Below are 57,671 nucleotides of genomic sequence, written 5' to 3'. Positions count from 1 at the left end.
GGTCACCACGAGCGCACTTCCTGTGCAAGTGTATGCACTTTTTGGCGGTCAATGGCCGCACTCTAGCTACATGGTACCAGGCGGGGTGATGAGCGCCCCTACCCTCAAAGACATCACGCGGGCCCACGCTATCATGAACCAATTCCGCAAAGATTGGCTCGAAAGCATCTTTTTGGGCTGTTCGATTGAGCGTTACATGCAAATCAAAACGTGGGACGATTTGATGGAGTGGGTCGAAGAAAATGAATCGCAACGCAACTCCGACTTGGGCTTGTACATTCGGGCAGGGATTGAGTTTGGGCTCCATAAATTTGGACAAGGGGTAGGTAAATTTGTGGCGTTTGGTACCTATATTCACAAAGATTTGTGGAACCAGCCCAAAATTGAAACCCGTAATAACGCCGTGATTAGTCCTGGTGGTTTTTGGGACGGCAAAAAGTACTATGAATTAGACCATTTGCAAGTGCAGGAGCACGTCAAGCACGCATGGTACGCCGATGTACCCGCCGCCCACCCTTGGGACGAACCATTGCCAACGCCGCTGCCGTCGCAAAACTTGGCCGAAACCAACTTTAACGATAAATACAGCTGGTCGAAAGCACCGCGTTACATGAATTTTGCGGCCGAAGCTGGGCCTTTGTCGCGCGTGATTATGAATGCCAATCCTGCCAACAAAGCACACCAATTCCAAGATCCACTCTTCATGGATATTATGGAGAAAATGGGGCCAAGTGTGTTTACCCGCACGTTGGCACGCTTGCACGAAGCGCCTCGTTTGTACTTAATGATTGACGAATGGCTCCGTCAAGTGGACCTCAACGGCGACTTTTACATCAAACCCACCGAACGCGACGGCAAAGGTTGGGGAGCTACGGAAGCAGCGCGTGGGGCATTGGCACACTGGATTGAAATTGAAAACGGCGTCATTAAAAACTATCAAGTGATGGCTCCAACCACTTGGAACGTAGGCCCTAACGACGAAACGGGCAACCCTGGCCCCATTGAGGCCGCCTTGGAAGGCACCGAAATCGAAGACCCGCATGACCCCGTAGAAGTAGGTTTGGTAGCTCGTTCGTTTGACTCTTGCTTGGTGTGTACCGTTCACGCCCACGATGGCAAAAGTGATCAGGAACTAGCGAAGTTTAAGTTGTAAATTTCTAAAAACAGTCCAGTAACTCCAGCCTTTAGGCTGGGGATTTGGGGATCTGTAATATTAAGTAGATTGGGCTTTAGCCCTGATTTTTAACGTTACAATGCTAAAGGTCAGGGCTAAAGCCCAACAATGTCTTAATTCTTTATGTCCCCAGCCTAAAGGCTGGAGTTAAAAGAAAATTACTTTTTCAGCTGGCCAATTTTATATAGATCATACACGACATGAAAAAAACAGCGATAATGGGGTTTGGGAACCCGTGCCGAAGCGACGACGGAGTCGGCTGCTTTGTAATTGAACAACTCAAAAACCAATTCGCTGAAAATGAACAGGTAAGTTTATTTGACATGGGCACTTCAGCTTTTGAGGTGCTCTTTCACTTACAAGGTCACGAACGAATCATCGTGGTGGATGCCGTGGTCAATTCGGGAGAAACCCCAGGAACGTTGTATCGACTGCCTGCCTCCGAAATCAACGCACACATTCAGGACGACCCGATGGTGTTTTTGCACAGCTTAAAATGGGATCAAGCGCTTTCGTACGCAAAGAAAATCTTGCGCGAAGCCTACCCCGACGACATTCAGGTGTATTTGATTGCCGTGGACAACCTTCGGCTTGACATTGGTTTGAGTCAGCCCGTTCGTGAAGCAGGCGACCGCGTTGTTGCGTTGATTTTGAATGAATTGGAATTAGCTACGTATGACACTACAGCTTAAAAATGGGCATTTGATTCTGCCTGTGGCGTTGGTGCAGTCGGTGTTGGAAAACGAAGCGCAGGTCAATTGGGTGTATTATCCCGAGCGGCAAACCTTATTGTTGGCAGGAAAATCCAAGCAGTTTTTTGAAAAACTCCATAAAACGAATTGGCAAACGCTCAAAGACAAAAACTTACTTGGAGACAAAGCTTTTTATCTGCGTGGCTTATTGCTTGATTTTGAGCTCGACGAGCACGACCGTGAACTGGCTTATGACGTCACCCAAGTGGGCATTATCAACGTACGACTGTGAATCCATTTCCTGATTTTCGCGCAGGTTTTACCCTCAACATCCGAGGCTTATACAAAGATTTAGAGGTACTTATCAACGACCGTTGGCTTCATTCTACCGAAGTACGTTACCTCATCGAAACCCGAAAAGGACGTTGGCATTTGACCATGGTCTATGTGTATGTTCAGAACCCATTTCAGTTTTTATGCCGAAGGCTCGACCATTACGATACCGAAGAAAAAGCTAAATTATACGCTCAATTGTTTCGGCGCGGAATGCAGCGCGACGCCCGAGGAACCCTTAAATCTAACGCTTTACATGTTTTCGATATTTGCCTCAACTGACCAACTCTCTGCTTTACAGGCCATTATTGACAGCGAATTTCGCCTCAACGAAGTCGTCAGTGTCAAAGAAATGCCTTCGATTGGGGAAGAAATCACGAACCGATTTTTGGTAATACGTGACCATGAAATTTTTATTCCGATTGATTGGGCCAACGAAGCTCCACCCTTTCTTCTCCCTTATCCTCTGGAGTTTAGCGCGCAAAATTTGTTGGCAGTGGTTTATACCAAACTCGGAAATTATGAGAAAGCGTACGAATTGGCCGAATTCAACCCGTTTCTTCTGCGGGACATCGACACCCTCAACTGCCTCCAACACGGGGTGCAGGTGAGAATCACGGAGGAGCCATTCACAAAGCTCCCTTCCTTTGAAATGTATCGATATTGGCACAACACCGCCGTCATGGCTCACTATGGCGAATTGACGCATTTTGTGCATTACGTTACCATAAAAAAATACTACCAAAAAGCACTAGAAACTGCTCCCGACGACGAATGGAAGGCTTTTACGGGCAAACATTATGCGTCACTCTTGTTAGATGCTGACGAACTGAATGAAGCCGAACTACTTGTAAATCAGTGCCGCGATATGGCGATTTCGGACGATGCACAGTTTGAATTATTGGCGGTTCTTTGTGCGATTTGGATAAAGAAAATACAGGTGCCTTACGATACGGTGCTGCTCCAACAAATCAAAAATACGTTGGCCACCCTTGTCTCTTATTATGAAGAACGGCAAAATGGAGCACAAGCAGCTTTGTTACTTACCGATGCTTCTCAAATTGCTAATTTGACGGATAGTTTTGCCGAATCGTTGGGTTATATCAATCGGGCAATTGCGTTGTTGCGACAAGAAGACATTCCCGAATTGGTGGCCAATGCTCACTACCGCAAAGGGACACTGTTATACACCTGGGCTCAAAATGGCAATCCGCAGTTTTTGAAACCCGCCATGGAAGCTTATCAAGAAGCGCTCAAACTATTTACCCGAGACAATGCGCCTGAGGTGTTTGCCGAAATTCATCACCATTTGGGCGTGATTTATTCAGAAATTCCTGACGAAGTCAAGAAAAAAGGGATTTGGGCGGCTGTTTCGGTAAGTTCTTTCAAAGAAGCACTCCGCTATTTTACCCGCGAAACCAATCCGTACGAATACGCGCGCATCTGCAACAGTTACGCCAATGCCCTCACCAAATACCCCGAAGCTGCCCAAAGCGACAACCACGCCAAAGCGCTGTCGTTTTATCGAGAGGCGTTGGACGTACGGACGGCGGCAGACTACCCGCACGAACGGGCATTGACCTTGCTCAATTTTTTAGAAATAGGCTGGTTTGTTCACCACGAAAACGAAGCAAGCGAAAAAGCGCTGTTGGGAGAAATGGAAAGCTACATTGCCGAACTACCCAAGTTGACTAGCGATGCGTCGTTGTTGATAGAAGTAGCGCAGCACCAAGAAAAATTGGAGAAATTAAGAACAGTAGTTGGACTATAAAATCTTAATACCCCCACGCTTTTACCTAAATCAACGCTAGGAATGGCTTTAGCCCTGACTCTTGATGTCGAAAAATAAGTCCTTCCAAGTTTTGAAAACTTGGAAGGACTATCTAAAATCACTTAAAAAATGCACGAAATATCATTGGTACGGAACATTTTCAGAACGTTGGAAGAAGAATTTCCCAACGACATGCAGCGTGTCCGTGGGATTTATTTGAAAGCAGGGATACTCTCGAATGTCCAGCCTATTTTGATGCAAAATGCGTTTCAAGCGGTGCTAGAAGACCAACCTCAATACAACCAAACCAGCTTGCACGTTGAAGTCTTGCCCATTTTAATTCAATGCGACCTTTGTGGGCAAACCTCAGAAGTTGAACAATACCGCTTCGTGTGTAAACACTGCGGGCGGCCAAGTCGAAACGTGATACAAGGAGAAGAATTACTCATCAGTAAAGTAGAATTTGACTAATTGCTATGCAAAAACCTAAATCAAACCAAGCCTCCGTCGGGTCGGTACAGTGCGAAAACACGACGCTTAACCTACTAAAAGTAAACGATTTTGTGGCCAAAGCTATCCGCGACCGACTGCCGAACATCTTGGTCATCAACGTTTGTTCGTCGCCTGGCAGTGGTAAAACCACCCTCATGCAAGAAACGGGCAAGCGGCTAAAAGGCAAGTTAAACATGGCCGTTTTGGTGGGTGACCCCGAAACCGAGCGCGATGCCATCCGTATGCGCGATGTGGGTATCAACGCCCTGCAAATTGTAACGGGCGGCATGTGCCACATTGAGGCGCAGATGATTTTTCAAGCCCTCGACCACATCGACCTCACAGGTACCGATGTGCTATTTATTGAAAACGTGGGCAATTTGGTTTGTCCAGCAGCTTTTGATTTGGGAGAAGATTATCGAGTGACGGTCTTAGCTTGTACCGAAGGCGACGATAAGCCAAAAAAATACCCTCGGATGTTTTTGACCAGCGAACTGCTCATCGTTTCCAAGTCTGATTTGTTGCCTTACGTTCCTTTCTCGGTGGAAGCGGTTACCAAAGACGCCCGCGACGTAAATCCTGACATCGAAGTACTTAGTATTTCGAGCTTGAAGGGCGACGGTATGGACGCCTGGTGCGATTGGTTGACCGAACGGGTCCATGCAAAAAAAGAAAAAACCTCCGAAAAAGTAATGTAAACAGTTATGTGGGTGGAGACTGCCGAAAATACAATCCAACAAGTTGTTTCTCAAAAGTCAGTTTCTTTTGAAAAAAAAACCTATTGTATTCGGCTCACGGGCATTGTGCAGGGCGTTGGATTTCGGCCATTTGTTTATCAACTAGCACATGAATGGGGGCTGACAGGAACAGTAAGCAACGGCCCCGAAGGCGTAAAAGTGGTTATTAATACCGACCAAAATACGGCAAACCGTTTTTTAGAAACCCTTTTGGCCAATACCCCGCCCCAAGCTTTGGTAGAAAAATATGAGTTAGAGTCGCTCCCTTTTTGTTTCTTTCAAACGTTCAAAATCATTGAAAGTCAAGCGGGTAAACTTGCAAATGGGCTCAAACTTACCCCCGATTTTGCGATGTGTTCTTCCTGCCGAGCGGAATTACATGATCCACAAAACCGTCGTTTTCGGTATCCATTCATTACCTGCACCCAATGCGGTCCGCGCTATTCCATTCAGCGGGCAGTTCCCTACGACCGTGCCCAAACGTCGATGCAGGTCTTTGAAATGTGTCCCACTTGTTTGGACGAATACAACGACCCAAATCATCGTCGTTTTTACTCCCAAACCAATTCTTGTCCCACCTGCGGCATTCAATTGGGCTGGTACACTTGCCACCAATCTACCGCCTATCCTTCCTCTTTTTTACACGATACCCATTGGATTTTAGACCGCGCCAATCGGGCATTGAAAGCGGGTAAAATTGTGGCAGTGAAGGGCATAGGAGGCTACCTTTTGCTTTGTGATGCCACCAACGAAAGGGCAGTGGCAACCCTTCGCGAACGAAAACATCGTCCTTCAAAACCCTTTGCGGTTCTTTATCCAACGCTAGAAATTTTACAACGAGAAGCAACCGTCAGTGTCCAAGAAGCCGACGCTTTGTTGAGTTCAGTTGCCCCCATTGTGTTGGTGCGTCCAAACGAAACCGCTTCCATTGCGCCGTCGGTCAATCCTGGCCTCACGCATTTGGGAGTTATGTCACCTTATGCTCCTTTGTTGGAACTACTGGCGCACGATTTTGGAAAACCGTTGGTGGCAACGAGCGGAAATCGGAGTGGAAGCCCTATTGTTTTTAAAGACGCTGACGCTTTGACCGAACTCAGTCAAGTCGCCGATTTCATCATAACGCACAACCGCGAAATTGTACTTCCCCAAGACGATTCGGTGTTGCGATTTTCGCCTTTTTATGCCAAAAAGATTATACTCCGTCGCAGTCGAGGGCTAACGGGAAGCGTGCCTGCCAATGGTCTGACTACAACTACGTCTGTTCAACTTTCGTTTGGCGCTTCTCAAAAAAGTACATTTACGCTACTTGCTGCCGACAACCTGCACACAAGCCAGTACCTTGGTGATTTGGAAGACTGGGAAACCCAAACGCACTTTAAACATACGCTCCAGCACCTTGTAAAGGTATTTGACGTAGAACCTAACCGTTTTTCAGCCGATGCCCACCAAGGTTATTTTTCTACCCAACTAGCGCACGAATGGGCAAAAGCGACGAAGTCAACCCTTCAAAAAATTCAACATCACGTTGCGCACTTTGCCGCTGTTTTGGCAGAGCACCGACTCACTTCTTCTCCTGAACCCATCGCAGGAATTGTTTGGGATGGCACGGGATTAGGCTCCGACGGGCACAGCTGGGGGGGCGAGTTTTTTTTGTATTTTCCTAAGCTTTCTCGTCCCTTGGGAGAAAACATCGAGCGAATAGCGCATTTTGAGTATTTCGACTCGTTGGCGGGGGATAAAATGGCAGTAGAACCGCATTTGTCGGCATTTTCATTGCTTTTTCCTGAAAAAGAAGAACTACTCAAGAACAAGTTTTCGGAGAAAGAACGTAGCTTTTACGCCAAACTTTTAGCCAAAAATACCCTAAAAACATCCTCCGTTGGAAGACTATTTGACGCCGTTGCTAGTTTGTTAATCGGCATTGATAAAACAAGCTACGAAGGAGAAGCCGCCCTCCAATTGGAGGAATTGGCCGAACGCTATTTTTTAAACCATGGACTCCTAGTCACGCAATACTATTCATTGAAAAATCTCAATTATCGGTTTATTTCTTCCAAAGAACTGCTAGAAGCAATAGCCGAAGATGTCCTCACGGGCGTTCCAGTAGATGAAATCGCGGCGAAATTTCATGTAACCCTCGTCAAAATTATAGAAAAATTTACCCAAGAAACAGGCGTTCAAAAAGTGGCTTTCAGCGGTGGTGTTTTCCAAAATGCGCTGTTGGTGGACCTTTGCATTGCGGTTTTGGGAGATACTCACGAGCTGTTTTTCCATCAACAATTTTCACCCAACGACGAATGTATTTCGTTTGGACAGACTGCGCTAACCCCTTAATTATCAACCACTCTCAACCTTACTTTTATGTGTTTAGCAATTCCTGGCAAAATAAAATCCATAGAATTCCAGTACGACGGAACAGTACGCATGGCCAAAGTGCTCTTTGGTGGCATCACCAAAGAAGCCAGTTTGGAAATGGTGCCCGATGCCAAAGAAGGCGATTATGTGTTGGTTCATGTGGGAGTGGCCATCAGCATCGTCGATGAAGAAGAGGCCCGAAAAACCTTCGCGTATTTGGAGGAAATCGGAGAAATTGATGAGCTGGTAGAATCTTCCCAATTGGACCGCCCTAACCCCCTCTAGTTCCCATGAAATACTTATCAGAATTTCGCGACCCCGAAGTAGTCGAACACTACCTCGAAGAACTGCACAAAGTAGCCACCCGCCCGTGGACAATTATGGAAATTTGCGGCGGTCAAACGCACAGTTTGGTCAAAAATGGCCTTTTAAACTTGCTGCCCAAACAAATCACCATGGTACACGGCCCAGGCTGCCCCGTGTGCGTGACTCCGCTAAACCTCATCGACAAGGCCGTTTACTTGGCCGAAGAAAAAGGAGTCATTTTATGTTCTTTTGGTGACATGATTCGCGTGCCAGGGTCGAGTCGTAGTTTGTTGGAAGCCAAAGCCAACGGTGCCGATGTTCGGATTTTGTACTCACCCTTGGAAGCAGTCAAAATTGCCCAAGAACACCCTCACCGCCAGGTCGTTTTCTTTGCCGTAGGGTTTGAAACTACCGCTCCTGCCAATGCGCTTTCGGTGCTCCATGCGCGTCGGTTAGGGCTGACCAATTATTCCATTTTAGCTTCTCATGTACTTGTTCCTCCCGCTATGGAGGCCGTTATCAACGACGGTGAGGCTCAGATTCAGGGCTTTTTGGCGGCAGGGCACGTTTGTACCATTATGGGATTGGAGGAATACGAACCCATTGTTCAAAAATACCACATCCCAATGGTAGTCACGGGGTTTGAACCTGTGGATTTGTTGCAAGGAATCTTGATGACGGTCAAACAACTCGAAAACGGCGAGGCCAAACTCGAGAACCAATACAGTCGCGTAGTGAAAGCCAACGGCAACCCCGAAGCAAGAAAAGTCATCGAACAAGTGTTTGAGGTCTCAGACCGCGAATGGCGCGGCATCGGAAACATCCCACTCAGTGGTTGGGAAGTCAACGCATCGTTGGCGGAATTTGATGCTAATCGAAAGTTTTCTATTTCCATCGCCAAAGCCTCCGAATGCGCCGATTGCATTGCGGGACAAGTCCTGAAAGGTATCAAAAAACCGTTTGAATGCTCGCAATTTGGCAAAGGCTGCACGCCCATCACGCCGCTGGGTGCCCCCATGGTATCGTCGGAAGGAGCCTGCGCTGCTTATTACCACTTTGCCGAAGCCGATGTCGTATAATTTTTGACTCATCACGTTTACAAATAAATGATAACACTCGATTGCCCCATGCCCCAACTTGACTTCGACGTCATTACGCTCGGTCACGGTAGCGGCGGGATACTGACCAACCAATTACTCGAATCAGGCGTATTTGATTTGCTCAAAAACCCATTGCTCGACGAACACCACGACGGTGCCATGTTTGAGTGGTCGGGGCGAACGGCATTTTCTACCGATAGCTACGTCATTTCACCCATTTTTTTTCCAGGAGGAAACATCGGCGAATTGGCCGTTAACGGAACAGTCAACGATTTGGCCATGTGCGGCGCGGTGCCTAAATACCTTTCGTTGAGCTTCATCTTAGAAGAAGGGCTTACAATGAAAGAGTTTTGGGAACTACTGGTCTCCATTCGTCGGGCTGCCGAAAAGGCGGGCGTGAGCATTGTAACGGGCGACACCAAAGTGGTAGAACGGGGCAAAGGAGATAAAATTTTCATCAATACCTCTGGCTTAGGCAATATCCACCCGCAAGCCCACATTTCTACTAAAAATGTACGGGCAGGTGATAAAATCATCGTAAGTGGGTCGATTGCCACGCACGGCATCGCCATCATGTCGGTGCGGGAAGGATTGGAGTTTGAAACAACCCTTACCAGCGATTCCGCCCCGTTGAACCATACTGTAAAAGCATTATTGGACGAATTTGGGACGGATATTCACTTGCTTAAAGACCCGACGCGCGGTGGCGTAGCATCTGTCCTTAACGAAGTAGCCCGCGATTCTCGCTTAGGCGTCAATCTTTTTCAGCAGCCGATACCCATCCTCGAAGAGGTACGCGGCGCTTGCGAATTGCTTGGCCTTGACCCACTTTACGTGGCTAACGAAGGGGTTTTTATGGCTTTTGTTCCTGCTGAAAAAGCCGAAGAAATTGTGCAAAAACTTCGGACGTTGGAATATGGCCAAGATGCTGCCATCATTGGTGATGTAACCACCGAACACCCCAAACAAGTAGTGCTTCACAGCCGAATTGGGGGAAAACGGGTGGTAAATATGTTGGTGGGAGAACAACTTCCCCGCATTTGTTAACCTTTAAACCTTTCTCCAAACCTTATAGGTTTTAAAAACCTATAAGGTTTCTAACGAAAATGAACTTAAACATAGACATCACCAACGCCCCACCCTCCCCACTTTCCACTTCCAGTGCTCGCACTACTTATGCGGCATCTTTGGCAGGGAAAGCGCCGATGGTCGAAAAAGTAACCATTTTTCGGGGAGATGAAGGGAATCCTTTATTAGCGCCACGCGGTGTGTGGGCCGTTGGAAACCGTCTGCTAGTGGCAGATACGGGTCAAAATCGGCTATTTTGTTGGAACAAGTTGCCAGAGACGGAATTTGCAGTACCCGACCTCGTTTTGGGACAGCTCGAAACGTCGCACAGTGGACGAAACGCGGGTAGTGTTGTCCATGCAGGCTCATTGCAGTATCCCTCGGGAATTTGGTCAGACGGACAGCGGTTGGTAGTTGCCGACGCGTGGAATCACCGAATACTCATTTGGAATCAATTCCCAAGTCAAAATGGGCAAAACGCCGATGTGGTTATTGGACAACCTGATTTTGAAAGCAACTTACCTAACCTTCGAGGCGTTGGAGCTACACCTTCGGCTCAGTCGCTGTATTGGCCATACGGTGTTTTTTCGGACGGGCAACGGCTGTGGATTTGCGACACGGGCAATCGTCGTGTTTTGTTTTATGAGGCGTTTCCCACCCAAAACTTCACCGCCGCCGATGCCGTCATTGGAAAACCTGATTTTACAGAACGCGACTACGAAAACCACGAACCAATTTGGCCCTATTCCGTCCGAGTCAATGCCGAAGGAGTACTATCGATTGCCGATACGCAATATTACCGAAACCTCGTTTGGCACCATTGGCAAGACGCCTTTACCCAGCCCGCTGACGTCATCATCGGCCAGCCCGATTTTGACGCGAATGGAATGAATCAATTCAGTTTGTTTCCCCAACAAAACTCCATGAGCTGGACCTACGACGCCTTTTTTTACCAAAATGGGTTGTTTGTTGCTGATACGGGAAATAGCCGTTTGCTTTGGTTTGACCGCATTCCTACCGAAAACAACGCCTTGGCCGACAACCTCATTGGTCATGATAATTTTAGAACTGGCAGCGAAAATAGCAATACCCGCTTTGGCACCGACAAGCAATTGTACTGGCCATTTTCGCTTTGTGCCGTAGAGCGTTGTTTGGTGGTAGCCGATACGGGCAATCACCGCGTGCTTTTGTATCAAATTACCACTCCTTAACCAGTCACTTACATGGAACTCGCCCCTTTGTTTTTCGCCGTTGTCGTCGGGTTTTCTCATTGTTTTGAAGCCGACCACCTGGTGGCGGTCAGTAGCATTGTCACCCGCAGAGACTCCACCTCAGCCGCGCTCAAAGACGGAGCGTTTTGGGGGCTTGGTCATACGTCTACGATACTACTGGTGGCATTGGTGTATATGCTTGGCAAATTTGTACTTTCCGAAGCCATTTTCCAGTACTTTGAAGCAGGGGTAGGTCTAATGCTCATCGTGTTAGGCATTCACCGAATTGTAAAATTAAAATCCGAACTCCATCACCCTCACCTCCACGAACCTGCTTACGGATTGGCCTACGGCGTGGGGCTTATGCACGGCTTGGCAGGAAGTGGCGGGCTGTTGATTTCAGTACTAACTCAAATCAAAGAACCAAGTCATGCTTTTCTGTACTTGTTGTTGTTTGGCCTCGGTTCTGTCGCAGGTATGATGGTAGCGGCGGGGGCTTTTAGTCTGCCTTTTTCGAGTAAATTGTTCCAAAATCGCCACCTCTTGCGTGGGTTAACACTGGTTTCAGCCGCTTTGTGTGTGGGTTTAGGGGTAAAAATTGTTTTGGAGAATGTTTGAATTTTGCGTCGGAGACGCTGTACCATTTTTGCCCCAAATGATAGTTTGGGGCAAGCGATAGAGTTTTTGCATCAGAGACGCAATGCCATTTTGCCCCAAATGATAGTTTGAGGCAAGCGATAGAGTTTTGCGTCGGAGACGCTGTACCATTTTTGCCCCAAATGATAGTTTGGGGCAAGCGATAGAGATTTTGCGTCAGAGACGCAATGCCATTTTGCCCCAAATGATAGTTTGGGGCAAGCGATAGCAAGTAATGTAAAATCACTATGAACTACAACGAAGCTGATTTTGTCCAATACGCCCTCCAGCAAATGGAGATTCCGATACTTAACCGTAACGACAAATACTTTGACCTAGCAGGAGGCTTTTCGTTGGAAGTCGAAGGCCGAGATTTGTACCGCCTTTCGTTTGAGCAATGGGTCATTTCTCCCTTCGACGACATAGGTACGCTCTGCCAGTTTATTAAAACCAACCTCACACCCACCACGAATGAATAAATACGAAGTTTTTGTGATAGCCATGGCCGAAAGTGAGTCGCAACGTGGTCATTACGTCCTTATTTTAGAAGAGCCCATTTCTAAACGACGTATTCCAATTATTGTTGGGACAAATGAAGCGCAAGCCATCGCCATACATTTAGAGGGACTTCAACCTTCGCGCCCCCTTACCCATGATTTATGCCAAACGATTATTCAAAAGTTAGGCGCTAAAGCCAAAGAGGTCTGCATTTACCAAATTCAACAAGATATTTTTTATGCCAAACTATTACTACAAGGGCCAAAGGAGATACTAGAAATCGAAAGCCGCCCTTCAGACGCCATCGCCTTAGCAGTACGGATGCACTGCCCGTTGTACGTAAGTGATCAGGTGTTGGAAGAAGCAGGGTATTTGTTGGATGAAAAAGGCCGTGAGAAAAAATCCTATGCCGAATATACGTTGGAAGAGCTAGAAGAATTGTTGTCAAAAGTGATTGCCAAAGAAGACTACGAAAGCGCCGCCCGCTTGCGCATTGCCATCGAAAAGCGCAAACAAGCATAAAATTTTCTACTTATACAATAAAAATGTCAAAAAAATATTAAAATTTTACTATTTTTGTCTTGATTTAAGCAGAACCTTTTCCCGTCATTTAGGGTTAGAAAATAAAGGGTTTCTACCGTTGCTCTTTTTATCACGCCACGTTTCCAATCACAATCATTTTGAAGAAAGTATTTAAAATAATTGCATTTGCGAGTATATCGACCCTGTATTGCTTTATCATAAGCTTATACAGCACAAATGCATTTATCCACTATGATACTTTTCAGAAACATTTCGAAGCAAAAAGCAACAACCCTAATTCATTAATCCTTTCTCATTTGCTGTTTCATCTTCAGCAAGGAGAAATTCCCATACCACCTGCCAATCACAATCTCTCCCCAAATTTAGCAAATGATTTTCAAGAGCGCGCCTCTTTCTTTCCTATAGCTGCTTGTTCGGAATTCATTCAATACTGTCTCCATTCTAAAAACCAGATTGTCAGTTTACAATCCACTGACATCATCTTCCCCTTTCATTATTTCTGGTAATGAGTGCTTCTATTTAATGGCTTATTTTTTTAAGATTTGGTGCTAACCTACCAAATCAAGTTTCTCATTTATTGCTAAACTAAAAAAACTTAAACATGGATTTAGGAGCATTAGTGGTGAGTGTTGTGCTCATCCTTATCTGTAGCATTCCGTTTGTTTGGATAAGTCGAAACAAGCGTATGAAAGCTCAAAAATTAACTCAAAAATTGTCGGATCTTGCCCAATCACACGGCAGTGATATTGCTCAATATGACCTTTGGAACAATACCGCTATTGGGATTGATAGCACGGGTAGCAAAGTATTTTTTACAAGACAAATACACCAAGAAGAACATTCTCAAGTTGTAAATCTTGCTTTGGTACAAAAATGTAGCATTCTCAACACGAGCAAAACCAGTAAGATTGACAAATTAGATTTGGTCTTAAAGCCCAAAAATCATGGTGCTGAGGATGTCACTTTGGAGTTTTATAATGTAGCTCAAGACAACCCTATTCTCAACGGGCAATTACAGCTTATTGAAAAATGGTTTATGATTCTAAATACCAAAGTGCGTAATCATCCTAAAGCTCTTTCTTAGTTAGTTTTTAATCAAATGTACTGGAGCAGTGCTTCGGTACATTTCCATTTCTAAAAACCCCACAACAGCATCCATGAATTCATTTTTAGCCAAAATTATCACCCAGACTATCTTACGTCCTAAAGAGGCTTTTTCTTCACAACAGCCCTATTCGGCTTTTAGATTGGCAAAGGCATTTAGAGCCTTAAAAATCAACGTTGTGCGCTCTTTCAAAGACCTTATTTTGGTATCGGCGGGTATTGCCTCCGCCGCTTTTGGTCTAGAGAGCTTCTTGATTCCCAATAGTTTTATCGATGGTGGTGCCACGGGTATTTCACTCCTTATCAATACCATCACAGGTATTCCGCTGTATGCCTTGTTGATTCTTGTCAACCTGCCCTTTGTCTTTATGGCGTACATCGTCATCAATCGTCAATTTGCTTTCAAAACGGCCCTTGCCATTACTGGCTTGGCCATATGCGTAGCCACGGTTCATTTTCCCGAAATCACCAAAGACCCGCTGCTAGTGGCTGTTTTTGGAGGTTTCTTTTTAGGAGCAGGTATTGGGCTTTCGATAAGAGGTGGTGCGGTCATCGACGGTACCGAAGTATTGGCAATCTTTCTAAGTCGAAAATTCAGCACCACCATCGGCGATATCATCATCATGGTCAATATCGTTATCTTTTCGGCGGCGGCCTATTTTCTTTCGGTCGAAACAGCCCTCTATTCAATGATTACCTATTTGGCGGCTTCCAAAACCCTCGATTTTGTAATAGAAGGAATAGATGAATACATGGGAGTGACTATTATCTCTCTTCATAGCGACGAAATCAGGCAGATGATTATCAACGAAATGGGACGAGGAGTCACGGTTTATAAAGGCAAAAAAGGCTATGGCCGCAATGGTGAAACCAAAGAGTTTGATATTATCTACACCGTACTTACCCGCCTAGAGCTCAGCAAACTCAACACCGAAATCCAGACTATCGACCCTCATGCTTTTGTAGTAATGAGCAGCGTCAAAGATACGAAAGGGGGAATGGTCAAAAAGCGGGCATTGAATCACTAGAAATCACTCCAAACCCCTGATTGGCTCTTTTTATAGGGTTTGATCAGGGGTTTATTATCCATACTAAGAATAGTAGTTACTCAATAATCTCTCAGAGCTAGCGAATGTAGGAAAGTAGGAGATAAAGTGTTTTACAACATCAAAGTTGTAGCATCATATGAGTAGGGCGAATAATAACATTTCTTAATACGATTGGTATTAAAACACTATACACATATGACTGAATATCAAACGCCCAAAGACCGCAAGTATACAAATACGTTGATTAACTCCGCCCCGAAAGAAGCAGAAGCATTTTTGAATCTAAAACATATTGCAGAGCGAAACGACGGTATCATTCCTGTCAAATACAGAGAGCTCATTTCAGTGGCAGTTGCACTGACCACCCAATGTTCTTATTGTATAGAAGCTCATATCAAAAATGCGGTGGATGCGGGTGCAACTAGGGAGGAAATTGGAGAAACAGTATTTATTGCAGCTGCGCTTCGTGCAGGTGGTGCCGTAGGAAATGGACTCTTTGCAATGCGTCTTTTTGAAGAAGAAGTTGAAAAAAATAAGTAGCCACTTTTTGGTAGTTAATATTAATCCAGTTTGTTAGATATTGAACTAAGGCCACTGGAGTTCATCTAGGAATCTCATGCGACTCTTTTGGGGTTTTTACTTTTGGGATACATTAACATTTATCAAACAAAAAAGCTTATTTATTAAGGGAATTTATAACTAGTACCTTACTTATTTTGTTCTATTCCTTCCCACTTTTTTAAACTGATTATCCCAACAACTCTATGAGATGTTGGCTTAGTTTGTTTTTGTCTTACAAAACCTCTTTGCCAGTTTTGATAGCATTTTTCCCAAACCTTCAGCTGAAGCTACGTTTTTGCAACCCCAAAATGATAGCAAAATGGGCGATTTTGGGCTAAAAATGCTATGTCTTTTTAGTTGTTACCCAGTGTGGGGAAAAATTTGCATATCATCCTATGAAATTATTAGGTACATTTTATGGAAAGTGGGTATATTTGGGGTATAGGTGACAGGAGAAGTCTATATTTTGTTGCAAGCAATATTAAAAATCAGAGTAACAATGAGAATTATGTTTAGGATATTATTTTTAGTGCTAATCGTATTAGCCAATACTGACTTTTCTTATGCACAAACATATACTACAACATCAAAAAGTTGTGGCAAGTGCGGCAAGAGTGTATCTGCAAACTCAAAAATTGGTGACAGATGCCCCCATTGCGGAGTAATTTGGGGACGAGAAAATACATCTACTTCGACGTATTCGTCACCTAAGTACTCTACTTCTTCTAACTATTTGAATGCACCAAACAGTTCGACAAAAAAAAGTGCAGTACAAAAGCAAATTAAAGACGAAGAAGAGGTCGATAATAGTACTGCCTCAAAATCAGAAACTGAGAGCTGGATTTTAGAAAAATTGAAATCGAATACGCCTCAAAAGTATTATGACAATACTGGCTCAATTAATGGTTTTTACTCAAGTTTGGCCTCATCAGGCTGGTACAATATGAACTATTACTATTCATTTTATTCTTATAATTTAATTGTCCAGTATGAACAAGAGCGGGACAAAATAGTAACTAGATATAAAGTTGTAATACCAATATATGATATTGATAGAGTTTATGATTATAAGGGGGACTTTTGGATAACCACTAAAAAGCAAACAATTGTGGAATATAACCTGTCAGATAATACTAAAAGAGTAAAAGATGCATTTACAACCGACTTTAACGTCTATTCTGAAACTGACCTTTGTAAAAGATTACATAAGGCTTTTTTGCACCTTAAAAAATTTTATAAAAAACCAGTTTCAACAGAACCATTCTAAAATACTGCTTGCAACATCGGTTTGGCAATATGGCGGCTTAAGTGCTTCTATGGAACATTTGTGCTAAAAATCCGCCACATAGCCAAGCCATAAACCGTTAGCTACAACTGCAAAACGACAACCATATGAACAGAGATAAACTTTATTTAGTAGGAGATTACGTTCGCTATGAAGGCGACATGAGTATATTAGCTGAACCATTGAGTAGCCCAGACATTGGAAGAATTGAAGAATTTCGCGACTTTTTCGATAAGGAAAGAATTTACTTATATCTCTTGAATAAGAAACAGCATATTTGGTGTGATTATGACAAAATAAGACCAATTTATACAAGTAAAAAGATACTTGAATCAATTGGTTTTAACGAAACCGAAAACAACAATCGTAAAAAGTATTCACTTCACAACATTTGTGTTTCTGAATGTGCAATTAATATTTTTGACAAAAGACATTTAATATTTTCAGGTTTCTGTGCGACTGACTTTACTAATGGCATTCCCAACCTTGAAAAATACATATGCGATAATGAATTTGACTTAAAAATATTTTACGAAGACTATCCTTATGTTCAAAACGTTAATGACTTATTGCTGTATTTAAAAAATAATGAAATAGAAGTTGACTCAGAAAAAGCAGTATGCAGCTAACATTGCATTGGCGTTATCAGTAACCCTATGACGACAGTGCAAACATTAAACGATAGTGATAAAATGAACGTTAGAGCAATTTTGACAATGCCATTTGGCTATCCTACGCAAAAGCAAAAGAGAAGCAATGCCACCCACAAGCCAACGCAAGTTGCTTCACATTTGCTATTGACCCACCGCATAAATACATTGAAAAAGAGAGAACTCAAAATTTGCAAAAACTTATTACTGCAATGTCCGAGAGATATAAAGACAATCAGGAACATCAAATTATTTTCAGCACTTCAATGATTGCGGACGAACTTGAAGGAACTGTTTATTGTGTAGGAGATTATTATGACCAAAACCACAGAACACTACATGTTTAACCAGTCCATTAGCTTTTATAATCATGAATTTGCAAGCACATTTATTTTTTTGCTGACACACAAGGCAACACTAAAAAAATAAAAAGAGTCTGCAAGCCACCGCACCCAGACCGTGCACAAATTCAGTGCAATATTGACTAGGAATCACTTCGAACGGACAGAAGGGCAGCTGATAACAGGCGTTTGGCTCAATGGCGGGTGCAGTGGTTAATTGAACATTCTACCTCACATCCATCCCGATAACCATAGGGATGGTGTATTGACAGTTTTGTGCTCCGAAATCCGCCACTGCGCCAGAACCGTTAGCGATAACCATATATATAGTTAATTTGATAGCAAATTTTAAGGTCGATTTGTAAAGCTTGCATTCCTGGGCAACGATTTTGCTATCAAATTAAAGTGGCCATTGAATGCATCACAACAGGAGCCGCAAAAAGACCGCTTTAATTTGATAGCAAAATGCACATTTCGACCTTAAATCAAACCCGCTTGCTTAAAAGCATGGATTAACGTATCCACAAACACAATCGTGTAACTTTCCTCCGTCTGTTTGATTGTCGAGTGTCCCATTGAGTCCCGAATTACCTCCATTCGTAGACCTTTGTTGAGCAAATACGAACCAAACGTCTTACGAAGATTCTTCACCGACATTTCCGTATTTACTCCTATCGTCCCTAGTATGTGCTTTAGGTTCTTTAGAAGCGTCGCGTACTTCAGATAAGGAAGAAAGCCGTTATACTTGTCCAAAATCGCTTTGGCAGGGACTAACAAAGGAATGTAGGTATCGTCAGGAATAGAACCTCCTCGAAACAGCTTCGTCCGTTTCATCGTGATGAGTTTTACCCCCTTCAATTCAACAATATCCTTACTGCTGTCAAAATCTACGTAATCGCAATAATCTAAGCCTGTAAAAGCCAAAAACACCATTACATCCGCCGTTTGCTGCAAAAAAATATCTTGTGAACGGTAGCTTACAAGCCGTTCTAACTGCTCAAAAGTCAAGGGATTCGCTTTCTTGGGCTTTGTGCGAGGACAGGGGACATCAAAAATAGGATTCGAGTCACTATCGCCCACTTGTTTGGATAACGCAAATGACTTCTTCAAATAACTCACATAGCGGCTTACGTGGTCTTGACCAAACCCTTTGCTGTATAAGAAGCGGCGGTATTTTTCGGCCATTGGGTGCGTAAACTGTACAACCTCTACCGCTTCCCATTTCTCCTTTCTCAAAAACTCCACTAGATATTCATAGCATTTATCATACTTATCCAAAGTCTTTTGCTTGAGTCTGGGGGCTGTAGGGTCGGTGGGATTCTTTAATTCTTCCAAAAGGTATTCAAAGGACTTTGTGACCGTAATACGCTTTTCTTTCTTGCCCACATAAACATCCACTAAATACTGAGGCGTTACAAAATCTTTGACCAGACACAGTTCTTGGTGTAACTTATCCAACCCTGCTTTGATGCTACTCAAACGCCTGTTTTGGGATTGTACTTCTTCGGACGAACCTATTATTTTTTGTTGGACTCCACTCCATTTGTTGCCCATTACCGATATACCCGTTGAGCGAGGAGAAGAATAAATACCGTCAATGTTGACTACAAATTGAACCGAAGCGGGCAGGTTGTAATCTGGCTGTTTGTTTTTACGAGTGTAGCGTAATTTGAAATGAACATCAAACATGATTCTTTTTTCATGATTTACTTTTGATTTGAGGTGAAACAATGCGAGGGCAGACGCGCCTCAAATCAAGGACGCAAGTTGAGGCAGAAGGACACCTAAAAAAGCGATGATTTTTATCATTAGAAATTAACTAAATGATAGTAATAGCCACCGCAAAAGAAGCTCTAAAATGATGTACCTATCAAAAAAAACGATGTACCTAAATATGTACCTAGAGACAACGTCTTGAAAGGTAGGGTATAAACGCAAAAAACCGCGTAAAAACGCGGTTTTCAGCTTAAAATCAACTTTGTAGCTCCCGAACCTTGATGAATCATGGCACTAAAACAAAAGAATCGTCAGCGAATGAGTTATAGAAAGGGAAGCCATTCACATTTTCAAGGAGGCAAGATGTCATTAGAAGTACAGGGCTTTTTGCGTTTACCCCAAGTGCTCCAACTCATTCCCGTCAGCAAAGCTACTTGGTGGAACGGTTGTAAATCGGGACGGTTTCCCAAACCTTATAAATTAGCACCTCGTATCACTGCTTGGAAAGTGAGTGAGATTCAACAATGTTTGCAGCAATTCAAGCCTTCGTCCTCCGACTAGATACCTCAATTGTTTATGCGGTCTTTTTGAGGGTGTCGATGTAGTCGGCCCATTCTTGCATCATTTTTGTGCGTTCCGACAAAAATTGAGCACGGTCGTAGGCTTTGTCAATTTTACTCTTGGGCTGATGCGACAGTTGTCGGTCCACCACTTCGTGGCGATACTGTAACTTTTCTTTGATCGTGCTCATCGCCAATGCTCGGAAACCATGTCCAGTCATCGTTTTATGATAACCTAAACGGGACAATGCCTTCAAAATAGTATTGTTGCTCATGGGTTGGTTCTTACGAAAAGCACTGGGTAAAATGTACCCTTCATCCCCATACAATTCCTTGAGTTCTTCCAATAAAGCTATCACCTGCTCCGAAAGTGGGACCAGATGCGTAATCCGCATTTTCATGCGTTCGGCGGGAATCACCCATATTTTCTTCCCTATGTCAAACTCATCCCAAGTGGCATTGATTAACTCACTCGTACGCACAAAGGTCAATAACATCATTTTGAGGGCGATAATGGTTTGTTTAAACAAACGAGCATCGTTCTTCTCTATAGCCTTCAATAAAGCGGGTAATTGTTCGGCGTCAATGGCCGCAAAATGCCCTTTTTTGTACTTTTTGAGGGCTCCTTTCAAATCAACGGTAATGTCGCGCTCGGCCCGACCCGTGATGACGGCATAACGAATAATTTGCCCCATCATCTGTAAGACGCGGTGGGCTAAATCGTATTTTTTACGGTCTTCCACTTTCTGGATACAAGCCAGTAGGTGTTGGACACTCAAAGTGGCAATGGGTTGCTGACCGATGAAAGGAAAGACGTTTTGTTTGAGCCGACTTAAAATGTGGGTAGCATAACTGGGTGCCCAGTTTTCTTGGTGAGTGGCATGCCATTCCAGAGCCACCACTTCGACCGTTTGGGTGCCTTGGAAGCGAGCCAAGGCTTTTTGATCTCGTTTTTGCTGGGCGGGATCAATGCCCTGAAACAGTGCTTCTTTGGCAATGTCTCGTTTTTCGCGGGCACTGACCAACGAAACCGTGAGATAAGGCCCGATAGTCAGCAGCTTTTCTTTGCCCAAAAAACGGTATTTGAGTCGCCAGACCCGAAGACCGGTTGCTAGGACATCTAAATACAATCCCCCAGAATCGGCTAATCGATACGCTTTCTCTTTTGGTTTGGCATGACGGCAGTCCAAATCAGAAAGAGCCATTTGTCCCCCAGTGGGGGTATTTTGAAAAGGGTATCGAAAAATACCCCCATTCATACCCCCCGTTTTGTTAGATTTCTTTAGATGCTAATCGTTGTGATTAGACAATCTTATTGCAAAAAGTGTTGTATTTCAAGGGATTTTTAGACGATTTAAGGTGTCATTAGACAAGTCAATGGCTGGGGTGCTAGGATTCGAAAATTCTTTTTAAACAATTGATATCTATAAGTGGCAAATTTTAAAATAGTTGTTTTACCCCCATTTTTACCCTCGTAGTAATCAGTTGAACATATAAATGACTTCATTTAACAGTATGCATATCATGCAATAAGGTTGATTTAATTTAAAAAATTCCAAACATCAAGGGAATCACTCATATTCTTGTAGATTTCAAATAAAATGAGGCTGAGCTTTAAAGCCAAGCCTCATTTTATTCATGGTATCCACTTTACTTTACTATCAGTAGTTTTTTGGTCACTTGCTTGCCTTCAGACTGCCAACGTAAAGTATAAGTTCCGCTTGGTACTTTAGAAAGATCTGTTTTATCTTCCTGCCAGCCACCTTCGCCTATGAAATTTTTGGCTGCTACTACCATACCTGCTACATTCACAAAATCTAAACTTGCTTGATGCCCTTTTGCTAGGTAATATCTTACTGTTACTTGCCCAGTGCTTGGATTGGGGTGTAGTTGTATTGACTCTTCAACATTTACCAAAAGAGCCTCCTTTTCTCCAACCACTCCCATTCTACCACCTCCGCAGCTATTTAGGATTAATCCTGCATGATTGTGGGTACCATTTGTTGTTCCATGCCACAAAGAATTTACATCTCCGTCTAAAGCGTTGCCACTAAAATCACTACCAAAAGCAGTGCCACTAAGCTTGGTTGAACCATTATAGAATTCTAACTCTCTTAACTCTCCATAGCCTTCACTACCTGATTGAAAACGTACTCGTTGATAGGAGTTAGTATTTCCAAAAGTAAATTCTTGCCATCCTCCTGTACCATTGACGGTAATCGTATAAAGATCTGTCCAATTGGAGCCATCATTGGAGCCTTGAATCTTGGCTCCATTCAGACGATGTAAGCAGCAGTCATTACGGAATAATATAATCACTTTATTAACAATACATCCACTACCACTACTACCATTGACTGTGACAGTTACACTACCATTAGAACTAGTACAACCATTGACTGAGCAAGTGGCGGTGTAGGTCGTTGTTTGGCTAGGCGATACACTGATACTCGTCCCACTAGCTCCTGTGCTCCAGTTAACGGTACCACTGCAATTAGAGGCTGATAGGGTAGTACTTTGACCTGAATTGATTGTGCTCGGATTGGCTGATAAACTCGGTGCGCCTGGGGGCGTACAACCTCCTGAGGAAGGATACAGGCGACAAGCAGGAACAATCTGGGTGCTTTGACCTGGATAAGTCCAGAAGAACTTAGCCTCATAACCACCGCCACCTTGTTTCCACTCTATTTTGATATCATACTTTTGACCCGCATTCAAGGTCACCGTAAAATTATGATCGGTGGCACCGTAATATCCCCAATCATCTACTACCTGATTGTTGTTGAACCACATTCTTACACCATCATCAGTCCGGATATTGAAAGTATAACTACCACTCACTGGGGCTTCTACTTGCCCTTCCCAACGTGCGGAGATGTTGGCTGCCTGAATATTAAGAATAGGTAAGTTTTGGCTTTCATCACCACTCATATCAATAGTGCTTTGAGTTAGCGTAGCAATAGGGCTACCTTGTAGCTCATGCCCACTGAAATAGTTTGCCGTTAGACCTGTGCCACTACCGCAGCCTCCACCTCCTCCATTAACATTGACTGTCACACTACCATTAGAACTAGTACAACCATTGGCTGAGCAAGTAGCGGTGTAAGTTGTTGTTTGAGTAGGACTTACACTGATGCTTACTCCTGTTGCACCAGTACTCCAGTTGACGGTACCACTGCAATTAGAGGCCGATAGGGTGGTACTTTGACCTGAATTAATCGTACTTGGATTGGCCGACAAACTCGGTGCACCTGGTGGCGTACAACCTCCTCCACAGCCTGAAATATTGTTCAAACCTATGGTAGCGGCACTTCCAGAATTTGCTGCATGCCACATATTTCCACTTGTATTACCGTCGAAAGCATATTGATACCCATAAAGTGATTCGTCCCACGAGCCACCTGTGGCAAAGGCAGTTCCACTGAGTTTGGTGTTGTTATTATAAAATTCCAATTCTCGTAACTCTCCATAGCCTTCGGGTCCCGCTTGAAAGCGTACAGATGAATAGGATGTTGTATTACCAAAAGTAAATTCCTGCCAGCCCCCATCTGCATTGACGTTAATGGTATAAAGATCATTCCAGTTGGAGCCATCATTTGAACCTTGAATTTTAGCTCCGTTCAGACGGTGAAGGCAGCAGTCATTACGGAACACCAAGCGAACTTTGTTGAGCGCACAACCACTACCTCCGCTTCCTCCTCCATTGACTGTGACAGTTACACTGCCATTAGAACTGGTACAACCATTAGCCGAACAAGTGGCGGTATAGATCGTTGTTTGAGTAGGACTTACACTGATGCTTGTCCCTGTCGCTCCCGTACTCCAGTTGACCGTACCACTACAATTAGAGGCCGATAAGGTAGTACTTTGACCTGAATTAATCGTATTTGGATTGGCCGATAAACTCGGTGCACCTGGTGGCGTACAACCACTACTAGGACATCCAACTGGTTGAAAAATAAATCGCTGATTATCACCATTATGGATGCCCCACAAATGAAGAAGATTCCCATTATCGGTATTATTTTGAGACACATCCACTACGAGTTGGTTGGTATGTTTAGGGTTAAGACGATAGCTACCATCATTCATATTGACAAATTGCCATTTTTGGTAATTAGCCCCGTTATAATCCCAAAGCTGTAATTCTGTGCCATAGCTTGTACCGCCATTAGGAGATTCTAGCGTTCTATTAGAGGTTGCTGCCATTACCTTATAAGCATCGCCATCGACACTTTCAAGCTTAAATATTTGATTGTTTTGTCCATTGTCTGGATACTGACGAATACGCGCACCATTCCCGTCATTATCCATTTGCATCATTTTATTAGACAATTTACTTTTAAGCGTATAACACCCATTCTGGAAAGGTAAATTATTCCCATTCTCCCTTGGATCAGTTTCAGCAAAGCATCCTGCAAAGTTTTCAAACATCCCATTAGCCACAAGCGTACTGCGAGAGACGAATTGATAGGTATCACCCACAACAGCAACTGCATATAATGTCCCATTGTGATAACGGGCATATAAACTCTGTCCATTGTCTAATACATAAGCAAAATCTCCTTCTAAATAACCACAAGTACCATTCGGTCCATTGCCTCCCGTTCCAGTGTTGCAATAATTTACCGTTACTACAATGCTGGTAGTACTATTTAAATCAGGGCGATTGGGAAAACTCCGGGTACAAGTGACGGTGTACTGGCCTGGCTCGCTGACCGAAAAATTGAAATTATCGCCCGAACCCGTAAAGGTTTGCCCGGTGGGTTGTACCGACCATGAGTGGGTATATTGCCCTTGCGTAGGCGAAAGCATATTGAGGTTGACAATGACCGAGGCAGGATCGGTAGTGGGATCGGCCAGGCAAGGCACTGAGCCTTGGCTGAAATAGGGCGCAGGAGGAGGCTGTACCTCAGGACAACCGGGATTATTGAGTAGATTTTCAGCAATACCAAGAGCTTGCCATGGTAGAAACCTAGTAATGTGTTCTGAATTATTATTAAACCCATAAACTGCTGCAAAAGGAGTCTGTCCCGCATTTCGAGCGTTATTGACGTTCAAAAACTCACGTTCATTTTGAGTATTACGTGAGCCTTGATAATCTATTGAACTAAAGGTGGGGATAAAACAAAAATCGAAAAATGTACCACTGTAAAATGTAGGTACGCGCCTCGGAATGGCAAATGAAGAACGCCCTCCTGGAAGAAAATCGTTATTAAAGGCACTCCCGTAATTTACAAGTGCCCCTCCCCAAAGAAACACGCCATTGGCCCAAAAGTTGAGGATTCGGCTGTTGTTATTGATTTGGTTGGTATAAGCTTCGATATAAGCCAACTGTGGGAGCGGCCCCGGCACAAATAGCCTTGAAGAAATCAAATTACTGCCATAACCATAGCGGGTAAACAATTCACGGTCAGAGGCATCCAGACTTCCATTAATCATGGCTATGTTTCGGCAATTTTGCGGATATCCACCGTTGCCCATGGCTTGTAATCGAGTGCGAAAACTATCAAATTCAGGATGTCTGTTCCCTGTTCCGTATAAATTGGGCCTGCCCCAATGTAATAGCATTTGGGTAGCGGCGGGGGTTTGGATAGCAGAATAATAATTGCCAAAAGTAGAAAATATACGTAAAAACACGTTGGTCAAAAAAGAGGGATTGGCCGCCCAGTACATTTGAGTGATGCTTACGGGTACATTGGCTCCTTGGTGGGGAGTGTCGAAAGGGATAAAAAGTTTCACATTGTGCGCGATACCGTCGTTCTCCATTTTTCGCAAGGCCCAACGTCCCACCAATCCACTCATACTTTGGCCAACAACAATCAACTGCTCATTGCCGACTTTTTCGTTGTTTACCTGAAGAATCACATTTTTTAGGACTTCGGCGTTGTTTTCAATAAAATCCCGTGCATTGTGATAATCCACCAATACCAAATCATAGCCTTGGTTCATATAAGGCTGAAAAGTAGCAATAGATTGTGCCTGGAGTCCATTTAAAGAGTTTTCATTTACAAAATCAAATCCTTCAGCAATGATGATGGGCTTGTTGAAGACTTGGTCACAACCCAAAATAATGCGCGTGTTGGCCCCAGGTACAGAGACAGCCTGACGACCATTTTTGAGTCGACTGTTCACCGAAATCGTATCCTGACGAACGGTCTCCGCCGTGACAGTGAACTCACGATAAATTTTTGGCCGTTCCAACTGCTTGACATCTATGCGCGAATGAAAAACGTAGGTACCCCGCTGGGTATAAATGCGCAGGGTGATGATACGCTCGCCTGTACTCGTAAAACGATAGGGAATAGCTTTGGCCTTCATTTCAAACGATTGGTAGCCTTTGCCATCCTGAAAATCTATTTCAAGCCGTTTTATCTCGTTTTTGTTGTTGCTGATGTGAAGATTTGGGTCAATCTTAAAGCTAACATCGGCTTGATAGATGTCTTTTTGCAGCACGGCGGCAGCCAGAAAAAACACCTTTTCGTATTGCTCTGATTTGGCTTTTTTGCCCTGTTGTTTTTCTTTACTGTTTTCTTCGGCTTGCTTTTCGTCCAAAAATGTCGCATCTAAATTGAGAATACCAATCGGTATTACGTTGTTATTACTTCGTTTATCAGCATCCTGTTCTATTAAGGTGCCGACATCTGGAATTTTGTCATTTCCCTTTCGTAAATCGGCCATGGAGAGTCGTTCGTAGAGGCTTTGCCATTCCCGGGCGTTGATGTTGGCTACAATCTGTCCTTTACGGTTGCGAACAGGCTTCCGAAAGTACTCCAATTCGTCGGTCGTAAAAGCACTTTTATTGAGCAGCAGGTTGTTTTTAATACCCGATAAATCGAAGTTATTGAGATACTCATCTACTTGTTTTTGGTAGGTATCTTTGTCTTTTTGAGCCGTAACTTCAAGCGAAGAAAATAAAGACAGCCCAAAAAGGAGAAGGAAACTAAAATTTTGCAATGAATTTTTATAATAGTTCGTTGACACGATTTTTTTCATTGTTGCAGCATTTTAGGGTGAATTTATTTAGGAATCATGATGAAATCATACTGAGTTTTTGAACCGATTTCTACCCTACAGCAGTTTTGGGTTTGCTGTCCGTTTAGAAATATTAGATAATCTCGATATTGAACCACTAGGCTTTTATCACTGTCGAAATTATTTCCTACCCCAAGTGAGTGAAATTCTTTTGGGGCATCAACATCCACATTATATTTACCATTGGAATCAGTGGATACTTTTTTCAAGTCGCTACTTACAGACCCCAATACCCCTTTCTGTCCGTAGATTACAATTTCAAGATTACTTACAGGCAATTTGGTATCATTATCAGTCACTGTACCGAATATGGTGGTTGTTCGGCTTTGAAAAGGGGCAGAGAAACAACCTTCTGTCAAACACAGCACAGCAACGGCATAGAGAAGAGTTTTCAGTAATTTTTTCATTTTTTTGTTATTTTGGGTTGAATAATCATTTAAGCAGAATATTCATACTCATTGTATATAGCTGCGCGTACGAACTTGAACATAATACCAACCGGTAGATAGTGTAGGATTAGTATTGAAAAGCCCCCCACTATTCACAATTGGTCTCAGTGGTAAAGAGGTCCAATCAATAGCCACTCCAATTACGCTACCGTATTTATCTAATTTTTCTACTTTATATTGGACTTGGTCAATTAATCGTATGGTTCTAAGTTGGCCTGCAATTCTAATACTGGCCTGATTGTTTACGCGCTGATATACTGTCCTTTGTAACGGTAGTGTAGGTTTGAAGAAAAGTGTGTATAATGATTATTACAAAGGTAAAAAAACACAACAACTCTTGTCAATACTGGAAATCCAGTATTTTACTAAGAAATCAAAAAAAAATAGCCAAAAGCGTGCTGCTTTTGGCTATTCAAAAACTACTCAAGTTTATTTTTTTTAAGGCGCATCTACTTTGCTATTCTGACTGTAAAAAACAATACTGCCCGTCGATTGATTTTTGATATGGACTTTCTTTTTGAAAATATTCTGCCCTTCGCATCCATCCGCACCACTCCCTGTTTTGGTAAAACTAGCATTAAAAAAAGTAGATTTTCCGATTCCAATCCGACTCGTGGTCACTTGCAACGGACTTCCAAAATTAGATTCATAAAACTGTACTGCCCCCGTACCCATATTGATTGTTTGCGGAGTTGTAGCCCCCAGCTGCGTAAAACGCGCTAAAGTCAACAAGCCATAACCAAATTGGTCGATTGAGACTGTTTTGCCCGATACCAACGTTGATGTGCCACCATTTTCTCCCCATACAATTCCATTGTAGCTAGCAGGATGCGTCGACATCCTGATGTTGCCTTCGTAGGTCGTTGAGGAGGAGTAAGAAGCCCTCAGTGCTCCCCAGGAATTGTTGCCTTCAATAAACTCCGCATCTGATTTGAAAACATCCGTTCCGTAAGCCCCTAATACCCAATGGTCTCCAAATTCGTTGTCGAATTTGATTGTTCCCTCAAAACGAGAGTAACCCGGACATACCCCTCCACCAATATAACCACTCGGCGTGGTACCTGTAACCCCAATTCGTTTCAGAGTGGTGTTTTTATGAAAGGTCGAATTTTGGTATTGAATGTAATCAGCTTGCAGGTTAAGCTCTCGATTGATGGACCACATATAGAAGAGTTTTACCAAGGTGTTGGGTCGATAAGAAGTAGGGCTCGAAGTTGAACCTAGCTGAATATTGAGCGGAGTGGAGCTGGCACTGCCATAGAAAGACGAATAACTCATCCGCAAATCCCCGTATAAAAAAGGAACCGACGGGGGAATGACAAAATCGGCTGCTTCTTCAAAATTACTCCAAGATAATTCTACCAAAGCACCCTCTCGGTTTTTAAGAATAAAATCTTCTTTGTACAAACAGCCTCCCAGCGAAATGTGTGCTTTGCGGGTGTCCACTTCGGTTTCGTCATCAAATTGAGCATTGCCCAGCCAAATGTAAGAATTGAAACTGTTGGTGTTGTCAAAAAAACGAGCCTTCTTAAGGCACTGGATTTTGCCTCCATTGAGACAGATTTGCAGGTGCCCCTCGTCGGCGTGGACGTTGCGAAACTCCACATCATCCTCAAAAACCGTGGGTGAATTGTAGGAATTATTGGCATCGACCACTACCAACCAGCCTTTGCCTACATTGCTGATGATTGTTTTGCCCTTGTAGGTATCAACAAACCCCCGACCTATCTCAAAAGTAGTCCAGTCGCCGGTGTGGGCTTCTAGCGTAAAATCGTTGTGGTAGGTATTGTTGCCCCCCATACCGCCGAGGTAATTGTTGGTACCCGCCGAATTGATACGCAAGGTGAGGTTGCCATAAAACTGACTGTTTTGCACATTTCCCGTGCGATTGGCATCAATCACTCCCCCGTTGGAAGTCAGATTGCCCCAGTTCATCCAGTACAGCCCGTAAACGGTCACGGTATAAGTCCCAATATTGAGATTGCCTCCACCTTCCACCGTCAAACCTCCCGTGACCACATTGGAGGTAAGGATAGGACAGGTACTACAACTAGCTACCACGGCCGCCGTAGAAGAGTTGGGAACGCCCGCACTCCAATTGCCCGCCGTGTTCCAATCTGTGTCTACGGCTCCCGTCCAGTAGGTTTGGGAATACCCCAAAAAAGGAAGTAGGAAAAGGAAGTAAAAAATAATCTTTTTCATTATTTGAATAGTTTGGAATAGCTAACGATGCTGTATATACTTTATCTATATCCGAATGATATTGACGTTGCCATTGACGACCCTGATTCTGACCGGACGCTTGCCGTTGCGAATCACCCTTGAAATCTGCGTGTGGCGGCTCATGAGGCGTTTGCTTTCGGTATCGACCACTTCTTCGGCTTTTATGGAGCCAAGGTCTAAAAAACTATTGACCCGATTGAGAATGTTGAAGTTTTTGTTTTGAACCAAGGTAATCACAAAATCCCCCGCAAAATTCAGCGGTATATACAAATCGACATTGCCTTCTTGGGCTTCAATCACCACGGGTTCCAGAGAGGTGGAGTTGACGGCCATTTGTACCACCACGCCCCCTAGGCGATTTTGAGCCCTTACGCCCATGCTGGCAGGAGCTACGTTGAGGCTTCCTTCGGTGGTTTTGAGGTGCACATTTTTTCCCGCATTTTTGACGACAATGTTACCTTTGACAGCCGTGAAAGTACCTCCCTCGGGGGCATTGGCTACTTCTACTTCGGCTTGTTCAAAACTCAAGTCAAAAGGGGCATAGCGGCGGGTTTTGAAGTAATTGGTGGTGGTTTTGTAAATGACCTTGCCTTCTTGGCTGATCCCTACCAAACCTCCACCCACGTCTTGCAGGGTGACGGTGCCCGTTTTGGTCATCACAAAACCGCTGGCATCCGAGTCGGTGACGGTGATGTTGTGATTGTCGGTTTTGAGTTCCATTCTGCCTGAGGAACGCACGACCGAGAGGTTTCCTTTTTCGGCTCTTCCAATCACGTTGGCATTGACATCAATCAAAGAAACATCGCCCGTTGAGGTCAGGAAGTTGAGTTTGTAATTGGGGGGAACGGGCAAGGTCACATTGCCGTGGGATTTGCCTTCATCTTCTTTTTTGGTAAAGACCGTGACCTTGTTATTGGCCGTTTCGTTGCGTCGTTTGATGAGTGAATCGGCTTTGTTTTGGCGATTGCTGAGGGCTCCCTTGACGGCGGTGACGCTATTGGCTCCCGCAAAAGTAACACCTCCGCTGGTCAACAACCGAACTTCTACCGTGGAATCGCTGGGGTAGCGTTGGGCAATGGCCGATAAATAACCGCAGCCTAAAAGTAAAAGTAAAATTAGATTCTTTTTCATACCTAATTAATTTGAATAGAATTACCTCTTATAGAGCGTAATGGATTAATTTGATTTAATTTCCGCTTCGTATTCGGCTCCGGCGGCAATCGTAAAACCTGCTTGGATTGTCACTTCCTCACAAGCAAAATCTTTTTCCGCTTGACCGCTAGCAAGCGTACCGCTCCGCGTAATGGTAGTGATACAAATACTACTATCTTCTAAAAGTTCTTTAGATACACTGGCCACCATGCCCGAAAAAGAACCTACCGAGCAGGGCACTGACTGGCCAACATAATTGTAACAGAACTCTTTGAGTAAACGCCCCTCATGGTCTTTGACTTTTGCAAGTCGATTAAAGGAATCATACTCATATTCAATTTTTAGGGAATTAGGGTCGATTTCTTCTTTGACTCCAATCAAGGAATAATAATCATAGGTAATGGTTTGACCACTCGTTGTTTTGGTGGCCACCAAGTTTCTCTTACCCGCGCTACTATGATAGGTAAGGGTCGTGTTAAGGCCATTTTGGGGGGTGTAAGCCAACAGATTACCTTGGGTATCATAATTGTCAAAAGTCACTTTGGTGACTAAAGGGCCTCCTCTCTGCGATACCTCCACGCTCGACGGCTTGAAAAATGATGAATGATATTTTTGATAATGGGTTGTCTCCACAGATTGGGTTTGACCTCCTACTTTAACGGTTTTTTCAATCACGGGTGCAAGGATGTTGGCATTGACCATGTCTTGGTAAGGAGTCGACGAGCCTCCTGAAACCATTTCGTGCGGATACTTAAAAATTTGTTCCTGCGTTTGGTTTTTGCTATCTACCGTACTCGTAGAGGTAACCTGTAAATGCTGGGTACTGTTGTAAGACGTAGTAGAAATCACTTCTGTATAAGTGGTATTAGATACATCCGTCAAATCATATACGCGTTCGGTTTTTTGCTTGATATACCAAAAGTTAGAAGGAAGATTATACACATGTTTTACTACCTTGACATCAGTCTCTCCATCTGGTAAAAGCTGATCTCCAATATAATACCTCATTCCTTTATACAACTGGGCTACGTTGGATTTTGCCACAATGGAGTCGTATAATACCTCCCGAACTTTGAAATTTGAGTTGCTAAAATACACTTCTTTAGACAGCATTCCGTTTTTGCCGTTGTACTCGGAGGGTAAATCTGGAAAAAGAGCGGGTGAAGGAGATTCGGGAGTATTATGATAGCGGTATTCCGACAGTCCATTACCGTCAGATACCATTACTCGGCTGTAACCCACGTGGGAGCCACTGGCCGACGTCCCTAGGGGAGCCAGACTATTGGCTGCCACTTTAATCCCCCACCATAAACGGTTGCAAGGATAATCAACTCCATGCCCAGCCGCCTCTTGGATATTTAATATCTCAGGGTAACCATAATTAAACAAAATGGGAACCTTCATTTGAACACCACTGCTGCTGTTATCTACGTTTGTGTATTGGAAGTTCTGAACGCGAGCCACGTTGCTGGCATCATGGTGCACAATTTTCTTTATCCTTAATCCCGCAATGGGCTTTTCCTCATTGCTTACCGTAAAGTGCAAGGTTCGTACGCTGATTCGAGGAGCGGGAAAAAGTGGATTGGTGCGTTGCACGGCTAAGTCATAGATGCCTGGGCTAAGCTTCAAAAAGATGGTCTGCTTATAAGTGCAAAATGAGACTGAGCCGTTTGGAGTACAACTCTTACTCAACCAATCCGTAAAGTATCTCTCATTGATTACACTTCCGCTTTTAGATAACTTTGCGTACCAGTCTGAGGCACCCGCAGAGCCACTATTTTGGGGGTCTTGACATACATAAGGCCAGCCATCGCATGACAACTCAAAAGTGATTTCGGCATAGGTATCGTTGTTGGTCACTAAAAAACTAGTATCAGCCTGCGCCAACGTTGCTTCGTACACATGAGTCACCACTTCTTCGGTCTTGTCAATGGCCACGTTGGTTTCATGCGTAAATTCAGTGCTTCCACCCGTAGGATATTTCATTTTTTTGAGTGATCCCCTCTTTTTAAAAGTCGTATCCGTCGAACGGTCGATGCCATTGAGGGTGCTTCCAAAACCTACTACGTGAAAAGCATAGGTGTTGAAACCTATTTTGGAAGCGGCCATTTTAGGGTAATAGAGCTGAGGAATGATATTAGGGCTGCTATTGTTGGCTAACTTTCCATTCCAATATCCCCAATAATCCTTGGCGCGGGAAGTTTTGGCCGGGAGTAAAACCGGACTTAGCACGTTACCATAGGCATCAGTACTGTCTCCTTCATACACAAATTTATAAGCAGGAAGGGTAGATGTACCGTTGGTTCCCACTTCTTGAAGTGAGTCCAACCTCAAACGTAAATTGTTATATTTCAACAAATTGCCCGCCAAATTAAGCGGAGGAGATAAGTGACTAATGACCGATTGGTTAAAATAACTTTGAGAAAAGTTCCATTTCTTTACCAAACTATTGGTTGTATCGCGCACTTCAATGGAACTCAGTTTTTGGGGGTTGAGAATGTCATTGCTCAATAAGGTTTGAGAATTGTCGTCAATGGCCGCAAGGGCCACCAAACCCGCATAAGGAAGGGTTGAACCCGCAGAATCTGAACGATAACGCTGGATGTCTTCGCGGTCGTTCATTACAAAATGTACTTTACCATTGGTAAACGTAATGGATTCTAAATAAGAGTTTCGGGAAAAATTGGCGGAGACGGTGGTTTTATTGGCTAAATCGCTGCTCGACAATGTATAGGCCGTGGTACAATTGGGGTCACTAAGGTTGGAGGATGTTTCAGTGTCACTGGTACTTTGGATTTGATTGGTACTGAGCCGACTTACCGAATAAAACTTCCCAGCGCGGTTGTAATGAAACAAAACGGTGGTATTGCTTTGGGGTGAATAAATGGAAGTGAGGTACCAAGCTGTAATATTGTGGGCGTTTTCGTTGTTGTATTCAAGCACCGGCATGGGGTCACTGTCGGCAGTAGTAGCGCTATAACTACTCGAACTAGCCGCCGTTGTATTGATTTCTTGTTCGCTAAAAGTGTATTTTATGCCATTTTCGTCAATGATTTCCCACACATATTGGTATTGAAAAATACTACTTCCCGTTCGACTTAGGCAGGTAATTTTTACGTCTGATTGATCTAGCAAAATACCTTTAAGGGGAAAATAGGGAGCGGAGGTTTTGTTTTCTAAGATAAATTTTCCCGACTTGCCGCCGATATTATAATAAAACAGGTCAGGCTCGGTATCAAGTCTAGGGTTGGTATAAGGGATGGCTTTCTGCATAAAATTGGTATTGGCCGTAGGGTCAGGCAAATAAGTATCCACTGGTGGATTGAAAGCATAGCCTGTCGTATCCCTAAAATCATCTCTTCCTCTGATAGTTCGCGTGATGGCTCCCCCCGCGTTTAGGCTAAACCCTAATCCCACCCAGGAAGCTTCCTCTTCCACCCGAATTCCCCCATGATGATAACTGAGGGAAATAGGGACCATAATATCTTGGTCTTGAATGGTATAAAGGGGGATGGAATTATTGACCAAGCCCGTGTAATAGCTCACGGGAATGTCACCAAATTTTCCTAAAGCAGCCGCATTGGGAGAAGGGGGAATGACCTTAGGGGCGTACTGATCTTGGGCAAAAGCCCCCTGCACTATCATACCGAGTGATAGTATCAAGTGTGTAAGTTTCATAATGACTGCTTTTACTCTTTTACAATGATTTTGCTAAATATGCCTTGGGGGGTTTGTACCTTGAGGATATAAACGCCTGCTTTTAATGGGTGCGTAGAAAGTTGGCTGTGGTTTTCGGCCCGTCCCCACGGCTGGCTGTAGAGCAAGCGTCCCGTCAAATCTACTACTTGCAGGCTTGTTTCCTCGGTAGCGGTGACTTTCTTCAGATGTACCTCTGTCTGGGTTCCTACTGGATTGGGATACACCTGTAGTTCAGCGTTTGCGTCGTTTACGGTTAGGTTTTGTTCTAACACCACTGGGCGCTCAGTACTACAACCTGTTTGACTCATTATCTTTAGGAAAACAGGCATATGGGTGGTTGGAGCTATCCCACTCCAAACCATGCCACTACTTGGAATGGTTTGGGCAGCTTCTGACCCGAAGTCAGCAGTGCTCGCACGCCACTCAAAACGGTCGGTCGGCTGATAACCAGACACTATCACGTTGGTTTGTCCTTGGTGGGTTATCACCTGGGTAGTGACCGAACTACGATTGCATTGGAGTCCCACGTTGAGATGATCAAGCGTCGTTCCCACGGAAGCCGTTTGAAATCTATACCGAATCTCGCTGGGTGTAGACTTGAGGGTTTCGGTAGGTATTGCCAACTGAAGCCCCTGATAAATACCTTGAGAAGTAGCTATTTTGATTTCGTAACTCGTATGTGGTTTGAGATCAGCACTTAGGTTTTGGTGGTCAAACCAGTATTGTCCTTGGGCATCCGTTTGGGTGCTTCCCAGCAGTTGCCCTGCTTGGTCATAAAGCTCCAAAACTACCTGTGCTGCCACGCCCTCTTGCGGGTCAAAAAGACCATTTTGGTTACTATCCCACCATACTTGACTACCTATACTGATAGGGGGGGATTGGGTGATTAGCTCAATATCGCCTACACCATTGGCTTTGGCAAAATAGCCCGTTTGCATATTGCGATAGAGCGATACGCCTCCCAAGGGTTCCCCCGTCTGAGCGTCAAAAATCATATAACCTGCGTTATTGAATTCGGCAGTGGGCTCGTGAGCGGTATGAAATAGCTGGGTTTGGATACCATTGTGCCACAAGGCCAATCCTCCCGCTCCTGTTTCGGCGTGCATGGTTTGGCCTTGCCACCGAAAAGCATCCCCAAAATAAAACTCTCCTCCGGCGGGACCTTCACCGTTGTCGCTGCCTGCACTTACGGCACTACCAGCGCGGGCGTTTTGCTCTATACGTAAGTTTTTGCGCCAACGACTTTCACTGGCTTCGCGCAGGGGCTTGCGAGGTGCTATTTTGAGCACATCCCCGGCGGCGATGCCCGTATAAACCCCCTGACCGTGGGGGTCGGGCTGGTCGGTGCCTGTTTGGTGCCCTAGCCGGTCCATGAACCCTAAAATCATGGAGCCATCAGTATCAAACTCAATATCTGATAAAATGGGTTGTGCATACGATAAGTTACCAGGGTAGCTGGACTGTTTGGCAAGGTTGATATCATTGCTCCAAGGGTGCCAACGTGCCGAAGCGCGAGGATAATCAAGGGGTACCCGAAGTACTTCGGTGTATTGCTGCTGACTAGGGTCAAAACTCCATACTACCGCTTGTAAATCGGCTGCCTTTTGGGAAAGCGAAGCATCGCATACAGCCCCTACAAACACGCGATTGGCGTGGTATTTAACGGCAAAAGGACGCCAAATGCCTGCCTTGGAAGAAAGAGTTGGAAGCGGATAGGCGACTACCTGTCCTATCCGGACGGTGCTATCAGACCCTATCAATGACAAACCGTACAAGCTACGATTGTATAGGTTCATGACGTAAAGTACGCGCCCATCCGCTGATACATCAAGCCCTCCTAGGCTCATTTGACCGATGAGATTGTACATGGCGGCATCTTTGGCCGATTTACCCAATACTGTAGCGACCTCTCGCTGTAATCCTTTTGGACGAGTAGCAATGCCTTGACGGTCAAAATCATACAGCAATTGGGTGTGCAGCGGCGACTGAATGCTACTGCGGTAAATGGCTCCACTGCCTCCTGGGCCAAACCCAACGTGGCGTTTAGCCAAAGCGGCTGCATAGACTTGTCGACGGCTCACATCGTGGGCTAAGCCCCATACGGCACCCACTTGCCCAAAAGTGGCTAAAACAGAGGTTTGATCCGTCCCCAAAGTACGCAACACAATGGCTGGGGTGGAGGCTGCTCCGGTAGCCTGGGCACTGGCGTGTACATAGACGGGGGTGGCTACTTGCGGAAGCGCACTCCCTCCAAACTCGGGCTGGTAGGCTTGCCAATTTTGGTGGGTAGCAGGACTTTTGACCATTCGGTGGCGCGATTGGCGACTGACCAACGACCAGGTGGCTCCGCTTCCCAAGGTCGCCGTGGGTAGGCTTACTTCCAAGCGCACGGTTTGACCCGCTGGAATGGCCAACTCATAAAAACCGTTGTTTTGGGTAGTGGCACTAGCCACTATTTTTGCGGCGCTGTCATAGGCGCGTATGGTACAGTGGGCAAGCCCCCCTTCTCGCTGGCTTAGTTGAACTCGTCCGCTGATTTGGGATACAGCCAAGTTAGACCATAAACAAAATATAATAGAAAATCGCTTCATAATGAACGATGATTGGTTCACATTTGATATTTCAGTAATAGTTACTCTTTGGCTACTCTAAAGACAAAGCAAGCCCTTAGGCAATTATTCCAAAATGCCTTTACTTGATTGATGAGTTTTTATTATTTTTTAGAAAAGTAGGTTCTATTTTTTTACCTTGTTCTCATGAAATCTGAGTTAGGTTATTATTTTATATCTGATGGGAGTACCACCTTATTAAAATCTAAAACTGGGTTTTTTAGTAGGTTACCTACATAAAATGTACTGTCACTTTTAAGAGTATTAAGTATTTTTAAATTATTTTGACTTCCATTGAATTTACGTTCGTATGTAGTACCAGTTTCATATAGATAATAAATTAAAAATCCTGTTTTAGAAGAAAAATAGCTAAAGTATCCATCGCTTCTATTGAAGTAGGTCTCCTTAAATTCATATACTTCAATTTTCTCACCATTAATGCTATAGGTTTTAGCTCTGTTTAACTTTGAGATAGTAGAATCAATAGGTGAAATAAAATTCTTTCTTGGCAAGAAATCAACAAATGAATAAACCAGTTGTTTATGTATTCCTTTTATTTGACTTATTCCTTTAGAATTAACGATCAGCTTTACTTTGGATTTTTCGAAATTGGTAATTTCAAAAATACTATCATTTTCTACTACATAGGTTAAATAAAAATTTTCTTTTTTAACAAGACTTCCATCTCGAAATTTACATTCAAAGACAATTAAATCTTGCTTTTCTGATCTACAGCAAGAATAAGACACAAAAAGAGATAGTAAAATTAGCTTTTTCATTTTGTCTTCATCGTACATCCAATCCACCTTCATAAGACCACATATGTTTAAACACAAATTCGACGCTATAATTTACGCCAATACTTTTATTAGCTTCTATTATCCCTCTTAGTGCTTGTTCAGGCCATAAATTAGAATTTTGAGCCCCTATTCCATTTTTTGTGTAATCATCTCTTACCTTAACATGTTGAAAATGATTAGTTAACCCCATTACATTATCTTTCTGTTGCTGAGTCAATCTTAAATTACTATTGTTTAATTTTTTATCATCTTTGAAGTCTAACGCAGTATTTTCAGCATGGATGAATGATTCATGAAAAATTGTAACTAATTTAGAAAACACAGTCCGAGTAGGATCATTATCAATGGCAACCTTTATTTCTACTCTATTTGTAGTTTTTTTACCTTCAGTTGTACCACTTGTCTCCGGATTTTTTATATTTTCACTGATATATGTAAGATTAACTCCTTCTTGATGCATTTTTCCGGCCTTTGAATATTTATGACCAGCAATAATTTGATCTTTACTTGCAAATTTAGACAGAAATGAAATGCCTTGTTTTGTACGCGCAAATGCGTAAAATGCTTTTAATGCTGTCTTGTCATTTATCAATGATTTATCAATTGAAATAGAATCACCATTAACATCTATAAATCTTACTGGGTTATCGTAAGCATAATTATACGGTGACCAATTTGGCATTCTTTCTGCTGGAGGATCCACCTTATCAAATTAACCTAAAATCATGGAACAGAACATTCTTTATCAAAATACCAACTTCCATCATAAACACTATATTTTTTTTTATTTATACTATCTAATGTATGCCCTTTTGCCAACCTTAAAAAATAGTAAGTACATCTATCATGCCATGGTATAGAAAAATAAACATTTCCAACTTTATCAACTCTAAATAATAAAACCTCAATACTATCATAAAAGGATAGCAATTTTTCTATTTTAGCTTTTAGTTCTTTAGGTATATTTTTTTCACCATTTCTATCTAAAAAGCTTATATTTTTATTCAAAAAATTTTTTTTAATTTTGTACGATTGGCTATTTATTTCAATAAAATATGTGTCATTTCTTTTAGTTATTTGCATATCATTATAAATTGAAAAATCTAATTTACTTATTGAATCAAATTTTAATTTTATGTCATCATTTTTATTTTTACAATCAAAAAAAATAAAAATAAAAATAAATAGTGCGATTATATTAATGGATCTTTTCATCGTGTTAAATTCCTGTATTTAAACTTTTGTGAATGGTAAATACCCTTTTTTATAGAATTTTGATCATCCTTGGAGTCCCATTGAGAAGGATAACCATTTCTACGTGGGTTTACAACGCTGTTAAAGTGAGCCCCAGCACTTAGTTCTGCATAACCAAAACCAGCTGTATAGCCTGTTGCTCCCCAAAGATAATTGCCAAAATTGCCAAAGTTATGTGCAGTATTTTCTCCTTTCGGAAGAAATAACGTATTTGATTTTTCACCATCAAACTTAGAATCTGGATATTTATCTTTAAGGATTGTGAAAGCATAGTCAAATTTCTTGCTTCCTTGACTTTGCCATCCAAAATTTACCATTCCAGTTTCAAATGCTCCTTGCTCTCGCATAAGAGATTGAATTTCATTATCACTCATAATTTCAAGATGATTTATTTGTCCCTCTCTAATTTGTTTGGAATCATTTACAGGGTCGGCAAAATCAAAGTATTCTCCATTCCAAACTTCTTGTTTCTTTTTCCCTTTTCCGATTGTTTGCATAGTTCCATAAGAACCAACCTGACCACTTTGATCTGTATCAAACAAACCCAGATAGGCACCAGTATTACTATCAAATCTATAGGTGCTGTCACCATTAATATCGATATTTGAAATTGGATTATTTAAAGCGTAATGATAAGCTGAATGCGAATAATACTTTTCAGCAAATCTGTCGACCCCAAACCATCTCCCCACCGACGCATCATACTGCCTTGCCCCATAATCTAGCAAACCCGTTTGAGGCTGTAGCTCCTTGCCATTGTACAAATACTTATTTACCAATCGTAATGAGTCACTCGTAGTGGGTAAAAGTGGTATTTGCAGCCCAAAAGCATAGTAATCGCTTCTTTGTAGTACTTTGCCTGAGTCACTCACTACTACACGAGTATTGCCTAGGTGGTCATTCAAATAGTATTGATATTCCCCCGTGCTACTTGTGTTATAAATATATTGGCCTTCTCCAGTGGCTATTCGCTTTAAATGGTTGCCTTCCCATTCTACACTTCCTGCATAACGCGTACTTTCGCTTTTGGTTACATCGGCGGTGTTGCTATACACCAACTGATGCTTTTGCCCACTCGCATCGTAATAATAAGCCAATGTACTACTATCAATCGTGATTTGCCGTACCAAATTTAACAAATTATATTGCAAATTACCAACCGAAATCCCCTTATTCAAATCTTGTGTTAGGTTACCATTGGCATCGTAGGCATAAGACCCCATTCCTCCCGTGGAGGCTTCTTTGAAACCAGCTGCATGGCTACTATGATCCACAATGCCATTCAATCGGTTGCCTTGGGAGTAGTGATAAGTTAGGTCATCAATGAGTGTACCATTTTGCCAACGTTTGAGCGTGTTCAAGTTGCCGTTGAGGTCATATCCTAAGCCACCCTCATTGGTTCCTCCAGCACTACCTGTACTCAGGAGGCGGTTGAGGCCGTCGTAGCTAAAGCTGTAGCCTCCATTATGGGTGTCGTCATAGTCCTCCCAACTCATATCCGAAATATTGCCATTGGTGTAAGTCCCACCACCTTGTCCGTACGCCAGTAGGTATTTAAACTGCGTTTGAGCCGAAATTTGGTCTTGTTTCTTCAATAAGGTATGCCCCGCCGTTTGCCATCCTCGGATACTGTAAGTATAAGCCGTTTGGCGGCGAAATTTGGCTCCGTCGGTACTGTGAAGCCATTTTTGGTTGAGTTGTCCCAATTCGTTGTAATCTGTGGCAGCCAATGTCACTTGTGGCTGGGCTATTCCATCACGGGTAATTTGGTGTTTTACCCATAGCAATCGGTCAGCATGGTCGTAGCCGTATTCTTTTTCGATACTCACAACCGAGCTACTAGTCCCCTGCTGCTCCCGCTCCTTAGCAATCACCGTCGCTATGGCGTATTTGTATTGAATAGAAAGCCGCAGTACGGGATCGTTTTCACCCAAAAAACCGAAAAGTTGCTTGATTGTTTGGATAGGACGGTAGTTGTCGTCGTAGTAAATAGTGCTAATCAAAAAATCACCATACGAGCCGTCGGGATTCAACATACGGCTACGTGCACCCGTCGTTTGTCCTTTCAAAGCCGTATGGGGCGTGAGGCTGTATTGGTCTGCATAAGCCAAGGCTCCCCAATTGGTGTAGTTATCGTAATAAGTGACATTCAACACCCCACTTTCATCTGACAAACTTGGCAGGGTGGCTGTGAGGCTATACTTGACTTCTCCTGCTCCCGTTAGGGTTTCGTGGTGACCATTGGAAAGAAGCTGTAGAGGAGTAGGAGCTACACTATTGTTGATTTCGCCCGTCACAATCGGACGATTCAGCGCATCATACTTTGTAAATGACCAGGTGTCACGGACACGCTGATTACCGTCTCGACTGAGCACCAGACGGTCGTACTGGTCGTAGCGCATTTCTACACTTTCAGCACCTGGTACTTGTTTTTCGGTGAGTCTACCACGGTCGTCATAGCGGTATAAGAACGCAAATTTGTGGGTGCTGCTTTCATTTTGGTACATGGGCTGGAGTACCGCTCGGAGCTGACCCAAATCGTCATAGACGTAGTAAGTATCAGCAAAAGTGGAGCCTTCTACTACCGCTCTTTTTAAGATGACTTGCCCCAGCTTGTCTTTGAATTCAATAGCTATTTTTCCATTTTCGTCGGTCACTTTCACAAACGAAAGTTGTCCGTTGATATAGTTTCCATTAGCTACGACGGTGTTTTCAAGATTGGTATGCTCCTGAAAATCATACCGCTTCACCGTTGTCAGGGCATTGGCATTGTTGTTGACCCCATAAGCTAGGTAGGAATAACTACTTTGTCCGGGAGCTTGCTGCTCTAAGGGTCGATTGAGAGGAGAACTTTCGAAAGTGGTTTCATTGTAGGGACGCGTATTGTCGGCGGGAGAAAATTGAAGGGTATTGCTACCATAAAAAGTATTTTGCAAGCTGGAGGCATTGCTGCGAAAGCTACCAGCACTACCTGCATCAGTAAAGGGCAAGAACTGCTTAGGTTCACGTCCATAGGCATCATAGGCTTGATGAACGATGATATCTTTTCCAGTAGGGCTTTGTCCCACCGCCACTTGCTGAATGGGACGACCTAAGCCATCCATATACTGTACTTGAGTGGTTGTTTTGGCAACATTTCCTGCGTCGGCAGCTTGCCCATCTTTATAAGTACGGGAGATGATATAATTTTGAGCGGAGGCATTTAGGGAACAAAGTCCCATAAAACTTAGCCAGCTACAGAAAAAAACAAGCCATGTAGGTATCAATCTACGCTGCATAAGAAGAAATGGTTAAGAGGAAGTAGCTCAAAAAAAGTGTGAAAGTTTTTTTAAGACCCCAAAGACTGATTTTGAATAAGTGGTCGATGAAGTTAAGACAAAAAATATGCCAATACGATTTTAAAAAATAGAGTAGAGCGTGTGGAAAAATATGTAAGTTACTACTGTATAGCTAGTTAAATGGCACGAATAATGCAAAAAAATGTATGTTAAAAAATGAAGAAGTGTATGTTTTGGGTTATTTTTCTTTAAGAGGGATGTAATTGACTCATCCACAATTATAATGCCACTTTTTTATAGAAAATAAATGATTATTCTCTATAAAAATATACCAAAAAGTATCAAAATATAATGGTTTTCCAGTAGAAAATGGATCGCAAAAAATCATAATGTAAACATGCGTTTTACAAAAGAAAATAGGTTTAAAACAAAATATATGTATGTTTTATATTTACAAACAAGCATTGTTTTATTTTTTAGATTTTAATTACATTTTCAGTGGTTTCATTTAGAAAAAAATGATAAAAATCAGTTTTTTGTTAGAGTAGAAAATGGACGGCCTTGAGTCAGTATTAAAGGGGAATGATTGTTTCGTTTGAACATCTGTTACACTAAATCGTAGCATGATGTGGATGTCGCATCGCCATCTTCCTTTGAAGTGTCTGAATTGATCGCAGTTATGACGGGCGTTTCGGTTGGATGCCCCCAAAGACCGATAATGTTCGTATAACATATGTTATCATTTGTCCAGTCTTTTCACTAATAAACTGGACAAACATAGAATATTGTATAAGATTGCGAAAAGGCTTTCGGAAGTTGATTGGACTAGTGAGTTACCTGATGAAATATGATTTTACAAGCAAATCAAGATTATTTCGCTCCTAAAAAATAGGGTAGTTCACTTAGACATTTCAGAAAAGCTTCCTCTGCAGTATCCCCAAATTCCATGATTGATATCGTTTCATCATCATTTACCAAGATGCATTGCCAGAATTTACAAATAGGGCCTTCTAAGGTAATTGAAAAACCCTCGGGGATTTGGTCAAATATGGACTTGGGCACGAACTAACTCATTATCAATAAAAATTGCATTTTCGGTTTAGTCTAATCTCAATACTGCTCTTATTTGATAAATTCAGAAATTTATCAAGGCAGGATTGAACGACATCTTGTGGTTTGGAACCCTATTCAAAAAGCTCTCGGTAGTTTTCCTTGTTAATTAAATGGCACGTCCAGAATCTTTCAATCGGGCCAAAACCTCAATTAAAACTCTTCATGAATTTGATTATAAACGGATGTCTGCATGGAAAAGCACCAAAATTCTGACGTATGCTGGTAATATCTGTAATTTTAAGTACCAAACCACGGATTTGTCAATTAAAAATCTATTATCAATGTATATCAGTCCTAAAGGTTGAACTCTTCTCGTGGGTCATGTGCCGGGAAAACCATTCCAGACTTCTCTCCAGCGTGAATTTATTCTCATAGATGTCCCGATATTCCACTTTCAACGTGATAAACGAGAGCTGTTGTCGAACATTTTCCATTTCGATTTGCTCTTCATTAGGAGCTAACTCGGCTGCAAATACTTCAAACAACATTCCAGGTAATACTACTTTTTTTGCTAACTCATTAATTGGAATTCGTCGGTAAGAGCGAGGTGCTAAACTCAAACAATCTTCAAGATTCGTATAACAATGTTCTTCTTTAAAAAAGGTAATTCTGTCGATGATCATCGGCCCCATACCGTTATTAGCGATACTAACAGAAACTTGATTATTTCGGTCTCGTAGATCAACCTGTCCTAAAGGCTTGAGTGATTTTTCATTATGAACCCGTTGCAGATACAATTGATAAAACGTCGCCAGCAATGCCAATACAGAAATAACAATCGCCATCAACCACCTACCTATTCCAACAGTTATCAAGCCAAAACGCTTCCTGAAAGCTTCAAGAAGCGTTTGTGTGAGTCGCTATATCATTCCGTAATCTTGCAGCAATTTCAAGCGTTCTCTGGCCTGAAGCTCATATATCAACGGAATAAAGCGGTGATAAATACTGCACTGAGGGTCTTTACCATTTACCCGATAAATGGGGCAACCACTGGTACAAATGGATTTGTATTTGCATATCGAACAATCCTTTGATTTTTGGTCTTCATAGTGGGCTCCCCGTTCAATCATCTCCACCAAATCTATCCCTTCTTCAAAAATAGAAAAGGAAGATTCCAAATCATTGCCCACATGTACATGGCAATACTTCAAGGTTCCATCGACATTAATAGCTCCACCCGAAAAGCCCGAAGCACAGGTCTGAAAACCCAATTCATTGAGCTTTAAATCACAGAATTGATGACGTCGGGAAAAAGACCAACCAGTCTGAATAGCTTCCTGCATGATACCGTAGGAAGCAGAAAGGTATCGTTCCAGTTTTTCAGCGTCAATCTGCTCCCCTTTGACAATTGAATAACGAAATGTAACATCCAATGCAATCAAGTAACGTGTTAAATCGGGTAAGCCTTCCAGATTATGGTTGGTCACCACTGTATTGACTGAGACGGGCAAACCATGAGCCAATAACCGCCGAAGGTTTTCATCTACAGTTTGGAAAGAGCCAACTCCATTCCGAAACGTTCGCACCCCATCATGATGTTGTGCTAAACCGTCTAAAGAAATACCGTAGCTAATCCCTTGCTCTTTGGAAAAAGTAAGGATTTCATCTGTCAGTATCGTTAGGTTGGTAATGAAAGCGATGTCCAGTTTACATCCCAGTGCTTCTAATGTTTCCTTTGCTTGAGGAATAAAGGTCTTCCATGATTTAAATTGCGTCAAAGGTTCGCCACCAGCCAACCGAAATTTGATGTGACGAATGTTTCTTTTGCGAACAGTTTCTACCAATTTGTTCAGTAGTCGCTGTTTTACTTCTTCTGACATTCCTCCCGTGGTGTTCAGTGTTGAAATGTAACAATAACTACAGGAGAGATTACAACGATTGGTCGTATGAATCCAAAAGTTGAGCGACGTGGGAGCAGCGGGACGTTGTGGTTGACTAAAGTTTGTATCAAAGCGAATGATTTCAGTCGTCACCAATATCTGCAAGAAAGCCATCACTGCCTCAGGTGGGGTGTCCAACTTATGCGCTAATTCATTCGTATTCATCTGACCATCAATGGCAGCCAACAAGTGGTACTGGCTCTTGGTGAGAATCCTCAGAGAATTGGGATAAGCACAATTCACGACGTAAAAGCATTTATCCTCAAGAGGTCGTAACAGCACTTGGGGGGAACGAATTGGAATCATGGTCATCATCGGTTAAGTCATAAGAATAGCCATCACAATCACAGTTCGTATTGACTGAGCTAACTTTTAGCGTATCAGTGCCTAACTGGTTTTCCAGCAGATACGAGTCATTGAAGAGCAGATTGTTTTCAAAGTGATTCATCGAAAAAATGGTTAAGGTGAATAAAAGTTATTTTAGACGATTCATCAAGATAGAGACGGTACTAGGATGCCAACGGCCAACACCCCGAAACGTAGGGATTTTTCGTCGATTCAATTCTTGAGAAATCGCCCGTACCGAGGTTATCCCTTTATGCTTGAGCCGTTTTAGAAGCGGAGATAGTTTTTGAGCAAATGTTTCAGCCGCTTGCTTATTAGCGACCGAAAGTGCTTTCCCATTTTTTCCTAAAATTACTCCGCGTTGCTTGGCGGCTTCTAAAGCCTCTTTGGTGGTTTCACTGATGCGTTGGCGCTGTTCTTCTGCCACCGCTGCCAGAATATGAATGGTAAAACGAGTCGCATGAGGATTATCAGTAACGATAATATCAACTTCCGATTTTACCAATCGAGCGATTTGTTCTACGTCCCTGCCGAGTCGGTCTAGCCTAGCTACCATCAGGGTAGCATCCTGTTTTTTACAAAATTCCAAGGCTTCCCAAAGTCGTATTTGGTACTTACGGGTTGATTTTACTTCGATGACTTCTTGCACCAGCTCATATTCATGGTTTCTACAGTAACTTTCTACCACGGCTTGCTGTGCTTGCAGCCCTAAACCACTTTTTCCTTGTCGTTGTGTTGAAACCCGATAATACGCTACTGCCTGTTTCATAGCCTGTTATGCTCATTTTCATTTAGGAGTAAACCATCGTTTATATTCGAACAGAATTTGGCTTAAAATCGGGTAAACAGCTCGAAGAAAAGAACTGAAATACAGGAGATTGGCAAAAGAGAAAGAGGGGTATTTTTGTTTAGGGGTAAACCATGGTTAACTCATAGACAAATTATTCAGAAGAAATATTTTTTGAAGACGGTTCCGCTGCTTTACTTCAATCCATTGAAAACGGAATGTTATTCCTTATAACCGTTGTGAAGTAGAAAGCTTTACTAAAAAAGCCTCTCTTGTGCAATCGGTTTTCCATGAATAAAAAAATCAATCATGTCTTTTTCCCGGTCATAGAGTTTGCTCATTTGGCGCGGCATACCGTAATAGGTATCATTGATATTGTACGCTGGCCATTTAGAACCGGGTAGCCATTGGCCTTCCTTATTCCACTGATATTCCGTGCACAGGTGCTTGCGGTCTTCTTCCAAATTTCTGTACGCTACACGCTCTTTAATCACCAACCGCCAATAGGTTTTTCCTATTTTTATCGGCTGACTTGTATAGTGGATTTGCTGAGTGACTGTTTCCATTACTGTCTCCTTTTGGAATGGGTTGCACAGATGCAACCTTGGCTCCCGCCGAGGGTGGGGGTAGCAAACGCAGGGGCGGTCAGGGCCGAGGGGGATCACCCGAGCTGCACGCAACGCAGTGGAGGAAGGTAGGGGATACCGTCGGTGCCGTTCATCGAAGACCCTTGCGGCGCGAGGGGAAAGACCCCTTAGAAGAGTTTATTTCTCATTAATCAAACACTTTTTTACTGAATTAGACTATGTGTCGTTGGAAGAGCTTGAAAGTATTCAGCACCCTTCTCCTCCTATTCCGTTGATTGTACGGGACGAACATTTTGAGGCCGAGTACCTGATGAGTGTATATGGAGGCAGCATGGCAGCACCAGAGTATCACAGAGAATCCAGCACAGTCACAGCAAGCATATCAAAAATCACGACAATCACTTAAAGTGCAACAAAATATTGTAACTACCTCATTTACAACGAATTGAATCCACAAATCACTTGCATAGTTGTCATAAATTTTGTCAACATTTGTGACAAAAGGGATTATTATTTACAGGAAGTCATAGATTGCAATTTCATTGAATATTCCGATTAGAGGCTGTTTTCATCAAAGAATTATTGAATCCCAGGGCGACTTAGTAAAAGGATTGAGACTTCCCTTGAGCGCATTCAAGTCCAACCCGCTTTGGATCTCTTCCAAAACTGCTCCCAACAATGCCCTTACCCTTGGCGAATATAACAGAGCCTAAGTGATCATTTGGTTTTGTCACTCGCTGCTTTTATGCGAATTTTAAAGAGGGTTAGTGCCGACTCCATACCCAGATACGGGATTGGTTTTAGATCCTTCATGACATCCAGAAAACCCAGCCTTTCATAATTATCTTCGGACACGTCGGCATAGCTTTTGACGGAGCTGACTTTCATAAAGCTGATTTCGGTCAGAACATGTCAAATTTTGTGCTTGTTTTACTTGACAATGTGATTATACTAAATATTTTTCAGTCAATATGATGGTTTATCATATATCATAATCATACCTTGCGGGGCGTGCAAGAGGCCGCTGGTTCGAAATCGGTTAGCTCAATATTTATATTCAATGATTTCATTCATATCACTTATTTTCATAATCATTTCTGACTCCTGCCATGTACCAATTCAACCGAGATGATGGGGTTAATGCCGCATTTAAGGGCACATACAGATTCTCTAAAAAATACTTTTTAAAGGTCACGGGGCTTTCGCATGCCCTATTTATCTATTATCTTGCATAGACCATGAAAAATCACTTACCTGATGATTACTCTCGTCTGTTAGAGGACTTAAAAGCGGAAATCCGCACGGCCCGCCTGCGGGCTATAAGTGCAGTAAATGCTGAATTATTAAAGCTCTACTGGAAAGTGGGTAAAGTGATCATCTCGCAACAGGAGAATCAGGGATGGGGTGCCAAAGTCATTGCTAAATTAGCCGATGATCTAAGGAAAGAATTCCAGGACATGAAGGGATTCTCCCCACGAAATCTGTTGTATATGAAACAATATGCGGCATTGTATGAACTTGATCAAATTACGCAACCGCCCGTTGCGCAATTGCCGTGGGCCCACCATGTCATTCTTATGGATAAAGTAAAATCGTTGGATGAACGACTGTTTTACATGGCCAAATCCATTGAACATGGCTGGTCCCGCGACATGTTGAGCTTACAGGTTAAAGGGGGACTGTTTCAAAGGCATGGCAAAGCCATCAGCAATTTTGAACATCGTCTGCCCTCCCCCCAATCAGACCTGGCGCAGCAATTTACCAAAGACCCTTATCTTTTCGATTTTCTGACGCTTGCGGAAGATTATCGGGAAAAAGACCTGGAAAATGCGCTCACCGAACATATCACTAAATTTTTATTGGAGTTAGGTGCCGGGTTTGCCTTCGTAGGAAAGCAATACCACTTAGAGGTAGGAGAGCAGGATTTTTACCTTGACCTTTTATTCTATCATTTAAAACTACGCTGTTACGTGGTAATTGAATTGAAGCGGGGCAAGTTCCAACCTGAATTTGCCGGAAAACTGAATTTTTATCTGTCAGTGGTTGATGACCAACTAAAGACAGATGTAGACCAACCCAGTATTGGATTACTGATCTGTCAGGATAAGAATAAAGTGATTGCTGAATATGCGCTTAAAGATATCCATAAGCCCATAGGCATTTCTGAATATCAACTTACAGAGATTATACCTACAAACTTAGAAGGAAATCTTCCTACAATTGAGAGTTTAGAAATTGAATTACAACGACCGGGAAGAATAAATAGAAAGAGGTAAAAGATAGTTAGCTTGTTTATGCCTGCACAGATAATAACACAGTAGAGCTTAGAAGTTAAGTTGAACAAACTAAAAAGAAGAAATGAAGCAGAAGAGTTATTTTATACGAAGAACTAAAAAAATTGAGGGGCAATTAGCGCCTAATGAAGAAAAAAATAAGATTAACGATATGCGGGTTGATCAAAATTTTATTCAAAAATTAGAAGAGGCTCACTATAAATTATATGTAAGTACAGGAGCAGCTATATCGAAAGAACCAACCTATGACAAGAAAAAGTTATTAATATTTCCTGTCTATACCAATCTCCTATACCACATTTTTATTGAAAAAGGCAACGCCACTGGCTGGAGAAAATTCAAAGCAGCAGTTAAAAAATATGGCCTAGAAAATGAAGTCCTAGAATATTAAAAAATATCCTATTATTGAGATTTTTAACGGGTTGGTTGCATTGTCATGCCAAGTTCCTGCCCACTATCATCAGAATACCTAACGCTGCAAGTGAATTGCCGTGATATCTATGATAATAAATTCAGCTTTTATAGTAATTAAATGGTTTTCCTGTCATTTCTCAGAAAATGCTGTTTAAAAGATTCAAACAACGCTCAATTACAAAGTAATTACGAAAGATTATGTTAGAGTTCAGAAATCCACACTATATAATTCCGCCCGGCTCAAGTAAACAAATCTTATCTCATCCACTTAAGAAGGGCAAAGCTGTTGAACTGGCAATTTTTCAAGATCATCGCTATGCTTTTTTTTTCTGGTCTCAATGGAACAGAAAGCAGAAATTCTTATCCCCGCCCTGCTTAATTTCGTTAGATTGGCATCAGGATCTTTGTTTTCCATGCGAAACTGAAAAGGAATTGCTATCATCGCTTAACCGATCAGATGATGGAGAAGTTGCTTTTTTCTGTTGGGCAAAATTAGCCGGCAACAATGATGGACATATTTTATCAGCGGCCTATCTTAATCTAATAGGCAATATTTATGTCCATTGCCGTCAGGGAAAATATGATCAGGATTGGGAAGATGAAGAACTTATCGACATTCATGGAAATAAGCATACTATCAAAAAATTTAGAACATTTGAGGAATTAGAAGAACACATCTTATCAAGTAATGAAAAAAAAGTGTATTTCGATATTGACCTTGATTTTTTTACTTTTAATAATCCGTATAATGGTAAAGGAACAAAATTTACTTATATGAAAGTGAAAGAAATAAAGAATCTTCTTTCATTTGAGCGGCCATTGATTCATTGGACTTTAGAGAGATTAGCCGGCTGGACGATTGCCACAGAACCGGAGCATTTCGGTGGGCTTTTAAAATCCAACAGAATTCTTGAAACCATTAATTCTATCTACTTCAAGCCGGGTCTTTTTACGAACAATTGCGATTGGAAACAGAAATAATCTTAAATCCTTTCCTAATTGTCTTCGGTTATCTTCTAGGAAACTTACTCAAAAAGAATCCTTTGAGCGATATGCTTTCCATAAATCAGCAAATCAACGGTCTCATTTTTCCGTTCGCAAAGTTTGTACAACTGGCACGGTATACCTAAATAGTCATCATTGATATTATAAGCTGACCATTGGGAGCCCAGCCCCGTATATCCTCATTGTGATGAGCCAAAGCTACTTGAATAGCATGTATCTATCACGCTACTGCATACTTTTGAGCAATTTCTCCTAAAAAAATATCAATAAGTTCCTTACTAGCTCTTTTAGATTTCGAATATAAAAGCATTTCATTAATAAGATAAAAAATATCATTTTTATGCGTGACTTGGCATATAAAATCATCAAATAAAATTTGTCCAATTGGTGCATTTTGTTGAAAAATAAACCAAAATAATTTTCCTAATTGAAATATATCTGATTTATCATCAATTCCACAATCAAAACCCATTTGCAGCTTCTCCGTAAGCATCTTATTCATAGCCTCTGGTGATAACCAACCAATAGGGCCTATTTTCTCCCCTATATCATCATAATCTTTATCTCTATGTGCGACTAAGCCAAGATCACCAAGTTTCCAAATAGCATTTTCTTTATCTTCATCTAAGTAAAATAACAAGATATTATCTGGTTTTATATCACGATGATAGTAACCTTCACAGTGAAGCTGTTTTATTGCGTTATATATATCCAAACAAAATTTTATCTTCTCCTGCTCATCTATTTCTTTATTTACTGATAAATATTCCATTAAATCGGTGTCAGCTTTTTCCATTACGTAATAAGGAAATTCCTTACCTTTTACTTCTACTACACCATCAAAATCTATTTGAACAATATTTGCTTTACCTTTTTCTTTTAAATCTTTTAAAACCTTTATCTCATTAATAAATCGCCCATACCGTCTTATAATAAAATCTTTTGTTTTTCTACCAGGCCTTGAATAGTTACATATTTTAACAACTTTATCTTGTTTGCGTCCTTCTTTATCTTTTAAAAGATAAACATTAGAGTTTCCGCCTTTAGATGATTTAAAAGGCTCTACTAAGTATCGAAGTATATATGTATCCTTATCGTTAACGATAATATTTAATTCGTCATTTAAGCTACCATCCTCAAGTTCAGATAAAATAATAGTATGATTGCTTATGTCCATAACTAGAAAAGATGTCTTTCAGTTGAATTTTTGAGAGCCTCAATATTAATCACCCAATAGTTAGCTTGATTTACAAGATCATCATTTTTAAGCTTGTAAAAATTTAAAGTATCCATAATAATGAGATTTGCTGTTATATCATCCTCAGATTTATCTAAGGGTGCTAAATCTTGATTTAGTAATAAACCGTTCATAAATGCAGAACGTGCGTCTCTTGCTTTTTTTGAATTTGACTGGCTAACGCAATTATCAGCATATTCTCTAAATGAGAAACAATTTTCGTTTGAGGGGTATATATCCTCGCCAATAAGAACTAATATTTTATAAAAGTAATCCATTACCTCAGGAGGTAATGATATATTTTCTTTTATAAAACCGTACAATGTATATATATCATTCCGTTGTTTATAACGAGTTTTTTTAATCGGGTATATACCATTAAAGCGTTGAAGATGAGCAAGTACTTCTCGAAATTTTTCTTCCAATTCTCTGGCGCTTTCCTCAGTAAATCCTTCATCTTCATAAAATCCTTTATCAACTTGATTTTTTTTATCAGTATTACCTAATAATTGTAAAGTTAATAATTCTGCTACTAAATCAGTATTATTAAGTCTATTCAAAGATGCATCTGTAAATAACTGTAATGAGGCAAAATCTACATCATCTGATAACTTTTCAACCAAATTTTGTTGTAAAGTGTTTGAATACTGCGCTCTTAGTATTTCTGGCCTATTTAGCTTAGTACCAAATTTATTAACTCTATAATAAAAATCTTCAATTTCAGCATTTGTTGCGCTTTTTAGAATATAAACTGCAATTTCATAAGTATCATAAAAGAATTTTTGATCTGTTTTATCTATCATTTCCTTATTTTCGTCAGGGAAAAGCCCATGATGATATCCGAGTATAGCTCTAGTTCTCTGTTGTCCGTCTACCATTTCAAATATTCCAGGAGCATTTTCAAATATGAAGAAAGCAGGTAACGGATAAGATAACTTTATTGAGTCAATAAGCTTTCTTTTGGCTGATGTCGCCCATATATCTCCTCTTTGGTAAGGAGGGGTAAGATTAAGCTTACCTGAATCATAAGTTTCAATCAGTTTTCTCAGGGTCCAAGATTGGATAGAAAAATTCATTAAATATCAATTTATTTTTCAAATAAAACAAGCAGCGCACCCTTCCCCTTCTGCATCATCAAGAATATCCAAGAGATATTGAGATTTTGTTTTTTGAGTATTACGGTTTATGCGTTTAATATAATCTTCTTTAATTGTCTGCATTCGGATTGGTTGTATCATATCTTGAAGCGTTTCTCCATCGTTCCATGTATAGCCATCTTTTTCGTAGTCCATTGCTTTTGCAAAGCGCTCCGGATGTTGTTCATAAAGCCATATCCATTCTATTTTTTGTTGGTAAAAGCAGAAATAACAGCCTGATCTACTGCGTGAATATTGTCCTTTTTTATCATTCACAGTAAAATCACACTTGTTATAATAAGCAGGTACTCCTACACCACTTTCTTCAAGCAGTCGAAAGATATCCTCACGAACCAATACTTCTTCATTATCTAAAAGCGCAAAATCTCTCTCTTGTGCTAGCGGGTAATCAGTTTGTTTCAAATAAAGAAAGACCAATTTATTAAATAGTCGTGTGTCTATATGAAGCAATAAATTTAGTTTTTCACTTAATGGGAAGCTAAATGAAATTTGTTTACTTAAAATTTCCAAAAATCGTTCGTTTGAATCCGTAACAGCTATTTTTTTATATAAGTCATTAATTGCATCAAAATTAGCGTTTGAAAATACTTTCTTCACTACATCCTCACTCCAAATATTTTTTCGAAAGGGAAAAATCGATTGGATATTTGTTTTTTTTGAAATATAGCCTTCACGGTCTTCATCACCTCGAATACCTACATAAGAAATAACCGGATCATTTCCAACAAACTTCTCAAAGGGTTCGAGTTTCAGTTTTTTTGTACACCATCTTGAATTTGAAGAAGGTAAATAACCGCCATATAATTGAAGATAATGGTCAAAAGGATCTTGAGTACTCTTTTCAGCGGCTCTTAATCGTATAATTGGCTTCCCCAGGTAGTTCTCTAAATTAGTAATCAATTCGTAGGTTTCGTCGAGCTCTTTTCCTGTGTCACAGGTATAATACTCTATATCAAGATGGGGGTATTTCCGACTCATATATATAGCCAAAGCAGCACTGTCTTTTCCGCCCGATATTCCAAGTACGTGTCTAGTGGAAGGCATTATTTTATTAATTCTTTAAGTATGTTTGTCAATGCAGCAACATTAACGACAAGATCGTTCCCTAGTTGTTTCCGTATAGCAATTTCCGCAGTTGTTACATTCCCTTTTTTACTTTTTGGGAGTCGTACCAACTCCTCTTGTAAGCCATCAACAAGTGTACCAATCTTTAAGCTAAATACTTCTTCACGTTCAGAGTCAATATTAAGATCAGTCAAGTTTGTGAGATTATCTAACTCACGTATCAATCGTTTAAGCCGATCATAGAGCAGGTTTTCATCAGTATCTCGCAAAGCCGTCAGCGGTTTGCCAACAACAACCTGAGCGATTGAATTAAACCAAGCATTACGATCATCCAGCGGAGAGTTCAATCGCTGCAAAAAGGTTTTCTGGGCCGATGACAACAACTCTGGTCGAAGGTTCCCAAATCGACTTTGTAACCGAGATTTATAATCATTAAAAGCGATTTCTTCCCCTATGTATTCCTTCAAAATTAAGGATTCAAAACGGTTAAGCAAATCATCATAGGCTGTTCTAAGTTCCTTAATAGCTACCTGTAAGCTTTCAATAAATTCTTCGAAATGTTCCGAAGAATTCTGCAGTATATGAGTTGAGTAACCCAGAGCAATCGGTAAATCTTCAAAGAATGTTTTTTCTGGTTCTTGTGATTTTTCGATAGCTAATCGTGTAGCCAAAGCTTCACGGCTCAGGTGCTTCGTTTGCTTAGTATACTCGGGTAATCTAGTGTAAAATGTTAATAACGGCTTTATAGTCTCAATAAAAGATACATTGCTAAATCGAACTTCTGTATTCAACTGAAATAAGTGCCGATAACCATTAAATAGGTTAAGTCGAAGTCCATCTATGATGAATGCCTTTATCGCATATTTTCTGGGTTCTTTTATTATTAGTTCCAAAACATCGGCAGTAATGTCCGGAACATAACGCCCTTCTTCAAACAGAGCGAAGTCATCACGTTTAATAAATAGAAAAGTAGAGACCCAAAATTCAATCAATCCCTGTTTGAGCTTAAATGGACGCAAACTTAATAAATCTATCAAATCTGCTATTGACCGACGTAATTGCTTCGTTGAAATTAAAAATGATTTTGAAGCTCTCCAAAGAGGTCTAAACGTTTCAGAAATTAAATCTTCAAACTGTTCAGATGTTACTTCCTCTAAATTATCTTGTTTTAAAGCATCCAGAAAACCATTTTGTACTAATAAAGTTAGGTAAATAGTTTTTTCTGGCGGGAAACGCTCTTCTTCAAATCCCAAATTCGGCTCATTCCATTTATTTGTTAATGCCTGTAGGTACGCTTTTTTAGCGGTTCCAATTTGACTTGATAGCTTATGCCGATTAACTAATTCGTTTTTAAACGTTGGTGCGTACTTATATACATCATTACAAACATCCGATAGCCACTGATTTAATTCGCGAGCACTATTTATAGTCCGCACTTTGTCCTGAAATACCCAAGTAACATGTCCAGGCATAAATAGCCCATCGAGAATGAGGTGATTAAGCAGTTTTTTTTGATGCTCAAGAATTTGGCTTAGTTCACGCAAAGCGATTTTGTCTTCTTCATGGCGCTCAATGACTATTTGAGTCTTTTCAATGTTGCGAAGTTGCTCCCGAATTTGATCAGTATGCTGGTAGTAGGCGTAAATAATAGCCTCTCCTTGAGCAGTGGCATGCTTACATAAGGCTTCAAATGTCAGTTCTTGACTAAAGATCAAATTAATATAACCATCTATTTCTCCCTCGGGAACCCGCGATAATGGGTGTTCGGAAATCCAATATTCAAACAACCGGGGAGTTCCTGTTTGATAAGAGTGGCGTTTAGCCAATACAGGCGGTAATTGGTAATAGCGTTGCAGAAATGCTGATATATCACGAATTTGTTCTATATCATTGCCTGCTTTGCTTAATTCTACCTGTACATCAAGATCAGTACCTTCATTAAGCAGATAGCGACCCCGATAATTTCTATATCTTATAATATTCCAATGTTCAAGGTTACTAATGTGTTGTTCAGCATCTGTAATACCTAAACAGACTTGGCTATATTCTATCAAAAATTTCCTATCAAGAGTTGCATTAAATGGAATCAATATTGCTAGTAACCCAACTGTTTTTACAATCTTCTCATATGGTTTTACCTCTTCTCCAAACTGCGCCTCTATCTTTTCCAGCGTAGAACGAATCCCCATCCACGCCGTATAGTCTCTATTCTCTTTTGAATTCAGGTACGAATAAAAATTAAAAGTTAGGTAGTCAAAAACATTTGCTACGTTGTAAAATGGATTTTTTTCAGACAATTTTACCTGATTTAGTCCTGTGTAATCAGTTGATTGCAGAAAGGAAAATAATGACCGTTCATTCTGTCCATAACGTTGAAGTGCCAAGGTTAATGCTACCGCACTCACTGAGTCAAGGGGAAACAGCTTGGCGGCAATATTTGCTTCCTCAGCAAAGGGGAGGGTAACAGCTTTACTTCTCTGAGCCAATTTCAGAGCCGTATCAATACCTGATTTTGCTGCTTTATCAGGTATGAACGTCGTATTTATCGTATGCTCTCCTACCAGATAAAGCAGTTGCTCTACAGGTTCGTTGAATGTAATTTCGCGGAAACGCCCTTTTACTTTTGCCCATTCTTTACGTTGTGTATCATTCAATGAAAACGAGTAGGCATCTATATTCTGATGGACGGCAGTGATCAGGCAAATATTATAATGAGGATTATTAACGAACTCGGCAAGTTGTTGGATAAAATAAAACTCTCGTTCTGGCTCATGCCCAATGGCATACTCTAAGAATTTCCCAAATTCATCAATTACTAAAACCAGTAGTGGTTGCTGATCATTGCCAGCCTCATTGCCAATGTCATGGTATCGGTTAAAGATTTCATGTAGAATTAAATGCTCATTTGGCATAGCAGCTTTAAAACGTTCAGCGAAAGCATTAATAATAGATGTATATTCACCCACGAAATTAATTACTTGAGGGGTGGGCATAAATAGGAACCAACGAATGTTAAAGAGTTGATGACCAAATCAATCCAATTACACACGCGGTTCCATGCAAGCCAAATTACTGTATTTATCTGACTTTTTGAATACCTGTTGGC

General features: G+C 41.8%; 47 protein-coding genes (1 of these 47 running past the window's edge). 26 read left to right on the top strand and 21 right to left on the bottom strand.

Annotation, left to right across the window (positions count from 1 at the left end; genetic code table 11):
• The 21 genes from P1X15_RS21560 to P1X15_RS21460 form a co-directional block, all read left to right on the top strand.
• Positions 1–1,153, top strand: partial view of a nickel-dependent hydrogenase large subunit gene (locus P1X15_RS21560; RefSeq protein ID WP_277340210.1) — the 3' portion only. 440 nt of this gene lie to the left of the window's left edge; 1,153 of the gene's 1,593 nt are visible here — the last part of the coding sequence; the start codon falls outside the window, past its left edge; it ends in the stop codon at positions 1,151–1,153.
• Positions 1,154–1,374: 221 nt separating this feature from the next.
• Positions 1,375–1,866, top strand: coding sequence for a hydrogenase maturation protease (locus P1X15_RS21555; RefSeq protein WP_183979191.1), 492 nt, complete (start codon positions 1,375–1,377; stop codon positions 1,864–1,866).
• On the top strand, positions 1,850–2,158 hold the full coding sequence (locus P1X15_RS21550; protein WP_183979193.1) for a hypothetical protein: 309 nt from the start codon (positions 1,850–1,852) through the stop codon (positions 2,156–2,158). Before P1X15_RS21555 ends, P1X15_RS21550 begins: the two co-directional genes overlap by 17 nt.
• Entirely contained in the window at positions 2,155–2,481 is a 327-nt protein-coding gene (locus P1X15_RS21545) for a hypothetical protein (protein WP_277340209.1), read from the top strand. Before P1X15_RS21550 ends, P1X15_RS21545 begins: the two co-directional genes overlap by 4 nt.
• Positions 2,456–3,970: a hypothetical protein gene (locus P1X15_RS21540; protein ID WP_277340208.1), complete on the top strand. Its 1,515-nt coding sequence runs from the start codon at positions 2,456–2,458 to the stop codon at positions 3,968–3,970. Before P1X15_RS21545 ends, P1X15_RS21540 begins: the two co-directional genes overlap by 26 nt.
• Before the next feature lie 129 nt (positions 3,971–4,099).
• Positions 4,100–4,441 (top strand): hydrogenase maturation nickel metallochaperone HypA, encoded by a 342-nt coding sequence (locus tag P1X15_RS21535; RefSeq protein WP_277340207.1) that lies wholly within the window; start codon positions 4,100–4,102, stop codon positions 4,439–4,441.
• Between the two features lie 5 nt (positions 4,442–4,446).
• Positions 4,447–5,160, top strand: coding sequence for a hydrogenase nickel incorporation protein HypB (hypB, locus tag P1X15_RS21530; RefSeq protein WP_277340206.1), 714 nt, complete (start codon positions 4,447–4,449; stop codon positions 5,158–5,160).
• A gap of 6 nt (positions 5,161–5,166) precedes the next feature.
• Entirely contained in the window at positions 5,167–7,533 is a 2,367-nt protein-coding gene (gene hypF / locus P1X15_RS21525; protein WP_277340205.1) for a carbamoyltransferase HypF, read from the top strand.
• A 27-nt stretch (positions 7,534–7,560) separates the two neighbouring features.
• Entirely contained in the window at positions 7,561–7,839 is a 279-nt protein-coding gene (locus P1X15_RS21520) for a HypC/HybG/HupF family hydrogenase formation chaperone (protein ID WP_183979207.1), read from the top strand.
• A 5-nt stretch (positions 7,840–7,844) separates the two neighbouring features.
• Positions 7,845–8,939, top strand: a complete 1,095-nt coding sequence (gene hypD / locus P1X15_RS21515) for a hydrogenase formation protein HypD (RefSeq protein WP_183979209.1) — start codon at positions 7,845–7,847, stop codon at positions 8,937–8,939.
• 27 nt (positions 8,940–8,966) lie between these two features.
• The gene (gene hypE, locus P1X15_RS21510; RefSeq protein WP_277340204.1) at positions 8,967–10,007 is read left to right on the top strand and encodes a hydrogenase expression/formation protein HypE; all 1,041 of its coding nucleotides are present in this window, start codon (positions 8,967–8,969) and stop codon (positions 10,005–10,007) included.
• Between the two features lie 59 nt (positions 10,008–10,066).
• Entirely contained in the window at positions 10,067–11,239 is a 1,173-nt protein-coding gene (locus P1X15_RS21505) for a hypothetical protein (RefSeq protein ID WP_277340203.1), read from the top strand.
• A gap of 12 nt (positions 11,240–11,251) precedes the next feature.
• Positions 11,252–11,857 (top strand): urease accessory protein, encoded by a 606-nt coding sequence (locus tag P1X15_RS21500; protein WP_277340202.1) that lies wholly within the window; start codon positions 11,252–11,254, stop codon positions 11,855–11,857.
• A gap of 266 nt (positions 11,858–12,123) precedes the next feature.
• Positions 12,124–12,354 carry a hypothetical protein gene (locus tag P1X15_RS21495; protein ID WP_277340201.1) on the top strand — a complete coding sequence of 77 codons (231 nt, stop codon included), beginning with the start codon at positions 12,124–12,126 and terminating at the stop codon, positions 12,352–12,354.
• Positions 12,347–12,895: a bifunctional nuclease family protein gene (locus P1X15_RS21490; RefSeq protein WP_277340200.1), complete on the top strand. Its 549-nt coding sequence runs from the start codon at positions 12,347–12,349 to the stop codon at positions 12,893–12,895. The genes P1X15_RS21495 and P1X15_RS21490 overlap by 8 nt, the downstream gene beginning before the upstream one ends.
• A gap of 622 nt (positions 12,896–13,517) precedes the next feature.
• A complete protein-coding gene (locus P1X15_RS21485) occupies positions 13,518–14,000 on the top strand; it encodes a hypothetical protein (protein ID WP_277340199.1) in 483 nt (160 codons plus the stop codon).
• Between the two features lie 73 nt (positions 14,001–14,073).
• A complete protein-coding gene (locus P1X15_RS21480) occupies positions 14,074–15,048 on the top strand; it encodes a YitT family protein (RefSeq protein ID WP_277340198.1) in 975 nt (324 codons plus the stop codon).
• Between the two features lie 216 nt (positions 15,049–15,264).
• Positions 15,265–15,609, top strand: coding sequence for a carboxymuconolactone decarboxylase family protein (locus tag P1X15_RS21475; protein WP_277340197.1), 345 nt, complete (start codon positions 15,265–15,267; stop codon positions 15,607–15,609).
• 466 nt (positions 15,610–16,075) lie between these two features.
• Positions 16,076–16,897 carry a hypothetical protein gene (locus P1X15_RS21470; protein WP_277340196.1) on the top strand — a complete coding sequence of 274 codons (822 nt, stop codon included), beginning with the start codon at positions 16,076–16,078 and terminating at the stop codon, positions 16,895–16,897.
• A gap of 125 nt (positions 16,898–17,022) precedes the next feature.
• Complete coding sequence (locus P1X15_RS21465) at positions 17,023–17,544, top strand: hypothetical protein (protein WP_277340195.1); 522 nt, start codon at positions 17,023–17,025, stop codon at positions 17,542–17,544.
• 233 nt (positions 17,545–17,777) lie between these two features.
• Complete coding sequence (locus P1X15_RS21460) at positions 17,778–17,912, top strand: hypothetical protein (protein ID WP_277340194.1); 135 nt, start codon at positions 17,778–17,780, stop codon at positions 17,910–17,912.
• A 474-nt stretch (positions 17,913–18,386) separates the two neighbouring features.
• Here the strand turns inward: P1X15_RS21460 and P1X15_RS21455 are convergent, their stop codons facing one another.
• Positions 18,387–19,595: a tyrosine-type recombinase/integrase gene (locus P1X15_RS21455; RefSeq protein WP_277340193.1), complete on the bottom strand. Its 1,209-nt coding sequence runs from the start codon at positions 19,593–19,595 to the stop codon at positions 18,387–18,389.
• 315 nt (positions 19,596–19,910) lie between these two features.
• Here P1X15_RS21455 and P1X15_RS21450 point away from each other — a divergent pair, with 315 nt between their 5' ends.
• Positions 19,911–20,183 (top strand): AlpA family transcriptional regulator, encoded by a 273-nt coding sequence (locus tag P1X15_RS21450; protein ID WP_277340192.1) that lies wholly within the window; start codon positions 19,911–19,913, stop codon positions 20,181–20,183.
• Positions 20,184–20,196: 13 nt separating this feature from the next.
• On the opposite strand, the gene P1X15_RS21445 is transcribed toward P1X15_RS21450, so the two are convergent.
• The 15 genes from P1X15_RS21445 to P1X15_RS21375 form a co-directional block, all read right to left on the bottom strand.
• The gene (locus P1X15_RS21445; RefSeq protein WP_277340191.1) at positions 20,197–21,441 is read right to left on the bottom strand and encodes a phage integrase central domain-containing protein; all 1,245 of its coding nucleotides are present in this window, start codon (positions 21,439–21,441) and stop codon (positions 20,197–20,199) included.
• Between the two features lie 391 nt (positions 21,442–21,832).
• The gene (locus P1X15_RS21440; protein ID WP_277340190.1) at positions 21,833–27,178 is read right to left on the bottom strand and encodes an RICIN domain-containing protein; all 5,346 of its coding nucleotides are present in this window, start codon (positions 27,176–27,178) and stop codon (positions 21,833–21,835) included.
• Positions 27,179–27,201: 23 nt separating this feature from the next.
• The gene (locus tag P1X15_RS21435) at positions 27,202–27,624 is read right to left on the bottom strand and encodes a hypothetical protein (RefSeq protein ID WP_277340189.1); all 423 of its coding nucleotides are present in this window, start codon (positions 27,622–27,624) and stop codon (positions 27,202–27,204) included.
• A gap of 480 nt (positions 27,625–28,104) precedes the next feature.
• A complete protein-coding gene (locus tag P1X15_RS21430; protein ID WP_277340188.1) occupies positions 28,105–29,868 on the bottom strand; it encodes a hypothetical protein in 1,764 nt (587 codons plus the stop codon).
• A 45-nt stretch (positions 29,869–29,913) separates the two neighbouring features.
• Complete coding sequence (locus P1X15_RS21425; protein ID WP_277340187.1) at positions 29,914–31,020, bottom strand: hypothetical protein; 1,107 nt, start codon at positions 31,018–31,020, stop codon at positions 29,914–29,916.
• A gap of 45 nt (positions 31,021–31,065) precedes the next feature.
• Positions 31,066–34,719 carry a hypothetical protein gene (locus tag P1X15_RS21420; RefSeq protein ID WP_277340186.1) on the bottom strand — a complete coding sequence of 1,218 codons (3,654 nt, stop codon included), beginning with the start codon at positions 34,717–34,719 and terminating at the stop codon, positions 31,066–31,068.
• A gap of 11 nt (positions 34,720–34,730) precedes the next feature.
• Positions 34,731–37,331: an SdrD B-like domain-containing protein gene (locus tag P1X15_RS21415; protein WP_277340185.1), complete on the bottom strand. Its 2,601-nt coding sequence runs from the start codon at positions 37,329–37,331 to the stop codon at positions 34,731–34,733.
• Between the two features lie 185 nt (positions 37,332–37,516).
• Positions 37,517–38,128, bottom strand: coding sequence for a hypothetical protein (locus P1X15_RS21410; protein WP_277340184.1), 612 nt, complete (start codon positions 38,126–38,128; stop codon positions 37,517–37,519).
• 7 nt (positions 38,129–38,135) lie between these two features.
• Complete coding sequence (locus P1X15_RS21405) at positions 38,136–38,852, bottom strand: hypothetical protein (RefSeq protein ID WP_277340183.1); 717 nt, start codon at positions 38,850–38,852, stop codon at positions 38,136–38,138.
• A 20-nt stretch (positions 38,853–38,872) separates the two neighbouring features.
• Positions 38,873–39,364, bottom strand: a complete 492-nt coding sequence (locus tag P1X15_RS21400; RefSeq protein WP_277340181.1) for a hypothetical protein — start codon at positions 39,362–39,364, stop codon at positions 38,873–38,875.
• Positions 39,361–42,681 carry a DUF6443 domain-containing protein gene (locus P1X15_RS21395; RefSeq protein WP_277340180.1) on the bottom strand — a complete coding sequence of 1,107 codons (3,321 nt, stop codon included), beginning with the start codon at positions 42,679–42,681 and terminating at the stop codon, positions 39,361–39,363. The genes P1X15_RS21400 and P1X15_RS21395 overlap by 4 nt, the downstream gene beginning before the upstream one ends.
• A gap of 1,391 nt (positions 42,682–44,072) precedes the next feature.
• Positions 44,073–44,579: a hypothetical protein gene (locus P1X15_RS21390; protein ID WP_277340179.1), complete on the bottom strand. Its 507-nt coding sequence runs from the start codon at positions 44,577–44,579 to the stop codon at positions 44,073–44,075.
• A 75-nt stretch (positions 44,580–44,654) separates the two neighbouring features.
• Positions 44,655–45,980 (bottom strand): radical SAM/SPASM domain-containing protein, encoded by a 1,326-nt coding sequence (locus P1X15_RS21385; RefSeq protein WP_277340178.1) that lies wholly within the window; start codon positions 45,978–45,980, stop codon positions 44,655–44,657.
• 169 nt (positions 45,981–46,149) lie between these two features.
• Positions 46,150–46,788, bottom strand: coding sequence for a recombinase family protein (locus P1X15_RS21380; RefSeq protein ID WP_277340176.1), 639 nt, complete (start codon positions 46,786–46,788; stop codon positions 46,150–46,152).
• Positions 46,789–47,063: 275 nt separating this feature from the next.
• Entirely contained in the window at positions 47,064–47,372 is a 309-nt protein-coding gene (locus P1X15_RS21375) for a hypothetical protein (RefSeq protein WP_277340175.1), read from the bottom strand.
• Positions 47,373–47,619: 247 nt separating this feature from the next.
• Here P1X15_RS21375 and P1X15_RS21370 point away from each other — a divergent pair, with 247 nt between their 5' ends.
• The gene (locus tag P1X15_RS21370; protein ID WP_277340174.1) at positions 47,620–47,799 is read left to right on the top strand and encodes a hypothetical protein; all 180 of its coding nucleotides are present in this window, start codon (positions 47,620–47,622) and stop codon (positions 47,797–47,799) included.
• 311 nt (positions 47,800–48,110) lie between these two features.
• Here P1X15_RS21370 and P1X15_RS21365 read toward each other — a convergent pair whose 3' ends face one another.
• On the bottom strand, positions 48,111–48,281 hold the full coding sequence (locus tag P1X15_RS21365) for a hypothetical protein (protein ID WP_277340173.1): 171 nt from the start codon (positions 48,279–48,281) through the stop codon (positions 48,111–48,113).
• A 350-nt stretch (positions 48,282–48,631) separates the two neighbouring features.
• Here P1X15_RS21365 and P1X15_RS21360 point away from each other — a divergent pair, with 350 nt between their 5' ends.
• The 3 genes from P1X15_RS21360 to P1X15_RS21350 all read left to right on the top strand — a co-directional run bounded on the left by P1X15_RS21360 (position 48,632) and on the right by P1X15_RS21350 (position 51,082).
• Positions 48,632–49,669, top strand: a complete 1,038-nt coding sequence (locus P1X15_RS21360; RefSeq protein ID WP_277340172.1) for a YhcG family protein — start codon at positions 48,632–48,634, stop codon at positions 49,667–49,669.
• A gap of 82 nt (positions 49,670–49,751) precedes the next feature.
• The gene (locus P1X15_RS21355) at positions 49,752–50,078 is read left to right on the top strand and encodes a hypothetical protein (protein WP_277340171.1); all 327 of its coding nucleotides are present in this window, start codon (positions 49,752–49,754) and stop codon (positions 50,076–50,078) included.
• 221 nt (positions 50,079–50,299) lie between these two features.
• Entirely contained in the window at positions 50,300–51,082 is a 783-nt protein-coding gene (locus P1X15_RS21350; RefSeq protein ID WP_277340170.1) for a hypothetical protein, read from the top strand.
• A gap of 244 nt (positions 51,083–51,326) precedes the next feature.
• Here P1X15_RS21350 and P1X15_RS21345 read toward each other — a convergent pair whose 3' ends face one another.
• Genes P1X15_RS21345 through P1X15_RS21330 form a run of 4 tightly spaced genes read right to left on the bottom strand, consistent with a single transcriptional unit; the run spans position 51,327 to position 57,558 of the window.
• Entirely contained in the window at positions 51,327–52,283 is a 957-nt protein-coding gene (locus P1X15_RS21345; RefSeq protein WP_277340169.1) for a protein kinase family protein, read from the bottom strand.
• A gap of 2 nt (positions 52,284–52,285) precedes the next feature.
• Positions 52,286–53,419, bottom strand: a complete 1,134-nt coding sequence (locus P1X15_RS21340; protein ID WP_277340168.1) for a DUF262 domain-containing protein — start codon at positions 53,417–53,419, stop codon at positions 52,286–52,288.
• An 18-nt stretch (positions 53,420–53,437) separates the two neighbouring features.
• Entirely contained in the window at positions 53,438–54,544 is a 1,107-nt protein-coding gene (locus tag P1X15_RS21335; RefSeq protein ID WP_277340167.1) for a phosphoadenosine phosphosulfate reductase family protein, read from the bottom strand.
• Positions 54,544–57,558, bottom strand: coding sequence for a hypothetical protein (locus P1X15_RS21330; RefSeq protein ID WP_277340166.1), 3,015 nt, complete (start codon positions 57,556–57,558; stop codon positions 54,544–54,546). Before P1X15_RS21330 ends, P1X15_RS21335 begins: the two co-directional genes overlap by 1 nt.
• Between the last annotated feature and the right edge of the window lie 113 nt (positions 57,559–57,671).

Origin of the sequence: Runella sp. MFBS21 (assembly GCF_029433105.1) — a bacterium.
Taxonomy (GTDB): domain Bacteria; phylum Bacteroidota; class Bacteroidia; order Cytophagales; family Spirosomataceae; genus Runella.
Note: the sequence above shows the minus strand (reverse complement) of the source record. Positions and strands in the feature narration are given on the sequence as shown.

What these genes read in the sequence shown, in the direction of transcription:
- P1X15_RS21555 (WP_183979191.1), top strand. Translation starts at nt 1,375, where the DNA reads ATGAAAAAAACAGCGATAATGGGGTTTGGGAACCCGTGCCGAAGCGAC.
- P1X15_RS21550 (WP_183979193.1), top strand. Translation starts at nt 1,850, where the DNA reads ATGACACTACAGCTTAAAAATGGGCATTTGATTCTGCCTGTGGCGTTG.
- P1X15_RS21540 (WP_277340208.1), top strand. Translation starts at nt 2,456, where the DNA reads ATGTTTTCGATATTTGCCTCAACTGACCAACTCTCTGCTTTACAGGCC.
- P1X15_RS21535 (WP_277340207.1), top strand. Translation starts at nt 4,100, where the DNA reads ATGCACGAAATATCATTGGTACGGAACATTTTCAGAACGTTGGAAGAA.
- hypB (WP_277340206.1), top strand. Translation starts at nt 4,447, where the DNA reads ATGCAAAAACCTAAATCAAACCAAGCCTCCGTCGGGTCGGTACAGTGC.
- hypF (WP_277340205.1), top strand. Translation starts at nt 5,167, where the DNA reads ATGTGGGTGGAGACTGCCGAAAATACAATCCAACAAGTTGTTTCTCAA.
- P1X15_RS21520 (WP_183979207.1), top strand. Translation starts at nt 7,561, where the DNA reads ATGTGTTTAGCAATTCCTGGCAAAATAAAATCCATAGAATTCCAGTAC.
- hypD (WP_183979209.1), top strand. Translation starts at nt 7,845, where the DNA reads ATGAAATACTTATCAGAATTTCGCGACCCCGAAGTAGTCGAACACTAC.
- hypE (WP_277340204.1), top strand. Translation starts at nt 8,967, where the DNA reads ATGATAACACTCGATTGCCCCATGCCCCAACTTGACTTCGACGTCATT.
- P1X15_RS21505 (WP_277340203.1), top strand. Translation starts at nt 10,067, where the DNA reads ATGAACTTAAACATAGACATCACCAACGCCCCACCCTCCCCACTTTCC.
- P1X15_RS21500 (WP_277340202.1), top strand. Translation starts at nt 11,252, where the DNA reads ATGGAACTCGCCCCTTTGTTTTTCGCCGTTGTCGTCGGGTTTTCTCAT.
- P1X15_RS21495 (WP_277340201.1), top strand. Translation starts at nt 12,124, where the DNA reads ATGAACTACAACGAAGCTGATTTTGTCCAATACGCCCTCCAGCAAATG.
- P1X15_RS21490 (WP_277340200.1), top strand. Translation starts at nt 12,347, where the DNA reads ATGAATAAATACGAAGTTTTTGTGATAGCCATGGCCGAAAGTGAGTCG.
- P1X15_RS21485 (WP_277340199.1), top strand. Translation starts at nt 13,518, where the DNA reads ATGGATTTAGGAGCATTAGTGGTGAGTGTTGTGCTCATCCTTATCTGT.
- P1X15_RS21480 (WP_277340198.1), top strand. Translation starts at nt 14,074, where the DNA reads ATGAATTCATTTTTAGCCAAAATTATCACCCAGACTATCTTACGTCCT.
- P1X15_RS21475 (WP_277340197.1), top strand. Translation starts at nt 15,265, where the DNA reads ATGACTGAATATCAAACGCCCAAAGACCGCAAGTATACAAATACGTTG.
- P1X15_RS21465 (WP_277340195.1), top strand. Translation starts at nt 17,023, where the DNA reads ATGAACAGAGATAAACTTTATTTAGTAGGAGATTACGTTCGCTATGAA.
- P1X15_RS21460 (WP_277340194.1), top strand. Translation starts at nt 17,778, where the DNA reads ATGTCCGAGAGATATAAAGACAATCAGGAACATCAAATTATTTTCAGC.
- P1X15_RS21455 (WP_277340193.1), bottom strand. Translation starts at nt 19,595, where the DNA reads ATGTTTGATGTTCATTTCAAATTACGCTACACTCGTAAAAACAAACAG.
- P1X15_RS21450 (WP_277340192.1), top strand. Translation starts at nt 19,911, where the DNA reads ATGGCACTAAAACAAAAGAATCGTCAGCGAATGAGTTATAGAAAGGGA.
- P1X15_RS21445 (WP_277340191.1), bottom strand. Translation starts at nt 21,441, where the DNA reads ATGAATGGGGGTATTTTTCGATACCCTTTTCAAAATACCCCCACTGGG.
- P1X15_RS21440 (WP_277340190.1), bottom strand. Translation starts at nt 27,178, where the DNA reads ATGAAAAAAATCGTGTCAACGAACTATTATAAAAATTCATTGCAAAAT.
- P1X15_RS21435 (WP_277340189.1), bottom strand. Translation starts at nt 27,624, where the DNA reads ATGAAAAAATTACTGAAAACTCTTCTCTATGCCGTTGCTGTGCTGTGT.
- P1X15_RS21430 (WP_277340188.1), bottom strand. Translation starts at nt 29,868, where the DNA reads ATGAAAAAGATTATTTTTTACTTCCTTTTCCTACTTCCTTTTTTGGGG.
- P1X15_RS21425 (WP_277340187.1), bottom strand. Translation starts at nt 31,020, where the DNA reads ATGAAAAAGAATCTAATTTTACTTTTACTTTTAGGCTGCGGTTATTTA.
- P1X15_RS21420 (WP_277340186.1), bottom strand. Translation starts at nt 34,719, where the DNA reads ATGAAACTTACACACTTGATACTATCACTCGGTATGATAGTGCAGGGG.
- P1X15_RS21415 (WP_277340185.1), bottom strand. Translation starts at nt 37,331, where the DNA reads ATGAAGCGATTTTCTATTATATTTTGTTTATGGTCTAACTTGGCTGTA.
- P1X15_RS21410 (WP_277340184.1), bottom strand. Translation starts at nt 38,128, where the DNA reads ATGAAAAAGCTAATTTTACTATCTCTTTTTGTGTCTTATTCTTGCTGT.
- P1X15_RS21400 (WP_277340181.1), bottom strand. Translation starts at nt 39,364, where the DNA reads ATGAAAAGATCCATTAATATAATCGCACTATTTATTTTTATTTTTATT.
- P1X15_RS21395 (WP_277340180.1), bottom strand. Translation starts at nt 42,681, where the DNA reads ATGCAGCGTAGATTGATACCTACATGGCTTGTTTTTTTCTGTAGCTGG.
- P1X15_RS21390 (WP_277340179.1), bottom strand. Translation starts at nt 44,579, where the DNA reads ATGGCGATTGTTATTTCTGTATTGGCATTGCTGGCGACGTTTTATCAA.
- P1X15_RS21385 (WP_277340178.1), bottom strand. Translation starts at nt 45,980, where the DNA reads ATGATTCCAATTCGTTCCCCCCAAGTGCTGTTACGACCTCTTGAGGAT.
- P1X15_RS21380 (WP_277340176.1), bottom strand. Translation starts at nt 46,788, where the DNA reads ATGAAACAGGCAGTAGCGTATTATCGGGTTTCAACACAACGACAAGGA.
- P1X15_RS21375 (WP_277340175.1), bottom strand. Translation starts at nt 47,372, where the DNA reads ATGGAAACAGTCACTCAGCAAATCCACTATACAAGTCAGCCGATAAAA.
- P1X15_RS21365 (WP_277340173.1), bottom strand. Translation starts at nt 48,281, where the DNA reads ATGAAAGTCAGCTCCGTCAAAAGCTATGCCGACGTGTCCGAAGATAAT.
- P1X15_RS21360 (WP_277340172.1), top strand. Translation starts at nt 48,632, where the DNA reads ATGAAAAATCACTTACCTGATGATTACTCTCGTCTGTTAGAGGACTTA.
- P1X15_RS21355 (WP_277340171.1), top strand. Translation starts at nt 49,752, where the DNA reads ATGAAGCAGAAGAGTTATTTTATACGAAGAACTAAAAAAATTGAGGGG.
- P1X15_RS21350 (WP_277340170.1), top strand. Translation starts at nt 50,300, where the DNA reads ATGTTAGAGTTCAGAAATCCACACTATATAATTCCGCCCGGCTCAAGT.
- P1X15_RS21345 (WP_277340169.1), bottom strand. Translation starts at nt 52,283, where the DNA reads ATGGACATAAGCAATCATACTATTATTTTATCTGAACTTGAGGATGGT.
- P1X15_RS21340 (WP_277340168.1), bottom strand. Translation starts at nt 53,419, where the DNA reads ATGAATTTTTCTATCCAATCTTGGACCCTGAGAAAACTGATTGAAACT.
- P1X15_RS21335 (WP_277340167.1), bottom strand. Translation starts at nt 54,544, where the DNA reads ATGCCTTCCACTAGACACGTACTTGGAATATCGGGCGGAAAAGACAGT.
- P1X15_RS21330 (WP_277340166.1), bottom strand. Translation starts at nt 57,558, where the DNA reads ATGCCCACCCCTCAAGTAATTAATTTCGTGGGTGAATATACATCTATT.